Consider the following 47,914-nt stretch of genomic DNA (forward strand, 5'->3'; position numbering starts at 1 on the left):
GCCCGCCTCACCGGTCAAGATAAATCTCCACCAGCGGCCGGGAGACACCGGAACGCAAATACTGGCGCAAATTATTCATGGTCAGCAAATACTGGTCCAGAAGCCGCTGGAAGTGCGCCTGTTCGGCCGCATAATCCCCGGCCCGATAACCGTACTCATAGGTGACTTCCACCTGCATTAACCCGTATTCCCCCATCAGCGGGAAACGGGCCCATTCGTCCAGCGCCTCATGAATCTTCCGCTCGCGCAGCAACTCCAGCACGGTCGACAGCTTCGCCGGCCAGCCGGGCAGGCTGTGGCGGATGAAAAACATCATCAGCTCCAGCAGCGCGGCCTCGGCGTTGGCGATGCGGTCAGCGGCGGACATGAAAGCGCCCTGCCCTCATTCCCATTCGATGGTCGCGGGCGGCTTCGACGACACGTCGTACACTACCCGCGACACATCCGCGATCTCATTGATGATGCGATTCGACACCTTCTCGATCAACTCGTAGGGCAGATGCGCCCAGCGGGCGGTCATGAAGTCGATGGTTTCCACGGCGCGCAGCGCAATGACCCAGGCGTAACGCCGACCATCGCCAACCACGCCCACCGACTTCACCGGCAGGAACACGGCAAAGGACTGGCTGGTGCGGTGGTACCACCCGGCCTTGTGCAACTCTTCCAGGAAAATGGCGTCAGCTTCACGCAGCACGTCAGCGTATTCCTTCTTCACTTCGCCAAGGATACGCACACCCAGGCCGGGGCCGGGGAACGGGTGACGGTAGACCATGTCGTAGGGCAGGCCCAGTTCCAGACCGATCTTGCGCACTTCGTCCTTGAACAGCTCACGCAACGGCTCCACCAGCTGGAACTTGATGTCTTCCGGCAAGCCGCCGACATTGTGGTGCGACTTGATGTTGTGCGCCTTGCCGGTCTTGCTGCCGGCGGACTCGATCACATCCGGATAAATGGTGCCCTGCGCCAGCCACTTTACGTCGTTCAGCTTGCGCGCTTCTTCGGCAAACACGTCAATGAAGACCCGGCCAATGATCTTGCGCTTGGCTTCGGGATCGCTGACACCGGCCAGCTGGCCCAGGAACTGGTCAACGGCGTCTGCACGAATTACCTTCACACCCATGTTCTTGGCGAACATGTCCATGACCATGTCGCCTTCGTTCTTGCGCAGCAGGCCGTTGTCAACGAAGACACAGGTCAGCTTGTCGCCGATGGCGCGGTGCAGCAGCGCGGCAACCACGGACGAGTCCACGCCGCCGGACAAGCCGAGCAGCACTTGATCATCCCCTACCTGATCGCGCACCCGCTGGATGCTGTCCTCAATAATTCGGGCGGGCGTCCACAGGTCTTCGCAGGCGCAGATGTCGCGGACAAAGCGGCGCAGCAGCGCCTCGCCTTGCAGGGTATGTGTCACTTCCGGGTGGAACTGGATGCCGTAGAAACGCTGGGCGTCGCAACTCATGGCGGCGATCGGGCAGCTCGGGGTGCTGGCGGTGATGGAAAAACCTTCCGGCAGGGTCACCACCTTGTCGCCATGGCTCATCCACACGTCCAGATACCCGGCGCGATCATGGATATTGGCGAAGAAAGCGTCTTCCCGCTCGACCTTCACTTCCGCATAGCCGAATTCGCGCAGGTCGGATGTGCCGACCTTGCCACCCAACTGCTCGGCCATGGTCTGCATGCCGTAGCAGATGCCCAGCACCGGCAGACCCAGCTTGAAAACGACTTCGGGTGCGCGTGGCGAACCGGCCTCCGTCACTGACTCCGGACCGCCGGACAGGATGATGCCCTTAGGATTGAACTTGCGGATTTCCTCTTCCGTGGTGTCATAGGCGCGTAATTCGCAGAAAACGCCCAGTTCGCGCACACGGCGGGCAATCAACTGGGTGTACTGCGAACCGAAATCGAGGATCAGGATGCGGTGGGAGTGGATGTCGAGTTGCATGGATCAGGCCTGAAAGAATATAGGATGCCGGACCTGTAGGTCGGGTGTAGGTCGGGCTTCAGCCCGACACTTCCGGCACCAAGATGTAAAGGGGGTTGTCGGGCTGAAGCCCGACCTACACGGTTTGGGGACGATCGACCTCAACCCACCCGGTAATTCGGCGCTTCCTTGGTAATCGTCACGTCATGCACATGCGATTCCTTCATGCCGGCGGACGTGATCTTCACAAACTTCGGCTTGGTGCGCATCTCCTGGATGGTGGCGGAACCGGTGTAACCCATCGAGGAACGCAGACCGCCCATCAGTTGATGGATGATGCCGCTCATCGGCCCCTTGTAGGGCACACGGCCTTCAATGCCCTCCGGCACCAGTTTCTCGACCCCGGCAGAGGCATCCTGGAAGTAGCGATCGCTGGAGCCGGTGAGGCCGGACATGGCGCCCAGCGAACCCATGCCGCGATAGGCCTTGTAATAGCGGCCCTGGAACAGCTCGACTTCACCCGGCGCTTCTTCGGTACCGGCCAGCAGTGAGCCGACCATGATGACACTGGCCCCGGCAGCGACGGCCTTGGCGATGTCGCCGGAGTAACGGATGCCACCGTCGGCAATCAGCGGAATCTGGTCGTTGAGCGCACGGGCAACGGCATCCACCGCGCCGATCTGCGGCACGCCGATACCGGCCACAATACGGGTGGTGCAGATGGAGCCTGGGCCGATACCAACCTTGACTGCGTCTGCACCGGCTTCCAGCAGCGCCAGCGCGGCTTCGCCGGTGGCGATGTTGCCACCGATAACTTGCATGTTCGGGTAGTTCTTCTTGATCCAGGCCACGCGGTCAATCACGCCCTTGGAATGACCGTGGGCGGTATCGACGACAATCACGTCCACACCGGCTTCGATCAAGGCTTCAACACGTTGCTGGGTGTCCGAACCGGTGCCGACAGCAGCGCCGACGCGCAGGCGGCCCTGCTCGTCCTTGCAGGCGTTGGGATACATTTCGGCCTTGCGGAAGTCATTGACGGTAATCAGGCCTTTCAGCTTGAAATCGTCGTCGATGACCAGCACTTTCTCGATGCGGTGCTGGTGCAGCAGCGCCTTGATCTTCTCAGAAGACTCGCCTTCCTTGACCGTGACCAGCTTGTCCTTGGGCGTCATGATGGCTGACACCGGCTGATCCAGGCGGGTTTCAAAACGCAGATCGCGGCTGGTGACGATGCCGACCAGATTGTCGCCGTCCACCACCGGCACACCGGATATCTTGTGGGCCTGGGTCAGCGCCAGCAAGGCGTGAATCGTGGTTTCCGGACCGACGGTGATCGGATCCTTGACCATGCCCGCTTCATATTTCTTGACGCGGCGCACCTGGGAAGCCTGGGCGGCAATGTCCATGTTCTTGTGCAGGATGCCGATACCGCCTTCTTGGGCAATGGCGATGGCCATACCGGCTTCGGTGACGGTGTCCATGGCGGCGGACACCAGCGGAATGTTGAGTTGAATGCCGCGAGTCAGGCGTGTTTTCAGGCAGACGTCCTTGGGCAGGACTTCGGAGTAGGCGGGCAGGAGAAGCACATCATCAAAGGTGAGGGCTTCCTGAACGATGGTCAGCATGGCGCATCACTCACGGGCAGGAAAAGTCGTCAATTATAGGCGCGTGAGGCGGCGGGGTAAAACAGGAATGGATGAAAAAGGCCCCTGCCCTCCGGATTTTGCATCTGGAGGGCGGGGGCCGGGGGCGTTACGGAGCTGTGCAGCTGCTTCCAGCGCCGATCGGCAGGCACATGCCGTTGGATTTCAGGAAGCTGACCATCTGCTTTTGCATTTCAACGGTGACGTTATAAGCCTCCAATTTCTCGACGCCCGTCGCTGTGGCACTAACTGGACTTGGATCAAGCAACGAACCATGACGACCACTGTTGAACTGCACCCACAAACCCAGATTGGCGCCCAATACCGGAGCACGGGCTGTGGTGCTGCCGTTAACCGGCGGACTGACCAAGTCCAAGCCCATCAGTTTGGCCATGGGCTCGGTGCCGCTCAGGAATCCTGTCTGGGAGACCTTGTCTTGTCCAACGACAGTAGGCCCTGCTACTGCCTTGTTGGGAACCGTGTCATCATTAAGCAACTCTGTCAGCAGGACAGGATGGTTGGCGCGCGCCAGCGCGGCATAATTGACCGGATCTGCGCTGTCCACCACAGTTTGAGCCAAGCGCAGGAATGTCTCAAAATCGTCCGTCCCCTCCACGACTCCCTTGGACTTTAGCCCGAAAGCAATCTGAGGACCATACCAGGAGGATGCATCCAGTAACTTGCCGATACCGCCGCCAGTGACAGACATCGCAGCAGCATCCGTCACCTTGAGCGCACCTCGGTCGACCCCCAGGAAAACACCGCCCACAATGCCACCCAATGAGATTGAGGCAAAACGAACCTGGCTCATGTTGATATCGGGCGTGCCGTCCTGATTCAGGTCCAGGTTAGCCAGACTCTTGCGCAGGGTCAGCAGGTCAGAAACGCCCTGCCGCAGGTTGTCACGGCTGGTAATGGGACTGCCGATCTTGATGAAGTGAGCACCGGAGGTGTCGGTCTTGCTATCACCAACAACTGCACCTTCATTATTGGTCAACACCGTTTCATAATCTGCCGGAACAGCCATCACAGGATCGGGATCAGGAACCGCGTTGCGCCCGGTATCCAGGTCAAATGTCCGTTCATCGGCCATCAGGCCAGCCGCAGGCGACCCGGTAAAAAAGGCGTTCTTATAAAGCCCCTCAGTCGGTAATTGCCCGTGCAACGGCAAGTCAATGGCCACGGCCACAAAACCCGCTTTGGCCAGAGCCGGAGCCAAGGCCAACAGGTCGGCGCGGCTCCGGGTAATCCCGTGCTGGAAAATGACCACCGGCCAACCGCCCGCCGGTCGGGTGTAGCCAGATGCGGCATTAGGCACAGTCACCAGCATCGGAATCTTCTGGTCGGTCCGCTTCACCGGCATCGGGAAGCAGTTGGTGGTGCTGGCGCTGGGAGAGGCTGCAAAATTGCTGCACTTGGTGGCGCCCAGATGCATGGCATCGCCGTCAATCCCGGCCGCATCGGCCGCCCAATAGGATGTCAGCGGTTCAGCGCTATGGATATTTCCTCCGGAAGTCTTCTGGTAGGACGGTACAACGGTGAAACCGGCGTAGACATCAGCGAAGCTGCCATCTTCACCGATTGCGGGCAACAGGTCCTTGACCGTCTTGCCGAGAGGCGCTGCGGCAATGGGCTGCGCCTCCGCCGAGGCTGCCAGCCGGTCAAGCGTCTTATTGATGCTCTGCGTAGTGAAACTGTAAGCCAGCGCCAGATCGGCGGCCTTGACCTTGCCAAATGTTGTGAGATACGCCACAGCAGGACTGATCAACTTGGCGCGCAAGGCTTCAAGTGTTGCCTTTTGGGTGGCGGAGTACCTGGCCAGAACCGGATCTTTCTGGCTGGCAATGGGGGTACTGCTGGACAGGATCGGGTACATCTGGCTGGGCATCACATTGCCGCCGGTCAAGGTCTTCACTCCCCGCTTCAACCCCACCAGATACGTGGTGGACGGCGCCAACGGCTTCAGCGGCTCTATCAGGATGCGGGTGCGCTGGCGGTTGAGGGCAATGCCGGTCTTATCCGGGACCGTGGCCGCCTGCACCTTGAAATCGACTCCGGGAACCAGGATTTCCCCGGTAGCACGGTTGACGATCACCAGGTTGGGCTCCACCGTCGCCAAATCCACGAAACCAAAGATGTCGATAAAAGAAGAGGCCGTGGTGGAAAAGCCATCCAGCAGATTGGCTTGCGTCACCAGGGGATTGCCTGAAGGATTGGGAATATTCAATGTCGGCATGGTGTTACCGGCAAACAACCCGTCAAAGGGAAAAGGTATCACGGTATTGTTGCCGGGCAAGGGAACCGGATCAAAGCCCACCACCACATCCACTTTCCCGGTTTCGCTCTCGGAATCCTCGAAACAGCCCGTCAATATCAGGGAAACCGACAGCATGGCCGCTGTCAGGCGTGTTGTTTTCATCATTTGCCCCACTCCGTTCTTATTATTAACTTGTCGGTTATAGCCGTTTGTCAGACCCTTAGCAACGGAACATCTGTGACCGGAATGTCAACGGCGGGGATCCGGCACTTTGCCATCCAGGACCATCTGCATCTGTTTCTCCCGAAACTCCAGTTGTTTGGCCTGCATCTCCTTACCAAACTCTTGCAATGACAGGTCGCCGCTTTTTTCGGGAGGTGCCTTTGCCTGCGTCTTGACCGGCGTCAGCGGTGTTATACGGGAGGTATCCACCACGACCACACCGGCTCCGGGGCTGCCTGCCCGATCACTGAAGCTGGTGTTGCCCTCACTGTTTTTCCATTGAAACAGTCTTGTTTTTGTAACCTCCGCGCCTTCCCAGCGCTGCCGGATGTCACCCCGATACCACCAGGCCACGATTAGGCCACATATCAGTATTCCCATAAATATCTTGAACGGACCTGCCATTATTTTCTCCAAAACACCCGCATATCAGTAAAATGAAGCATAGCATCCAACCTCTATCATGGCCCTGCCTGCGCTTATGAAAATACTGCTGACCGGCCTGCTCGCCGCCTGCTCCGCCTCAATCGCCGCCCCCTTGCCGCCGGATAACCGTGTTCCAGGCGGCATTGCGGTCATCCCCTTACCGGAATACCTGTCTGAAAATGTCAGCGTCCGCTTCAATGACATGGACGTCCCGGTCATGACCACGGGCCGGGAACGGGTCGCGGTTGTCGGCATACCTCTTTCCAGCAAGGCCGGGGAACAGTTGCTGGAACTCAGGGAGGCATCAGCTTCCGACTCACTGCCCTTTCGGGTGGAAAGCAAAAGCTACCCCGAACAGCACATCACTCTGAAAACACAGGAGCACGTCAATCCCTCACCGGAGCAACTGGCCCGATACGAGCGGGAAGCCGCCGAACAAAATGCCGTCTACCGCCGCTTTACACCCGGAGCGAAGGAGTGGCCTGTTTTCAGCCTACCCGGCCGGGGGCCATTCAGCAGCCCCTTCGGCTTGAAACGCTTCTTTAACGGTGAGCCGCGCAACCCGCATGCGGGTCTGGACATCGCCCTGCCGGAAGGCGCTCCGGCGCTGGCTCCGGCGGATGCAGTGGTCGCCGGGACCGGCGACTACTTTTTTAATGGCCGGACGGTGATGCTGGACCATGGCAACGGCATCATTTCCATGCTGTGCCACCTGAGCAGAATCAGCGTCGTTCCGGGACAAACCCTCAAGCGTGGGGAACGTATTGGCCTTGTCGGCCAGACCGGGCGCGCCACCGGGCCGCACCTGCACTGGACCGTCAGTATCAACAACGCCCGTATTGACCCGCTGTTACTGGCGCCGACGCCTTGACCACCGGGTTGGCAGCCGGGGTTGCGATCATAGACTGGGATGCGGCGGAGCTGGATCGCCGCACCGATGCCCTGCCTGCATTCCTGCAACAACAAGCCGCCGAGCGCCGCTCAGCAGAGCGCCGGACGGGATTTGTCGCCAGTCGCTGGTTGCTGGCTGAAACCTTTGCTTACCTGCCGGGCGTCAACGGCCGGTCGCCCTGGCCGTTTCTGGGCAATTGCGGCAGTCAAGGGCTGAACTGGAGTGTCAGCCATACCGGCGGCCTGGTTGCCTGCCTGTGGTCGCGCCAAGGTGCGTGCGGCATTGATATTGAAAAGACGGACCGACCCCTGCAGGCGCTGTCCGTCGCCAGACGCTATTTCCCGGCGTCTGAACTGGCCTGGCTGGAAGCACTGCCCGCCCTTGAAAGGGACGCGGTATTCCTGGACCTGTGGACCCGAAAAGAAGCCTGCCTGAAGGCCATGGAACTGGGCATTGCCGGTCATCTGTCCGATATCGAATTCCGGCCGGACAGCCTGCGCCCTATCAGCCTGCCCCCCGTCTATAGCGGCCCGCCCCTGCAACTGCACACCTGGAAGAGCCCGCGATGGCGGCTGGCCGCTGCCTGGCATGGCGAAACCGGTGAAGTCCGGCTGATCCAGTCACGGCTCTAACCAGGCGCCCAGCAGCATTTCAAGTTGCTGGCGGCGGAAAGGCTTGCCCAGCACCGAATCCATGCCCGCCTCCAGACAGGCCGATTCATTATCCGGGCTGGCATTGGCGGTCAAGGCAATGATGGGTATCCGCCGATCGCGCTCCTGATTGCGCCACAAACGCGTCGCCTCATAACCGTCCATCACCGGCATCTGGCAATCCATCAGCACCAGATCGATACCGCCGGACTGCATGCATTCCAGCGCCTCCTTACCGTTATTGGCGGTCATCACGGCGCAACCGGCTGCCTTGAGCATGGCTTCGGCAACCTTGCGGTTAGCCGGATTGTCATCCACCACCAGCACCCGGGCGTCGAACGCCGACTTGCGTGCCGCCTTGTCGGACTCCCCCGGATCACTCTGGTGTTCAAGACAAACCGGCAACGCCACTTCAAAACAGAAACAGGAGCCCACCAGCGGTTCGCTTTCAACCCGCAAGTCTCCCTGCATCAACCGGGTCAAACGGCTGGCAATACTCAGCCCCAGCCCCGCTCCGCCAAATCGGCGGCTGTGGGAACGGTCCACCTGCATGAAGGGCTCAAAAATATGCGGCAAGGTCTGGGGGCTGATGCCGATGCCGGTATCAAAAACCTCGCATAACAAATGTGCCTGTGAGTCATTGAAAGGATTGATGCGCATCCGCACCCCGACCCGGCCCTTTTCCGTGAATTTGATGGCGTTATCCAGCAACTTGCGAAGAATCTGGCTGATACGCATCTCATCTCCTTTCAACCACAACTGCGACTGCCCTTCCAGGATGACATCCAGATCCAGCCCCTTGGTCAGCGCATCCGGCAGACAAGCCGATCGCAGCGACTCCAGCAACGCCCGCGGACTGAAAGCCCGGTGCTGCAAGGTCAATCGCCCTTCCTCCAGCCGCGAATAATCCAGCACGTCGTCCAGCAACCGGCGCAAATCGGACGAAGCCTGGGCAGCCAGTTCGGCATACTCACGATCTTCGTCTTTCAGCGCTCCGGAATTGAGCAGTTGCAGGCTGCCCATGATGGCGTTCAGCGGTGTCCTCAGTTCGTGGCTCATCATGGCGAGGAATTCGCTCTTGGCCTGATTGGCATTGGCCGCCTGAGTCCGGGAACCGATCAGCTCCTCAGTGTATTTCATCTGCACCGAGCGGTGCTCTTCCAACATGGCGGCCAACAGATTCAGGTGATATGCCAGCACCCCCAGCTCTCCTTCCTGGCGGATAGCCACCCTTGTTTCGTAGTGGCGGTTCTTGAGCGCGCCGACCATGCCGATGATGGAGCGCAGCGGACGCTCCAAGTCACCGGCCATGAAGAAACCCAGAACTGCAATCGGTATCAATGCCGCCAGTCCCAACAGGAAACTGTTGATGAATATCCCCCTGTCTTTTTCCAGTTGGTAGCGGCTGCTGACACCAATTTCGACGTAACCCAGCACTTGGCTGGCGGCGCTTTCCTGTCCGGATACCAGCCAGTCCTGGCTGTCCAGCGCCAAGCTTTGCTGCTTGATGACGGCTTGGTATAAATGCCGGTCCGTCACGGGTTCTGCCTTGGCTGGTTGCCGATCCAGCAAGACCCGGTTCTCACCATCAAGAATGCGAACAGAGACGACCCCGGGCTGAGTCAGCAGGCTGCCGACCTGACCTTCGAGACTATCCAGGTTTCCGGAAATGACGGCATAGTCGGCCGATGCCGCCAACTGCGACGCCATGAGCACCCCGGACTGCTCGTGTTCATGCCGCGCATCCTGCAAACGTACATGCACATGGAACGCCAGCACCATGCACAACATCAGGAAGGCGGGTAACAACGCCAGCACCAGCGTACGCCGCCTCAGGCTCCAGCGTGACATCAGGGCCATGTCGGCAACTCCTCGAAACGCAACAGCCGTTCCAGTTCATTGACGGCCGGAACCGTTAGCCCCAGCGACCTGGCCACCTGGGCATTCAGGCTGACACTGAACTGCTTGAGCCGGTAGGGAGCGGGCAATCGTTCATTCCTTGAGAAGTAACGGAGGCTTTGCGCTACAGCCTCGGCAATCCTGGCCGGTGGCGCATACAGTGAGGCCAGCGACCCGGCGCGGACAAAAGCCGGACCCGGACCGATCAATACCCGGTTTTGCCGGTAGGCAGCCAGCAGGATCAGCCGGATAGTGTCGCGGTTATAAATCGTGACGTCCGGTTGCGCCAGCAGGACATCGCAGTGGGTTGCCAGTTCGGCAATCTGCCGCGCCAGACGCGCCGGGTCGGCCTCGACAATGCGGACATCAATGGATTGGGCGGCGGCATACTGCTTGAATACCCGGAGCCATGACTGATCTTCCGAACGATTGCCGACCAGCATGCCGATGCGGTTGGTAGCGGGCAACAAGTAGCGGGTCAGGGAAAGCTGGGCGGCTAGACTGGGCGACCAATAAACTGCGCCATCGGACTTTTGCAGCGGCACGGAGGATGGCGTCGGGTCCAGCAGCAGCACCGGCGGACGTTTCTCTGGGAGCGAACGCAGTACATCCGCACCGATAATAATCGCCAGATCGGCTTTTTCGAGCGAGTCTACGGCTGTCAGCGCCAATTCCTCGCCGACGTCCTTCACCAGTAAAGACTGTAATTCCGAAATTTCCCGGGGATCCGTCCCCTTCAGGAACAGTTTGAGCTCAGCCTGTGCACTGCAAGCCAGCAGCAAACACAGTGCCGCCATGAGCCCTCTTATCCAGCGTCCTTTTCCGAGCACCATCCTGTGTGCCTCCGGCAGCCTCACAACTGTGGCTTATAGGAAATGATAGTTCAATCCGATCCATGCCCGATGCGGTTCGGGGCCGTTTTCAAGCCTCAACTCAGGGTCGCGTGAAAACCTTTTTTGCAGGGTCCCGGTCAAGTTCAGATACTGTCCACCAGGCAGGTTTAACCGATGCGTCAGCTGCAAGTCAAGCCGATCCCAGAAAAACGTTTTTGCCCGCAGATCATTATAGAAGTAATAGGTTGAACCAAACTTCCAACCTTGTCCTTTATCCTGCCACCACGCCACGCTGCCGGAATGTTGGGGCACAAAATTGGTATTATCCAATTCGATGGGGGCATCAATATTCAGATACGCATAGTTGGCCTGGAAACGATGGCCGGGAAACGGTCGCCAATCGAACGCCGCCTCTGTACCTTCCATCATGTATTTTTTGTTGGGCGCGATATTGAAGTTATCAATTTCAAGATCATGCTCGGCCAACAGCATATGATCACGGAACAAGCGAAGATCAACAGTCAGATGCAGATCATCAAACCGGGCATAATAGCCCAGCTCTCTGGACACGATCTCCTCTGCCGGAGCGTTGCCCGTAGCAATGCCACGCTGATAAAAAATTCCGTTATACCCCGACTCGGCCGGATCCACGGCTTCTCCGCGATATTGCCAGTAAGCCCGGTTTTCCAGAATGTCCGGTGAGCGAATGGCTTCGGAATAAATCATCCTCACGGTCTGGTTATCGGCAACACGCCAGTTAAGGGCGTAGCGGGGAGTGAAGTATCGATCAGCCACCCCATCATCCTCCAGGCTGCCACCCACGTTCAACAACCATTGGGTGGAGAAACGCCATTCCACATGTGCAAAGCCGCCGAATACCGTATTGGTCACCGTCCCGTCCAGGAACGACCTGGAGGCAACATCCGCATAGTCAAATGTCAGGCCGGCTACGCCACGCAGCGTCGGTGACATAACCATGGTGTCGCTGACCTCAAGCTCGGTGCGGGTTTCATCAATATCATGGACCGCATTAATGGCAATCGGATCTGTTAACGCCGGATTCGCCGCCAACTCCGCCTGCAAGACACCAATAAACGGCATGTCAGCCGCGCCGCAACCGGTGGTCTTTCCGCGGAGAACGGCATTGGCGCAAGTCCGGTTCTGATCATAAAGCGCCATCAGACTGGGCCTGAAGACCACCGGCGGAAAGCTCATTAGCCATGGCTCGTGCCGGGAGAATCGTGATTGGCTGGCCTGCACCTTCAAACGGTGTGCGGCATTCAGCTCACTTTCCCAGGCCAGGGTCAGGTAACTGTTTTCCCGTTCGGCCACCGGCGGCTCAATATAGAGGGAGGAGCGATACTGTAACTGGGAGTCCATGCGTGCAATCCCGAACGAGACATCCAGTGAACTGTCGCCGTCCGGCGTCCAGACCGCGCGGCCATACACCGAATCGGTGGACTTGCTGTCGGTATAGTCCGCATTTTTATTGCGCCGGTTATATCGGTACCCATCATCAGCCCGGCCAGCCGCCGTCAACCGCCAGTCCAGGGCGCCAGTTCGTCGCCCCAAGCGAACCCGGTAATCCTCAATGCCGTTTTCACCGCGCATGTAGGAAGCATCCCCGCCTTGTGAGTCGGCGGGATGGCGGGTAATGATATTGATGACGCCAAAGAAACTGTTGACGCCATAAGCCGCCGAGTTGGGGCCGCGCGTCACCTCAATACGCTCAATATCATCCAGCTCCAGCGGCAGGCCAACCCAGTCCACCGAGGCCAGTAGCGGCTGGTAGAAGGAACGGCCGTCGATCAACACTTGCATCCGCCGCGCCAAATCCGCCGAGGTGCCATGCTGGCTGACAAACGCTTCGGAGGAACTCTCATAACCGACCACCATGCCGGGAACCAGGCGCAGCAATTCAGGAAGTTCACGGACACCGGTCAACTCAATCATCTGCCGGTCGATAATGGTCACGGAGGCCGGTGTATCCGCCAGCGATTGGCGCAGGCGGGTGGCGGACAATACGACAGGAATGTCGCTGTCGCCGTCAGCGCCGAACATATCTCCGGCGCTGGCATCCACAGGGTGGGTAACGGTCAATACCATCAGTGCCAGGACACTGGGATTACGCATAGATGAGGCCTCAGGCTTCTGATTATTTTTTCCCTTTGCTTTCCCGGCGCTTCTTGTCCTCGCTGAAACGCCGCCGCTGCACGATTTTACTGTCCTTGATTTCGCTGGGACGATCCTTGAAAGGATTATCACTGGTCCGGAATTCCAGCCGGATGGGCGTCCCCTCCATTTTTAACACTTTCCGGAAGACGTTTTCCAGATAACGCTTATAATCTTTAGATATCGAATCAGTCTGATTGCCATGAATCACGAACAGCGGCGGTGTCTGCCCCCCCATGTGGGCGTAGCGCAGCTTGATGCGCCGTCCATGAACCAGCGGCGGCTGGTGTGACTCCACCGCATCCTGCAGAATTTGCGTCAGACGGTGCGTATTCACCTTCAGCGTTGATGAATCGAAGGCCCGGCGGATGGAGGGATAGAGGTCGCCAACTCCGGTGCCGTGCAGGGCGGAAATCAGGTGGATCTTGACGTAGGGGATAAAGTCAAAGCGCAAGTGCATGTCCGTCTTCAGTTGGGTGCGGTCATAGTCCGTCATGCCATCCCACTTGTTGATGGCCAGCACTACCGAGCGACCGCTTTCCAGTGCAAAACCCAGCATGTGAAGATCCTGATCCACAATTCCTTCGCGGGCATCGAACACCACCACTACCACATGCGCATCCCGGATCGCCTGCAAGGTCTTGATGACCGAAAATTTCTCCACGGTCTCGTTGACCTTCCCGCGCCGCCGCACCCCGGCGGTATCAATCAGCGTATATTTCTGCCCCATGCGCTCGTAGGGAATATAGATACTGTCGCGGGTGGTACCGGGCATGTCGTATACCACCACCCGCTCTTCACCCAGCATGCGGTTGACCAGCGTTGACTTCCCGACATTAGGACGTCCGACGATGGCGATCTTGATGCCGGTTTCCTCGATCGGTGCATCCTCGGCGTCTTCCGGAAAGGACTCCAGCACATCACTCAGCAACTGGTTGAGGCCGCGGCCGTGGCTGGCCGCCACGGAAAACATGCGCTCCGCCAGGCCCAACCGGTAAAACTCAGCCACAGCGGCTTCTTCATGCAAGCCGTCAATCTTGTTGACCACCAGATAGAACGGCTTGTTCAGTTGCCGCAACTCACCGGCAATCATTTCATCGGAACCGAGCAGTCCGGCGCGTGCATCCACTACAAACAGCACGATATCCGCTTCCTGAATCGCGGTGCGCGCCTGCTCAGCCATGTACGAGTCAATGCCCTCGTCGCTTTCGCCCAAACCGCCGGTATCTATGACGATGAACGATTTGTTTTCGTGCACGGCATCGCCGTACTGACGGTCACGGGTCAGCCCGGGCATATCGGCCACCAGCGCATTCCGGGTACGGGTAAACTGGTTGAACAGCGTGGATTTGCCCACATTGGGGCGGCCGATGAGGGCGATAACGGGCTTCATGAAGATATCTCGACACCAAAAACGACATATCCGGCCTGAGCCGGACATAGTCTGAACAACACTATAATAAGGGAATGATAGCAGAGCGGGAGGCTACCGTGCCCTGTAGCCCCGGATTTCCGTCCGACTAGGGGGCTACCGCCGGCAAAACCCAGGACGAGGTGACGCCGCGATCGGTTGAAACCAGCAACCGCTCACCCATCACCTGCAGGGATACGACAGCGCCACGAGTGCGGGCGCGACCCAGTACCTTGCCGTCCGCCTGTGAAAACAGATGGATATAGCCTTCGGCATCACCCACGGCCAGCACACCGGCGACGACTGCCGGGGCGCTCAGCCCCCTGCCTTTCAGCGCGTCCTGACGCCAGACCGCCTTGCCGCTGGCGGCATCCACCGCGACCAGCACACCATCCGCCTCGGCCACATAGACATTGCCCAAGCCTTCAGCCAGTGACTGCAACGTGGATACCGGGTATTCCCAAACGGTTTCCGGGCGGTCACGCAGATCAAAAGCGGCCAGCTGTCCCTGATAACCGCCCACATACAGCTTCTCATCGAAGGTCAGCAGCATGTCACCGTCAATATCGGTGAGGCGTTCGATCTCGGTGCGGCCCTGGGGAGTGGCCAACTGGCTTTCCCAACGGCCCGCCCCGGTTTTCAGGTCCAGGGCAACAATCTTTCCGGCTGCCGAGGCGGCAATCACCAGATCACCGGCAATCAGCGGCATGGCATAACCCCGCACGGACAGCGCCGGCATGGGCAGGTCATAAGACCAGAGCAGATTGCCGGTCGCGGCTTCCAGCACATGCAACCGGCCATCCTGGGTCTGGACAACCACATGGCCGGCATCCAGCGCGGCCGGCGCCAGAATGGCGGCAGAGAGGCGCTTTTTCCAGACCGGCAGACCATCGTCCACCCCGAAGGCAGCCAGATCACCTTCAGCGGTGCCGGCGAACACCCGTCCGTAACCGGCGGTCAGCCCTCCGGAAACCGGCAAGCCGGTACGCTGCTCCCAGACTGTCTTCCCGGCATCATCCAGCGCGTGCAGTACACCCTTGGCTCCCGCAACCAGTACACGGTTGCCGGCAATCGCCGGACGCAACCGGCTCAGGTCCGCCATCACCGGCGCACCCGAACTGACCGACCAGACCCGGTCGGCCGACAGCGACTGACCCGGCAAATCAGGCAAGGGCGAGGGCTTTACCTTGACCGGGGCGGAACCGCAGCCCGAAAACAACAGCGCCGTTAACGCCGCACACGCCAGCAAATGGACTCTCACGCATCAAGCTCCCTTTTCCTCAAGCACCGGTGACGGCCGCTTGATTTCCGGAGCCTCGACACCGACATCGGCCAGCTTGGCGTCCAGCAACGGACGCGGCTCCTGACGCTTGACCAGCTCATCCACTGCGGCCTGATAAGCCTTGCGCGCACCGGCGATGTCGCCGGAAGCATGCAGGATGTCGCCACGCAACTCTTCACGACTGGGCGTGAATGCCGGGGTCTTTTCCTGATCCAGCAACGCCAGCGCGCCTTTGGAGTCGCCTTTATCCGCCAGCACCCGCGCCAATCGCAGCGTGGTCAGCGCCAGCATGCCGGCATCGGTTTTTTTCTGATCCAGCACCCAGCGCAAATGCTTTTCGGCCTCCTTGAGGTCGCCGACGTCCATGCCGCGCTTGGCCAGCAACAACGCGGTTGTCGCTGCGTAGCCGGTTCCGGGGTGATCCTGGATCACCTTCAGGGCCTGACGCTGCAAGTCGGCATTGGCCGTTTTATCCGCCGGATCCGTCGCCAACTTGCCCGCTGCTTCCAGCGCTGCCTGATAGCCGCCGGAGGCGGCGGCAGACGCCTCGAATTGTGACTGCTGCCAGAAGCGCCAGCCGGCGAACACGGCCAGGGCCAGGCTGATTCCGACCAGAATGGGAGTCCCGTAGTCTTGCCAGAAACGTTTTAGTTGTTCTACCTGTTCTTCTTCACTGTAACTCACGAATTTGCTCCCAGACCCTGTTTGAGATGATCGGCCAGTTCTTCACGGCCGACAGTAAGCTGTTCCCCGCGCTGCAGCCACTTGACGGTGACAGTTCCGGCAGCCACTTCGTCCTCGCCCAACACCAGCGCCACGCGGGCGCCGGTCTTATCGGCTTTCTTGAATTGCGCCTTGAAGCCGCCGCTGCCGCAGTGCGTGACAATACGCATTTCCGGAAGGGAGTTCCTTAGCGTTTCTGCTAACAGCAATCCGGCCTGACGGGCATCGTCACCGGTAACTACATATATATCGGCTTCCGCCGTATCGGTGCGCGGAATCATGGCTTCGAGCAGCAGCACAAGCCGTTCAAGACCAATGGCAAAACCCACGGCCGGAGTCGCCTGTCCGCCCAATTGCGCCACCAGACCGTCGTAACGTCCGCCGGCGCAAACCGTGCCCTGTGCGCCAAGGGCTGTCGTGGTCCATTCAAAGACGGTCTTGTTGTAGTAATCCAGACCGCGCACCAAACGCGGGTTGCGGACATAAGGTATTCCGGCGGCATCCAGCGCGGCGGTCAAGGCCGCGAGGTGGTCGCGGGAGCCTTCATCAAGATAGTCCGGCAGTTGGGGGGCATTGGCCAAGACGGCTTGCGTACCGGCATGCTTGCTGTCGAGAACCCGCAACGGGTTAGTGTCAAGACGGCGCTTTGAGTCTTCATCCAGACAGTCAAGGTGCGCGCGCAGGTATTCGACCAGCGCGGCGCGGTAGGCATGTCGCGCCTCAGGCTCACCCAGCGAATTCAGCTCCAGTTGCACCGCGTTTTCCAGACCCAGCAGCTTCCACAACCGGGCGGTCATCAGGATCAGCTCGGCGTCAATATCGGGGCCGGTCATGCCGAAGGTTTCCACGCCGAACTGGTGGAACTGGCGGTAGCGGCCCTTTTGCGGCTTCTCGTAGCGGAACATGGGGCCGGTGTACCACAGACGCTGAGTCTGGTTATAGGTGAGGCCGTGCTCCAGGCAGGCGCGTACGCAACCGGCGGTGCCTTCCGGACGCAGGGTCAGCGATTCGGCCGGCGTGCCGCGATCCATGAAGGAGTACATTTCCTTCTCAACGATATCGGTGACGGCGCCAATGGCGCGGGCAAACAGCGGCGTGCTTTCCACCACCGGCAGGCGGATTTCGCCATAACCGTACTGCTGCATCAGGCCACGCAACACCTGTTCAACCTGTTGCCAGCGGCCGGTGGTGATCGGGTTATCCTTGACCGGCACCGGCAGGATATCGTTCATGCCGCGAATGGCGGTAATTCGGGAAGACATTAATCAGTTCAGCCTTTAACAATAATGCGGGATTGGCGTGCGGTTTCTTCAGCAACCCGCTCGCGCACCATTTTCTCAATTTCATCGACCAGTGAATCAGTCGGGATCAGATGGCTCTTTTCCCCATGCCGGTAAACCAGACTCTTCGGGGAGGCGCCGACGACGCCGATATCAGCTTCCTTGGCCTCGCCGGGACCGTTGACCTTGCAACCGATGACCGAGACATCCATGGGAATGCGGACATCTTCCAGCCGGGCCTCCAGCGCCTGCATCACGCGGATGACATCGAATTCCTGACGCGAACAACTGGGGCAGGCAATGAAGTTGATGCCGTTGGAGCGGATGCCCAGCGACTTCAGGATATCAAAGCCCACCTTCACCTCTTCTTCCGGCTCCGCCGCCAGCGAAATGCGCAAGGTGTCGCCGATGCCGTCCAGCAGCAGGCCGCCCAAGGCGATGGCCGACTTGACGGTGCCGGAACGTAACACCCCGGCTTCGGTAACGCCCAGATGCAGCGGGTTGTCGATCTGTTTCGACAGCAGGCGGTAAGCGTCAAGCGTCAGGAACACGTTCGAGGCTTTGACGCTGACCTTGAATTCATGAAAGTTCAGCCGGTCCAGGATGTCGATATGGCGCATGGCGGACTCCAGCAGCGCCTCGCCGGTCGGCTCACGGTATTTCTTCTGGATATCCTTTTCCAAAGAACCGGCATTGACGCCGATGCGGATGGAAATGCCATGATGGCGGGCGCAGTCCACCACTTCCCGCACCTTGTCGTCCGAGCCGATATTGCCTGGATTGATGCGCAGGCAATCCACGCCCTTCTCTGCCACGGCCAGCGCAATGCGGTGATCAAAATGGATGTCCGCAACCAGCGGCACCCCGGGCACCTGCTGTCGGATCAGGCCAAACGCCTCGGCCGCCTCCATGGAAGGCACCGAAACCCGGACAATGTCCGCCCCGGCATTTACGCAACGTTGAATCTGCGCGACCGTCGCCGCCACATCGCAGGTGTCGGTATTGGTCATGGTCTGGACAGTAATCGGGGCATCACCGCCGACATAAACCGACCCGACCCGGATCTTACGGGTAACACGGCGCTGGATAGGGGATGGATGACTCATGACTCACCTGGAAAGCCGGAAATTAACAATATCATTTACCGTGTAGGGCCCGAGATCGATGGGCTGATCGTTGAAACGCAGGCGCACGGCGCTGGCGGGCTGCAGTTCGATACTGAAGGGGGACATCCCCTCCACACGCAATTCTTCACCTGCCTTGCGCTGCCCTGACACCAGATCCCGGCCTTCGGCGTCGCGCACCAAAATCCGGCAGTCCGCCTGCAAGGTCAAGACCAGCCGGTCACTGGCGGAAGGCGTAGTGACCGCACCCGGCAGCACCTGCTCACGCATGGCGTCCGCCGGGGATGCGGCCGGAGCCAGCGGGATACCCGTCATCAAGCCGGATATCCGGTCGCCATACGCAACCAGCGCCAGCGCCAACAGTCCTGCCAGCAGCAGGCCCGTCACCGTCAGCAGCCCGCGCCTCCAGGGGAAAGGGCGTCTGCGACGGGACTCACCGTCAATTTCGGCCAACAGCCGCACCGGGTTCGGTCGCACCCCGGCCTGCGGCGAACGGCCGGTGTCCGCCTGATAAAAGCCGTCAAAGCGCTCGGCAACGTCATCCGGCGACAGCCCGACACGGTCGGCGTAGCGCCGCATATAACCCCGGACGAATACCGGCTCCGGCAGGTTGGCATAATCGTCGGCTTCAAGATACGCCATGACTTTCGGCGAAAAATTCAGTTCCGCCGCCAACGCATCAGCACTGATCCCGGCCCGCTCACGGGCTTCGCGCAGCATCCGGCCGGGCCGCAGGGAGCGGTCGGCGGGGGAATCAGAACCCGGCGCGGTTGACGTCATGGCCCTGCCCTACCGGTCCTGAGCCTGTGAATTCTGCCAGGAACGGTATTCCGGGCTGTCAGGATACAGGCGCTTCAAGGACATTTCATAACCGGCCTGGGCATCATGGTCGGAACGCATTCGGGCCAACTCTATGCCCAGCCACAGGCTGCGCGCCGACGCCGGCTGCCCCGCCTGGGCCTTGAGGTGCCGCTGGAAATAAAGATTGGCCACCGCCGGATCATTGCGCTCAAAGGCCATATAGGCCAACTCCAGTGTCGCGACCGGCAGCCGTGAATCCAGGCGGATGGCTTTTTCAAAGGCCTGCTGCGCCTGGACCTTGTCACCCGCCGCCAGCCAGGCCTTGCCCAGATTCTCATAGGCGGCTTCCCGACGGTCATAGGCCAGATTCCCCGCCGCCAGTCCCAGCTGCTTGACGGACTCGTCATAGCGCTGCAAGCGGAACAGCATCACGCCGTAATTGTTGCGGGCCTGCGGGTAATCTTCCCGCAGGTCGAGGGCCTTGCGGTAGTGCTCTTCGGCGCTGCGGTCATCGCCCTCCCGCTCCATCAGCACGCCCATGATGTTATGCGCCTCCGCCGAGCGCGGGTTTTGCTCCAGCGCACGCTGCAGATGGCGCAAGGCCTTGTCCTGTTCGCCCTTCTGCAAATATTCCGCCGCAATGGCCACCCGGCTGCGGGCGCTTTCCATGGCGTTCACCGGCCGGGCGTTATCAAACTCCTGAACCGAACAGGCTGACAGCCAGAGCACACACAGAAGCCGGATGAAACGCATCGGATTTCGCCTTTAGGTTATTGGGGACTGCGCAGGATTTCGCCGGACCGCGCGACAGACTCACGCCACTTTTCAGAACGGCGGGTGCGGTCCTGAACCTGCCCCACCAACTGACCGCACGCAGCATCAATATCGTCACCGCGTGTGGCGCGGATGGTGCAAATATACCCGGCTTCGACCAGCATTTTCTGGAACGCAAGGATCTGTGAACGTGGCGACCGGTCGTAAGGCGCATGCGGGAAGGGATTGAACGGTATCAGGTTGATCTTGCTGGGCACATCCTTGAGCAGGCGGATCAATTGCCTTGCATGCTCCGGCTGGTCATTGACGCCATCCAGCATCACATACTCCATGGTGATCTTGCGCCGGCCGAAATCCCCCTGATAATAATGCAGGTAACGACGGCAGGCCGCCATCAGCTCTTCCAGCGGGTACTTGCGGTTGATGGGCACCAACTCGTCCCGCAATGTATTGTTCGGGGCATGCAGGGAGACGGCCAGCGCCACATCAATGGTCTGGGTCAGGCGGTCCATCATCGGCACCACGCCGGACGTGGACAAGGTAACCCGTCGCTTCGACAGTCCGTAGGCAAAGTCATCGAGCATGATGTCCATGGCGGGCACGACATTGTCGAAGTTGAGCAACGGCTCGCCCATGCCCATCATCACCACGTTGGTGAGCGCGCGCTCGCGGCTGTCGTAGTCAGGCACATCTTCAAAATAGGAGCGGTTGGCCACCCATACCTGGCCGATAATCTCGGCGGCGCTGAGATCGCGCTGGAAGCCTTGCTTGCCGGTGGAACAAAAGGAACAGTCCAGCGCGCAACCGACCTGCGAGGACACACACAGTGTCTTGCGCTCGCCGTCGGGAATCAGCACGGTTTCGACCATGCTGTTGTCACCAACCTTGAACACCCACTTGCGGGTGCCGTCGGCGGAAAACTCACGGTAAACCACTTCCGGGCCACGCACCTCGGCCACCTGTTTCAGCTTGTCGCGCAGGGCCTTGGAAATATTGCTCATTTCATCGAAATTGTCGACGCCGAGCTGATGCACCCACTTCATGACCTGGGCTGCGCGGAATTTTTTCTCGCCGATACTGACGAACCAGTCTTCAAGCTTGGCGCGACTGAGGCCGAGCAGGTTGACGCGAGCAGGTGCGGAGGGGGAATTTTCAATAGTCATGATGGGCGACCGGTTGCTACACCAGTTATGTCGTCGGAATGGATGGGGATTCTAGCATGAATGTCCGCTGGGGGTGCGCACATCCGGAAAGCGGAGCCGGACCCCGGACGGGATCCGGCTGACAGCATTAACGAGTGCGGGGAGCCAGCTCGATAGCGCTGAAGAAGTAGCCGATTTCACGAGCAGCGGAGATCGTGGAGTCAGAACCGTGAACCGCATTTTCGTCGATGGAAGCGGCGAAATCAGCACGGATGGTGCCGGCTTCAGCCTTCTTCGGGTCGGTGGCGCCCATCAGGTCACGGTGGGTGGCCACGGCGTTTTCGCCTTCCAGCACCTGGATGATGACCGGGCCGGAAATCATGAAGGCCACGAGGTCGCCGAAGAAGCCGCGGGCGCTGTGCTCGGCATAGAAGCCTTCGGCTTCGGCCTTGGAGAGGTGCTTCATCTTGGCGGCAACGATGTTCAGACCGGCCTTTTCAAAGCGGCTGTAGATTTCGCCAATTACGTTCTTGGCAACCGCATCGGGCTTGATGATGGACAGGGTGCGTTCAATAGCCATGGTAAAACTCCTCTCAAAGGGATAGCCGGAAAAATGAGGACGAATTATACGCTTCTTTTGGCTATACCCACAGCCCCTTTTGACGGAAGGTCGATACCATCGACAGAGAAGAATCGTAACAATTGAGCCTGCCTCTATCCGGAAGTTGTCATGATTTATACTTCGCAAATAATGTGAACTTGTTCTAAAATCGTTTCACTTGATGAAAAACCATTCGTTTTAACTCGAATGCACGGATTGTGTGCACGCAAGGATTCTGTGGAGAATACCAACATGATCAGCATGGGCTTGGCTTGCCTTATTACGTTACTTACCCTCTTCCTCCTGAAACCGTTTGCTGAAAAGGCCGGATTGGTCGACATCCCCGGCGGTCGCAAGATACACACCCACCACACCCCCCTTATTGGCGGAATAGGCGTCTTCATCGGCATGTTGTCGCTGGCTTTTGTCTCCTGGGAAAGCTTTCAGACCTTCATGCCGCTGTACGGCATTGCCGGCATGCTGCTGGTTGTCGGCATCCTGGATGACCGTCACGATCTCCCGGCCAACATCCGACTGGCTGTACACCTGCTGGCCGGCACCCTGATGATCTATTGGGGCGGCAACAAACTGACCTCTGTTGGTGACCTGCTCTTTATCGGCGACATCAGCCTCGGTTATCTGGCCGTCCCGTTCACGCTTTTTTGCGTGGCCTGCTCTATCAATGCCGTCAACATGACCGATGGCGTCGACGGCCTGCTGGGCGGCCTGACGCTGGTGACACTGTTATTGATGGGCTGGCTGGCTCATAGCGCTGGTCTACAGCACACCTTCATGTTTATCGGCGTACTGACCTGCTGCATCCTTGGCTTCCTGGCACTGAACTTCCGCTTCCCATGGCGTCAACGTGCCGAGATTTTCATGGGCGACGCGGGCAGCACCGTTGTCGGCTTCATACTGGCCTGGCTGCTGATCGATCTGGCCCGCAACGGAGCCTGCCCCCCGGCCGTGACGCTGTGGCTGATTGCCCTGCCCCTGCTCGATTGCGCCTGTGTCATGATCAAACGTCGCCGTGAAGGCCGAGGACTGTTTACCGCCGGTCGTGACCACCTGCACCATTTCCTGCTGGATATCGGCTTCAGTGTCCGTCAAACCGTGCTGATCATTTACGGACTGGCGTTCTCACTGGGATTGTTCGGGGTGCTGGCCAACGAACTGCGCTTGGCCGATGGCGCTGTTTTCGTCAGTTTCCTCGGCTTGCTGGCTGCCTATGTCGTGGCCATTCCCAAGCTCTCCCGCGCCCTTCAGGAAGGCCGACTGAGAAAAATCAGTTCCCGGTGAATTCTGGTACAAGTACAAAAGCAAAAAGCCGGTTAATCCGGCTTTTTGCTTTTGTAACTCAAGAGACGGAATTGAATTCAGTCCGCCTCTTCCAGCCACATCATCTGGATCGCTTCCAGAATTTTTTCACCGGAATGTTTGGGATCATCACTGAACTCCGGCAGCGCCAGCACCCACTGATACAAATCCGTAAAGCGGATGGTTTGCGGGTCCACCTCCGGATGGGCTTCAAGCAAGGCTATCGCCAGCTCGCGGGAATCGGTCCACTTCAGGCTCATGACGAACTCCTTAATGCTTTTCAGATGCGTGGTTGATGGTATAACGGGGGATTTCCACCACCAGGTCCTCGTCAGCCACAATGGACTGACAGGATAACCGCGAGTCTGGCTCCAGGCCCCAGGCCTTGTCCAGCAGGTCCGCCTCTAGATCATCCATCTCGTTCAGACTGTCCAACCCTTCGCGCACAATGACATGACAGGTGGTGCAGGCGCAGACCATGTCACAGGCATGCTCGAGGGGAATATCGCAACGCAGGGCGGCCTCGCAAATGCTTTCACCCTTGCGGGCCTCCACCACCGCCCCTTCCGGACAGATTTCGTGATGAGGCAGGAATATGATTTGCGGCATGGTATTGGTTACTCCCAGTCACTGAGCTTGTGGCCGCTCAGTGCTTCTTGAATATGCTGATTCATGCGCCGGGCGGCAAAGGCATCCGCCAACGGCGTCAGAGCCTCCCTGGCCTTGCGTACGATGTTGATCTGGCTGGAGCCCAGCGCAATATCGAGATGCTTGATGGCTTCTTCCAGCGTCTGCAGCTCTCCTTCGCAAAGCAGGCCGTTATCGACCTTCAGCGCCTGGCGAACCGCTTCAAGCATGGCCCGACTCTCAACCTTCTCTTCGAGCAACGCACGCGCCGCCTTGTCGGCTTCGGCTTGTTGCCAGGACTCGTTGAGCATGCGCTCGACATCGCCGTCACTGAGGCCGTAAGACGGCTTGACGACTATTTCGCTGCGTATACCGGCCTGCATCTCGGTCGCAGAAACTTCCAGCAAACCGTCTGCATCCACCTGGAACACAACACGGATACGCGCCGCACCGGCGACCATAGGCGGAATGCCGCGCAGGGTGAAACGGGCCAGTGAGCGACAATCCGCCACCAGTTCGCGTTCGCCTTGCAGCACATGAATGGCCATTGCCGTCTGGCCGTCCTGATAGGTCGTGAATTCCTGTACCCGTGTCACCGGAATGGGGGTATTGCGCGGCACGATTTTCTCGACCAGCCCGCCCATGGTTTCCAGCCCCAGCGACAGCGGGATCACATCCAGCAGCAGCATCGTGCTGTCAGGCTTGTTGCCGGCCAGAACATCAGCCTGGATGGCGGCGCCCACCGCAACCACTTTGTCCGGATCAATGTCGGTCAGCACCGGACGACCGAAGAATTCACCGATTTTCTGCCGCACCAGCGGAACCCGCGTGGAACCGCCCACCATCACCACCTCACGGATGTCTTCCGTCTTGAGGTTGGCGTCGCGCAGGGCGCGGCGGCAGGCCTTGAGAGTCTTCTCCACCAGCGGCGTGATCAGCGCCTCAAACTCAGCGCGGGTCAGGACTTCCTGAAAGCCTCCGACGGCCAGCGTCACGGACTCCCCAGCCGTCAGCGCTTCCTTGGCGGCGCAGGCCTGCTGCAGGATATCGCGCTGCAATCCGGCGTCCGGGCTGTTGATGCCATGACGCTTCATGAACCACAGAGCCATGGCGCGATCAAAATCGTCTCCACCCAAGGCGGCGTCACCGCCGGTGGACAGCACTTCAAACACGCCTTGATGCAGACGCAGCAACGAAATATCAAACGTGCCGCCGCCCAGATCATAAATGGCATGCACGCCTTCGGCTTCATGATCGAGGCCGTAAGCCACCGCCGCAGCCGTCGGCTCGTTGAGCAGGCGCAATACCTTCAATCCGGCCACGGTAGCGGCGTCGCGGGTGGCCTGACGCTGGGCTTCATCGAAATAGGCAGGCACGGTAATCACCGCCCCTGACAACTCACCGCCCAATGAGTCCTCGGCGCGCTCACGCAGGGTGCGCAGGATATCGGCGGAAACTTCCACCGGCGTCTTGTCGCCCTGCACGGTTTCAAAGGCAGGCATGCCCTGGGTGGAGGGGCGGAAACGGTACGGCATCTCGGTGCCAAGCCTGCGGATGTCTTCCAGCCCGCGTCCCATCAGGCGTTTTACAGAGATAATGGTGTTGAGCGGGTCGAGAGCGGCGGCAGCTCGCGCCTCCTCCCCCACCACCTTGCCCATTTCAGGCAGGTAGCGCACCACCGATGGCAAAAGGTGACGTCCGCTTGCGTCGGGCAGGGTCGCAGCCTTGCCGGAACGCACGGCGGCCACCAGCGAATTGGTGGTACCCAAATCAATTCCCACAGCCAGGCGATGTTGATGCGGGGCCTGGAACTGGCCCGGTTCAGCAATTTGCAGAAGCGCCATATTGTTTCAATCCACACCCCTTATCGGGGCGAATTCGACAGAAGCCACTATCAACCGTTTCCCGGCAGGGCGCGACCTCAAGCCGGCACAAGGGGAATAAACGTCGGGAGTCAGTCTTCGTCGTAGAAGTCTTCGTCATCCAGCCGGTCTTCGGCGGCGCGGATGTCGAGGAGAAAATTCGCCATGAAGTGCAGCTTGCGCACGGTGTCACGGGCCTCGATCCAGTCCTGCTCCTCGTAGTCGAGCACGAATTCGCGGGACAGGCTGTGAATCCACTCTTCAACTTCCATGCGCAGGCTGGCCAGCTCGTGAACCGAGCCTGCCTCATCCATCTGTTCGCGCAGCTCCAGCTGGCTCATCAGGAAGTCATGGTCGGCAATGCTTGTGGTCAGGCTGACAGGCTGACCGGCCAGCTCCAGCAGGTAGGCGGCGCGCAACACCGGACCGGCCAGGGTCTGGTAGGCCTGATTCAGGTGCGCCGTCCATTCCACCGCCTGCTTTTGCTGGTCGGGATCGTGGGCGAAACGGTCCGGATGATACTGGCGCTGCAATTCGCGGTAGCGGCTGGACAGGGCTTCTGTGTTGACGGAGAAGCCCCGTTCCAGATCGAACAGGGTGAAATAGTCGTCGTTCAGGTCCACATCAGCCTCGGTGCAAGGCAATCAGACGGTGAAGGACTCTCCACAGCCGCATTCGCCCTTCTGGTTGGGATTGGTGAATTTGAAGCCTTCGTTCAATCCTTCTTTCACGAAGTCCATTTCCATGCCGTCCAGATAGACCAGACTCTTGGGATCGACAAAGACTTTTACACCGTGCGCTTCAAACACTTCATCGCCGGTATCGGCATTATCAACAAATTCGAGCACATAGGCCAGACCGGAACACCCGGAGGTCTTCACGGCCAGACGGATGCCCTCGCCCTTGCCGCGATTGGCAATGAAGTCAGCAACGTGCCTGGCGGCTGCCGGAGTCAAGGATATCGACATGGTTCAGGCCTCGCTGGCGCCCTGCTTCTGGCGGTAGTCGGCAATGGCCGCCTTGATGGCGTCTTCGGCCAGAACCGAGCAGTGGATCTTCACCGGCGGCAACGCCAGTTCTTCGGCAATGGCGCTGTTCTTGATGGTCTGGGCCTGGTCGAGGGTCTTGCCCTTCAGCCATTCCGTGACCAGCGAGCTGGAGGCGATGGCGGAACCGCAGCCGTAGGTCTTGAAACGGGCATCTTCAATGACGCCGTCTTCACCGACACGGATTTGCAGGCGCATGACGTCGCCGCAGGCCGGGGCGCCGACCATGCCGGTGCCGACGTGCGTGTCGTCCTTGTCGAGAACGCCCACGTTGCGGGGGTTTTCATAGTGGTCAATGACCTTGTCGCTGTATGCCATGATGCAAACCTCTCGAAATTAATGGGCGGCCCATTCCACGGAATTCAGGTCGATGCCTTCCTGGAACATGTCCCACAACGGGGACAGTTCACGCAGGCGGTTGACCGCGTCCTGCGCATGGCCGATGACATGATCGATGTCGGCCTCGGTGGTATAGCGACCGATGGTGAAACGGATGGAGCTGTGCGCCATTTCATCGGAAAGGCCGAGGGCGCGCAGCACATAGGAGGGTTCAAGGCTGGCGGAGGTACAGGCCGACCCGGAGGAAACAGCAATGTCCTTGAGCGCCATGATCAGCGATTCGCCTTCCACAAAATTGAAGCTGACGTTCAGGTTGCCGGCAATGCGGTGCTCGATGGAACCGTTGACGAAAACCTGATCCAGTTGGGAAAGACCGGCCCACAGGCGGTCGCGCAGCACCAGCAGGCGCGCCTGTTCGGCCGCACCTTCTTCACGGGCAATGCGGAATGCCTCACCCATGCCGACGATCTGGTGCGTGGCCAGCGTGCCGGAGCGGAAACCGCGCTCGTGACCGCCGCCGTGGATCTGGGCTTCCAACCGTACGCGCGGGTTGCGACGCACGAACAGCGCGCCAATACCCTTGGGACCGTAGGTCTTGTGGGCGCAGAAGCTCATCAGGTCAACCTGGGTATTGACCAAGTCGATGGGCAACTTGCCGGTAGACTGGGCGGCGTCAACATGCAGCAATATCTTGCGGCTGCGCGTCAGTTCGCCAATTGCGGCGATATCGGTAATGGTGCCTATCTCGTTGTTCACATGCATCAGCGACACCAGGATGGTGTCCGGACGCAACGCCGCCTCCACCATCGACGGGGTGATCATGCCGGTGCCGGGCTCGGGATCAAGATAAGTCACCTCAAAGCCTTCGCGCTCCAGTTGGCGGCAGGTATCCAGCACCGCCTTGTGCTCAATCTTCGAGGTGACGATGTGCTTGCCCTTGCTGTGGTAGAAGTGCGCCGCACCCTTGATGGCAAGGTTGTTGGACTCGGTGGCTCCCGAGGTCCAGACGATTTCACGCGGATCGGCATTGACCAGTTCGGCCACTTGCTGACGGGCGGTTTCAACAGCCTCTTCCGCCATCCAGCCAAAGCTGTGCGAACGGGAAGCGGGGTTGCCGAAATTGCCGTCAAAGGTCAGGCACTCCGTCATCCGGGCGGCAACGCGCTCATCGACGGGAGTGGTGGCCGAGTAGTCGAGATAAATCTGGCGTTTCATAGACACCTGGCTTGCGCTGAAAAAGAATTCGTTACCGGATCAGGAGAAGGCGAGATCGCCCAGCAATCCTGAGTCACGGGCGTGCGGTGCATGCGACTGGCGCAGGGCCACGGCTTGCACCTCGCGACGGGTCACCAGTTCTTCCAGGCTGATGCCGGAAAGGAAGCTGTGAATCTGCTTGCTGAGATCGGTCCACAGCTCATGGGTGAGGCACATGGCGCCTTGCTGGCAATCACCCTGCCCGGCGCAGCGGGTGGCGTCGACCAGTTCGTCCACGGCATCAATGATCTGGGCGATGAAAATGTCGCCACTGCTGCGGGCCAGCTGGTAACCACCGCCAGGACCGCGCACGCTGGAGACCAGGCCCTTCTTGCGCAACTTGGCGAAGAGCTGCTCCAGATAGGAAATGGAAATGGATTGCCGGTCGGAGATGTCGGCCAGGCTCACCGGATCGCGGCGGGCATGGATAGCCAGATCCAGCATGGCAGTGACCGCATAACGGCCCTTGGTTGTCAGTCTCATGATTCATGCCTCCACCGGTTGATGTCATTCTGATTGTAGTCAATCCCGACTGATTTAGTCAACAATAGAACCCGACTAAAATGTATGGTAATACCCACCGGCCTTGTGGAGAACGACCTGCTGAACAGGTCCCCTGTTCTTCCTTTATATGCGAAACAAGTATCCACCACGATCACGTTCGACATACCCCCCTAAGTAATGGACAAAAATTGTCACCCAGTGACAAATGAGAATCACGTCACATAAATAACCGACTGAATTTCGTCACCCCGCCAAAAACGAGAACTACGTCTCATATTTATAAACCATTGATTAAAAACATGAAAAATTATTTAACTGAACTTGGCACGCTTGCTGCATTACTAGAAGCGTGACGCAGTTCACAATAAAACCCAAAAGTGCCACACATCGTGAGCACAAACACATACCGGAGTAACACCATGAAAACTTTCGTCCGCATCATCCCCGCCCTGACCCTGGCCCTTTCCACCCTCGCCAGCGCACAGGTCCTTGACCAAAAGAGCGCTACTGTCAGCATGGATGTTGGCCGCTACGCAGCCATCACAGGTCTGGACGACTTTGTTCTGCGCACCAATGATGTCAGCGGCTCTGCAGGCGCCGTTTACAGCGGTTCTGACGAGTTCCATCTTGAAGCCAACAGCCAGGTGCACGTCACCCTGACCGGCGGCGACCTCAGCAACGGCACCAACAGCGTCTCCACCAACTACAACCTGGACGGCAGCAGCATGCAGTTTGACACCGCCGCCGACAGTGTTCACGCGGGTACCCACTCGGTTGCCGCCGCCGCCAAGCTGGGCGCCATTTCCGCCCAGAAGGCCGGCAGCTACTCCTCCACCATCACCATCACCGTCTCCGCGATCTGATGCGGACTGTCCGGGTAGCGGCCGCCCCTCCGCTACCCTTTTTCTCCTGAAGAGGATTCATCATGCAGAACCGTCAATCCTTCCTGCTCCCCGCCCTGACCGGCGCCTGCCGCCAGTGGATGGGCAAGATGGCTGTCACCCTTGCACTCGCCTTGTCATCACTGGGCGCACATGCAGCGGAATTCGGGGTTTCCCCGATGTTGATCGAGCTGACGGGCGCGCCTGATGTTTCCCAGGACTTCCATATTCAGGTGCTCGGCAAGACCAGCGGCAACGCCAAGGTCTCCGTGTACCGGCTGAACCAGTTGCCGACCGGCCACATGGAGTTCCTGCCGCCTGAGGCCGGGACTGAAGACATGTCCGGCTGGATTACGCTGGAAAAGAACAAGCTGTCGATCCGCAAGGGTGAGACGGTGGTATTGAACGGCAGCGTCAAAGTGCCGCGCAAGGCTGCCGGCACCAATGTCGCCGCCATCATGGTGGAAGAAGATCAACCGCTGAAAGCCAAAGGCATTACCCTGAATGTGCGCTATGCCGTGGTGTTGTCCGTCAATGTCGGCGGAACCATGACCACGCGCACCATCACCAATTTCCATGACCTTTCTTTGGAGCCGCAGGAAGAGCGCGTCTTCATCAAGGGTTTGTTCAAGAACGGAGGCAAGACCGACGGCCAGCTGAATGCTGAACTGCAGTTGCGCGATGCCAGTAACCGCCTGGTGCTGAAGACCCCGCTGAAAACCCAGTCCGCCTGGCAACGCAGCGATGCCGCCTCGCGGGTATTCCCGGGCAGCGAAGTGGTCGTTTTTGGCGAATTGCCGCGCACCCTGCCCGCCGGAACCTATCAGGCCTTTGTCCGCAACCGTTTTTCTGACCGCGCCCAGCCGCTGGTGAAAACCACGGTGGAATTGCCGGCCAACCTGTTCGCCGCCCCCGCTGCCCCCGCCGCCGCGCCGGTCAGCACCCCGACTCCCACCGAGCCCGCAAGGACTGCCGCTCCCGCCGTGGCGATGCAATCGTCCGGCGAAATCTGATCCGGAGCAGTCCCATGCGCCCGTACCTGTTTCTGCCGTTTTGCCTTGTGCTCGCCGGTCTCGGCGGATGCGCAACGGTCAGCAAGGTCACTTTGACCCCGGCTCCGGAACCGGTCACGACCACGCTGGGCAAGGCCATGGCCAAACCCGGCGGCATTGAAGACATGGCAGCCTCTGCTGCCCGGACGCAAGGCGCGGACTACGCCCCCCACCGCATGACGCTCACCCCGGCTGACACCCCGAGAAAAGAGCGCAAGCCCAACCGATTCACCTGCGTTTCTGACGGTCCGTCCCTCGATATCAGCACCATCGGGAATATCGAACTGTCCTTCACCGACGCCAATATCCGCGATGTCCTGGCGGAGCTGAACATGCTGACCGGCGTTTCCCTGGTGCTGGATGAAAGCGTGGAAGGCTTGGTCAGTGTCAGCCTCAGCAACACCAGTCTCGCGGATGCCCTTGATGTTGTGCTGGCGGCGGGTGGTTACTCCTACAAGGTGGCGGCCCGCCATATCCTGATCGGCCCGGCCGACCCGCGCAGCCGCAGCTTTGCCCAGTTGGCCACCACCTGTGTCTTCAAGCCGGAAAATTCCAGCCCGGACCAGCTGATGCAGGCCTTGGCCCCCATGTTCCAGACCTTTGTCCGGGTGCAGACTGAAAGCCGCCACATGACCATCACCGCACCGATGGATATGCAGCGCCGCATCCAGTCCGCCCTGATGGCGCTGGACCAGGCCCCCTCGCAAGTGCTGCTGGAAATGAGCATTGTCGAAGTGAGCGTGAAGGCGATGGACATTCTGGGAGTCAGCTGGAGCAAGGTGGTCCGCGACCCCCAGGTGCCCGGCGGCACCCGGCAACTGGGCCTGGGGGAATGGAGCGGCTTATCCGCCAGCCAGACCAGCAACCTGACCGGGCCTTTGATCCAGACCAGCACCTCACCGTCCCGCAGCCTGGCTGAATCCGTGCAAATGCTGCGTACCTCGGGTCAGGCGGAAGTCAAGGCGATGCCGTCGATCGTGACCCGCGACGGCAAGCAGGCCAATTTTTCCTCACAATCGACGGTCTGGCTGCCCTTTGAAAATGTCAGCGGCAGCACCGACCGCCGCAAGGAACTGACTTATGGTATCAACATGACGGTGATTCCAAAGATTTCCAACAGCGGCGACGTCACTCTGGAAATCAAGGAAGCCTCGGTTTCCGACCTGGTGATGGATGAGAAGGGATCACCGCAGATCGTTTCGCACCAGATTTCCAGCACCGTGGACATCCGTGACGGCGACACCCTGGTGCTGGGCGGACTGTTCCAGCACAAGCAGCGCAAGCAAACCAGCGGTCTGCCGGGACTGAGCCGGTTGCGCGGTGTCGGCAACCTGTTCGGGCAAACCCAAAGCCGGGATGAAGAAACCGAAGTCCTGATCATGATCCGCCCGAAAGTGCTCGGGGAAGGCTGAGCGGAGTACGCCATGAAAATACTGATTCCGGGCTTGCTGGTGCTGGCCGCCACTGACCTCCAGGCCCAGACACTCGGCTCCATCCATAACGGCGGACAAGTCGACGACAATGCCACGGTCTGCATGAGCGTGGGACTGGCCGCCTCGCTGACCGGACTGGACAACCTGACGCTGTCGCCGGTGGCGGGCAGCGTCTCCGGCAGTGCTTCCGCGCGCTATGCCGGCAGTGACTCCTTCCATTTGAGCAGCAACGGTTCCGTCACTGTGCTGGTCAGCGGCAGTGGACTGCAAAACGGCAACTACACCCTGAAGCCCCAGTACAGCGTGGACGGCAACCCGGACCGGCTAGTGGCCTCCGGTGATGGCCATGACGCCGATCATACCTTGCAGGTCAGCACCATGCTGGGCGGCATTTCCAGCCAGAAGGCCGGGGCCTATACCGGCACCGTGACGCTAACCGTAACCCCGGAAATCGGCGGGCTGGCCGGTTGCGGCGACTTCACCAACTATTACCCGCGCAAGGAAGCCTGGAGCATCATGGCCTGGGAAGACCTTTATCCTTCTGCCGGTGACAAGGACTACAACGACATGGTGGTGGCGATGCGCATCGCCGAGGATTACAACAGCCAGAACCAGCTGAAGCACATCAGCATGGACTTCATCCCCTTGGCGCGGGGCGCTGGCTATAACCACAGCCTGCTGCTGTCACTGGATGGGTCTGTCGATGGCAGCAAGAACATCACCACTAAGACTTCGCCGGTGTTCTTCGGCGATGCCCAAATTTCCATGACCCAGGAAAACACCGTCACCGGTGTTTCCACCACGCAGATGTTCACCGCCAGCCAGAACATCCCGGTTTTTGGCAATACACTGGCCGCCGCCGGGGCGGGCTATGTCAACGTGACCGCCTTGAAACCCTGGGTGGATGTCCCGATGATCACCCACCTCAACATCGACATTGCCGATCCGACCTTGAATCCCGCCACACGGGGCCTGCTGGCGGGCGAATTCCTGTACCGGCCAGTGCTGCATGTCATCAACACCAATCAGGATATTGACCTGTTCCAGCTCAATCAAGCTGACAAGATGAAAACGACGGACGGCTACCCCTTCGGCCTGCTGGTGCCAATGGAATGGGCCTGGCCTGCAGAGAGAGCCTCCATTGATACGGCATATCCGTATTTCAAGGAGTACCGGCAGTGGCTGACGGGGAAAACGACGAGCATCAGCGAACAGGGCATGAACTGGTTCAATTTCCCGGCCGCCAACAGCACCAACCTGGTGGTGCATCCGGATATTGTGACGGCTGTTACTCCCTAGCAAGAGTATTGAGTCTTTCCACAGCGGTTTTAAACCTGTACCAAACCACTGTTGCCTGCCACCTGTCCGAATTTGCTCATTCGCTGTCCCTTTATACATCCTGCCATTCGTCGGCTATTTCGCTACGCTTGTCGTCGCCAAAACAACAAACGTTCGCCGCCGGCACCTGTCCGCCGCCGCGATAACGAAATCAACGCGAGGTACTGATCATGAAGAGTCTCCTGCCCCCCCTGCTGCTTTCCACCGGCCTGACACTAACCGCATTTGCCGAAGCCGCCAACATCACCGTTTGCAACACCACCGGTTGTGCAGCCAAGGGCAGCGCCCTGACCCTGACCGGCTATGCCAAGACCAAATATCCGATTGTGCTGGCGCACGGCATGGCCGGATTCTCGAAAATCGGCCCGCTGGATTACTGGTATGGTATTCCGCAAGACCTGACCACCAACGGCGGGAAGGTCTTCATTACCCAGGTAGCTTCCTTCCAATCATCGGAAGTGCGCGGCGAGCAATTGCTGAACCAGGTGAAGCAGATTCGCGCCATTACCGGCGCCGCCAAGGTCAACCTGATCGGCCACAGCCATGGCGCGCAATCCATCCGTTATGTCGCGGGCGTGCTGCCGGACGCGGTGGCTTCCGCCACCTCGGTGGGCGGACCCAATACCGGCTCGCCGGTCGCGGACGTGATTTCCGGCCTGACCACCATTCCCGGCATCGGGCCGATTGCCGCTGACTCGCTGTCTGGCATCGTCAACGGATTCTTCAAGCTGGTCGGCACCCTTTCCGGAGAGACATTCACCCAGGACTCGCTGGCTGGACTGGCCTCACTGACCTCCGCCGGCGCCGCTGACTTCAATCGTCGTTTCCCCGCTGGCATGCCCACCGCCGCCAATCCTTGCGGGCAAGGCGCCGCCACCGCCAACGGCATCCGCTTCTATTCCTGGGGCGGCACCAGCGTCTTCACCAATGCACTGGACCCGGTCGATTATGCGCTGGTGGCATTGCAACCTGCGTTTGGCGGCCAAGCCAACGACGGACTGGTCCCCCGCTGCTCCAACCATTTGGGCGCGGTCATCCGCGACAACTACGCCATGAACCATCTGGATGAAGTCAATCAGGTGCTGGGCGTCGTTAACCTGTTTGAAACCAGCCCGGTGGCCGTCTTCCGCCAACAGGCCAACCGCCTGAAGACAGCCGGACTGTAAAATTGTCCCCGAATGACCTGAATGGCGGCCTTGGCCGCCATTTGCCGTTTCGGCGCGTTAATCTAGAATGAGGACGTGAATTCCGTGCCGCGATTGCGGCGTTCCTGACATCCGGGCAGCCTACAGAACAATAACCCATCATGGCCGAATCCCTGATTTCCGATGCCGGGGTTGCACCCGGCGACACGGTACTGGCAAGCCTGCTTCAGCACATCCTCAGCAGTGCAGCCGTCAGCGGCCTGCCTACAAACACCATTCTGACTGCTGCTGGAATTCCGCCGGTTCCGCACGCCGACAGCACCGGACGGGTTCCCGTCAGCCATTTGGAACGGCTGGTTTGCACCGGTGTCGCCGTCAGCGGTGATCCCTTGTTGGGGCTGCATATGTCGAAACTGGCGGATCCGACCGGTTTCGGGGTGCTGGGCTATCTCCGGCAGGCTTGTACAACACTGCAGGACTTCATCGAGATGGCTCGGCGCTATGAAGTGCTGGTCAGCGATATCGGCTACACCTCGCTACGCCATCAGCCCGGCGTGACACTGTGGTGCTGGGACTGCAAAACCGACAACCCGCTGTTCCGCCGCCAGGCCACGGAATACCTGCTGGGCAGCCTTCGCACCATCCAGATCAGAATGGCGAAGCAGCACCCGCCGCCCATCCTTCGCGTTCTGCTTCGTCATGAACCTCCCTCCAACCCGGCGCACATCGCCGAGTACGAACACCATTTCGGCTGCCCGATCCTGTTCAACCAGCCGGTTTCTGCCATGGTGCTGGCCAACGAAGTACTGAAACAACCACTGGAAAATCCGGACCCGGGCTTGCAACAGGTGCTGGAACAGCACGCGCTGCAACTGATCGGCCAGCGTGAAAAGGCGCAGTCCTTCATGGACAAAGCCAGGACGCAGTTGCAAACCTTGTTGCAACAGGGAGACGGCTCACGCGAGGCGCTGGCCGGGGCGATGGGCATGAGCGGACGCAACCTGCACCGGCAGTTCGAGCGTGAAGGCGGCAGTTACCGGCAGTTATATGATGAAGTGCGACTGGAGATGGCGCGGCGGTATCTGCTGAACAGCCCGGAAGCGGTCGAGTCCGTGGCGATGCGCCTGCAGTTCGGGGGAAGCCAGTCGTTCATCCGGTGGTTCCGGCAGCTGTCAGGGGAGACGCCGGGGCAATACCGCAAACAGGCTCGAGGGGAATAAGGGCCTGCGCACAAGCCCTTGGCGTCAACCGGGCGGGCGATCAATAATGCTCGGTCTTCTGCATCAACTCTTCCGTGTCCAGCTTCTCCGGCTTCTGGTCGCAGAAGTCGACATTCACCCGTTTCAGCGCCGAACACATCAGGTCCAGCCGCTTGTCGGTGGCCTGCATGTGGTCGAGAAGCACACGCAACGCCTCGACCACCGGATCCGGCAGGTCGGGAGTGGCGGCATAGGCCTGGAACCCGATCTTCGCCGCAAAATGGCGGCGCGCCTCTTCCTCCTCACCCAACACCAGTTGCTGCTTGATGATGATGCGCGCCGGGTTGCCGACAGCCGTGGCTTCGGCGGGAATGGGTTTGGTGACGACGGCATTGGAGCCAATCTTGGCACCCTTGCCAACGATGAACGGACCCAGCACCTTTGCTCCCGCCCCCACCACCACGCCGTCTTCCAGCGTCGGATGGCGCTTGCCCTTGCTCCAGCTGGTGCCACCCAGCGTCACGCCGTGATAGAGCGTCACGTCATCACCAATCTCTGCAGTCTCACCGATCACCACGCCCATGCCGTGGTCGATGAAGAAGCGACGGCCGATCTTCGCGCCGGGATGGATTTCAATCCCGGTCAGGAAACGGCTGACGGTGGACACCAGCCGCGCCCCGCCCTTGTATTCCTGCTTCCACAGGCCGTGCGCCACGCGGTGCAACAGCAGGGCGTGGATACCGGGATAATTCAATAACACTTCCAGCGTATTGCGCGCCGCCGGATCGCGGTCAAAGACCGAATCCACGTCCTCGCGCAACTGATCCAGAAATTCGGTGATGATCATTTCTTGCTCGCTCGGGCGATTTCCGCCGCCATGGCCTGCATTTGCCTGAAGATACCACGCCACAAGTTATATTCCAGCCGGTCCAGCCGCATGCGGTTGAACATGCGCCGCACCCGCACCGGCATCTGCCGGGGATTGTCCGGGTCCAGGAAGCCGGACTCGACCATGGCCGCCTCGAAGTGCTGGTAGAAGCCTTCCATGTCCCCGGAATTGACCAGTTCCTCGTCCCACGGGGCATGCGGCAGCGGCATCGACGCCGGTTGCACGATGTCGGTGGTCGGGCGGTTTTCGGCAATCAGGTGCGCCATGCGCACTTCGTAACAGATCACCTGGATGGCCGCCGCCACGTTCAGCACCCCGTACTCACTGTCGCTGGGGATATAGACATGATAGTGGCACTGTTGCAATTCTTCATTGGTGAGACCCCGGTCTTCCCGACCAAACACCAGCGCCACCGGATGACGTTCCGACTCGGTACGCACCAGCTCCCCCGCCTGCCGCGAATCGAGCATGGACCAGGGAATGGTGCGGCTGCGTGCGCTGGCGCCAATCACCAGCTTGCAGTCGGCAATGGCGTCCTGCAAGGTCGGGACTACCCGGGCATGATGCAGGATATCCGACGCGCCGGACGCCAGTGCCGTGGCGTCGGCGCTGGGAAACACCTGCGGATCGACCAGCACCAGGTTGCCCAGACCCATGGTTTTCAGGGCGCGCGCCGCCGCGCCGATGTTGGCGGGCAGGCTGGTATTGACCATGACGACACGAATATTGCTGAACATGTGCGGTGACATCCGTCGGCTTGACGCCGTTTAGCGGGGAACGACCGTCAATGGTAGCAAATTCACGCCCAAACCTCTGCTATAATGCGCCGCCCCTTTTTGTTCTTTCAGAGTTCCCTGCCCATGTCCTCCATGCAACCCATGCTGACCATGGCCGTTCGCGCCGCCAAACAGGCCGGCCAGATGATCGCCAAGGCCGCCCAGCAACTCCAGTACATCGATGTCGAAGTGGAGGCCAAGGGCGTCAATGACTTCGTGACCCGCGTCGACCGCGACGCCGAGCGCATGATCATCGAAGCGCTGCGCAAGGCCTACCCCACCCATGGCTTCCAGGGTGAGGAAACCGGTTTCATCGAAGGCAAGGCGGAAGGCAAGGACTATCTCTGGATCATCGATCCGCTCGACGGCACAACCAACTTCATCCACGGCTTCCCGCAGTTCGCGGTCAGCATTGCTGTGCAGTATCGCGGCCAGACCGAACACGCCGTGGTCTATGACCCGGTCAACGACGAATGCTTCTCCGCCAGCCGCGGCCATGGCGCCACACTGAACGAACGCCGCATCCGCGTCAGCAACCGTCGCGGTCTGGAAGGCGCGTTGATCGGCACCGGCTTCCCGTTCCGCCCGGACCAGCACAGCTACATGGACTCCTACCTTGCCGCCTTCAAGGATGTCGCCATGAACACGGCAGGCATCCGCCGCGCCGGGGCCGCCTCGCTGGATCTGGCTTATGTGGCTGCCGGCCGCATGGACGGTTTCTTCGAACTGGGCCTGAAGTCCTGGGATATCGCCGCCGGCGACCTGATCATCCGTGAAGCAGGCGGCATGGTCTGCGACATGGGCGGCGGCCACAATTTCCTGAAGTCGGGCAATGTTGTCGCGGGCAACATCAAGGTGATGAAGGCGCTGGTGACCACGATTTCGCCGCACTTGCCGGAAGAGCTGCGCCGCTGAGACGGATAGCCCCTTTAAAGGCGAAACAATGGGGGGCGGTACCCCCCCGCTTGCCAATGATTCGCATCTTCTGTTGTCGCATTAAGCCTGCCAATTACTTGGCCCGGTCACGCCTCGCTTCCCGCATGGCATGTTGATTATACAGCTGACCGTCAGCCTCTTTCTCTTAGAACACTCCGTGAACAACAGCCTTGATACCTTCAGCACCGGCCAGCCTCAGCCGGGGCGGCCGTATCAAACTGGTTCACACGGAGAACATGCTATGAAGGTTTATGGCGCCGAACTGATCGGAACATTTTGGCTGGTGTTGGGAGGCTGCGGCAGCGCGGTCATTTCCGCTGCATTTCCCGAGGTGGGCATCGGCCTTCTGGGCGTTTCACTCGCTTTCGGACTGACCGTTCTGACCATGGCTTACGCTATCGGTCACATTTCCGGCTGTCACCTCAACCCTGCCGTTTCAGTGGGTCTGTGGGCTGCCGGACGCTTTCCGACAGCACAGTTGCTCCCCTATATCGTTGCCCAGGTGTTGGGCGGATTGCTGGCAGGACTGGTGCTTTACTCCATCGCCAGCGGAGCGCCGGGGTTTGATGTTGCCAAGGGCTTTGCTTCAAATGGATTCGGCACACATTCTCCGGGCGGCTATACATTCCAAGCCGCCCTGATCACTGAAGTCGTCATGACCATGTTCTTCCTACTGGTCATTCTGGGCGCTACCGACAGGCGCGCTCCCGCTGGATTTGCTCCGGCAGCCATCGGCCTAGCTCTGACATTGATTCACTTGATCAGCATTCCGGTAACCAATACCTCGGTCAACCCGGCTCGCAGTACGGGCGTCGCCTTGGTTGTCGGAGGATGGGCCATTGAACAGTTATGGTTGTTCTGGGCCGCCCCGATTGCGGGTGCTGTGTTGGGAGCAATGACCTATCGGGTCATTGGCAGTAACAAAACCGCCTCATGAAGTACACCGGAGGCTATTCGCCATTGGCAGGTGAAAGCCTCTGTTGAGTCTGAACAGGAACAGACCGTTTTCAAATCGTCCGGACGTCGGACCCGATGGCAAAAGCTTCGCTCTCGCCGGCCCTGACGCCGTTTTTGCTTTTTCAGGCCACCCGCTTCACCTGCCCTTCCCCCACCAGCTCGTAATCCCCCAGATTCAAGGAATGCGTGCGCTGCTTGTAGACCAGCGTGAAGCCGGGCCAGTTGTTGGTGTTCTTGCCCGCCGCGTTCTTGTACCAGCTGGTGCAGCCATCTTCCCACACCGTACGCTTGATCTGGTCCTGCACCCAGCGGTTGTACTTACCCTGCACCGTCCCCTTCACCTCCATCGTCGCCAGATTCCGCACCGACATCGCCTTCAGGCACTGCCCGATGTAGTCGAACTGGCTTTCCAGCATGAACAGGATCGAATTATGGCCGAGGTTGGTGTTGGGCCCATAGAGGATGAACAGGTTGGGAAAGCCGTTGACGCTGATACCGAGATAGGCCTCGGCACCGTCCTTCCACGCCGCATTGAGGTCCTGCCCGCCGCGACCGCTGATTTTCATCGGCGCGAGAAAGTCCGTGGCCTGAAAGCCGGTGCCGAAGATAATCGCGTCAACCGGATGTTCGCGGCCGTCCTTGGTGCGGATGCCGGTTTCGGTCACGGCGTCGATGCCGTCGTTGACCACCTCGACATTCGGCTTCGCGAGCGCCTCGTAGTACTCATTGGAAATAAGGATGCGCTTGCAGCCCAAGGGATAGTCCGGCGTTAGCTTCTGCCGCAGCGTGGTGTCCTTCACCGAAGCATTGAGATGGCGGTGGAAATCGTATTCAAACACTTTCATCAGTTGCTTCAGCGGGCCAAAGGCCAGCGCCCGGCTTTCATGCTGCCAGTACATGCCGGTGCGGCTGAGCTCCTGCAAGCGCGGCAACCGGGCATACAGCGCCTGCTCCACGCGGGTATAACCGCGATCCGGCTTGGGAATGACATATGGCGCGGAACGCTGGAACAGGGTCAGCGCACTGACCTCCTTCACCAGTTCCGGCACAAACTGGATGGCGCTGGCGCCAGTGCCGACCACGGCGACACGCTTGCCCTTCAGGTTGACCTGATGGTTCCAGCGTGCGGAATGGAAGGTCTCGCCCCTGAACGACTCCAGTCCCTTCAGACGCGGATACGCGGGTCGGTTCAACTGGCCGCAGGCGCTGATCAAGGTGCGGGCCTCAATCGTTTCGCCGCCGGCGGTCGAAATGATCCACAAGGCGCGGGCCTCGTCGAAACGTGCGCCGGTCACTTCCGTGTTAAAGCGGATTTTCGGCAGCAAACCGTATTTCTCCGCACAATGACGGATATAGCCGTGAATCTCGCGTTGCGGAGCGAATTTGCGGGACCAGTCGAATTTAGGCTCGAAGGAAAATGAATAAAGGTGCGAAGGCACATCACAGGCCGCGCCAGGATAGGTATTGTCACGCCAGCAACCGCCGACATCACTTTCCTTCTCCAGCAGAACCAAGTCATTGAAGCCTGCCTGTTGCAGGCGGATGGCCATGCCAATGCCGCCAAAGCCGCTGCCGATAATAGCAATTCCGGTTTGAATCATGAAACGCACCTGATGAACAAGGGATACCCAGTGTAAACACAGTACCTCCACCTGACGCCATTGTTTATGCTACATTCGGCCATCTCCCTGTGACTTCCGGACAAGCCCTGCATGTCTCTCTGGCCCGAACGGCGCAGCATCAGCAGCGCCCGCATCCTGACCGGTCTGGCGGCCGACTACGGCATTACGCCGGAACAATGCCTGCGCGGCACCGGTATTTCCCTGGCCCAGCTTCAGGACAACAGCCATGAAATTGACGCCCGTCAGGAACTGCGGCTGGTGGACAACCTGCTGGACGCCTGCGGGGGTTTCCGGCCGGGCATGGGGCTGGAGGCAGGACGGCGGTATCACCTGACCACCTATGGCATCTGGGGCTATGCCCTGATCAGCAGCCCGACCTTGCGCGCCGCCATCCAGATCGGGCTGCGCTACCTGGACCTGACTTTCGCCTTTGTCCGGGTGCGGTTTGAGGAAGCGCCGGATCAGGCGCGGCTGGTGCTGGACAATAGCGCCATTCCCGCCGCTTGCCGCGCCTTCCTGCTGGAGCGGGACATGGCCTGCATTGTCACCATGGTCGAGGATTTGTTCGGCGTCCGCATGCCGTTGCAGGCTGCGTGGTTCACCGCCGCCGCCCCACGGGACATATCTCCTTTTACCCGGACTTTCGGCGTGGCTCCGTTGTTCGATCAGGCGGATAATGCGGTTGTGTTTGGCCGATCCTTCCTGGACTTGCCCATTCCCCAGGCCCACACGCTCACCGCCGGTATTTGTGAAACCCAATGCCGGGAGCTGCTGGAGCGGCGCAAGGTGCGCGCCGGCTATTCCGGGCGGGTTCGGGAGGAATTGCTGCGCCAACCCCGCCTGATGCCGAACATGGAGACCGTGGCCGAGCGGCTTTGCATGAGCTCCCGCACCTTGCGACGGCATCTGGACGAGGAAGGTGTGTCGTTCCGGCAGTTGGTGGATGAAATAAGGATGGCGCTGGCCGAGGAAATGCTGGGCATTCCCGGCATGACCATGGAAGAGATTTCAGCGCGGCTGGGGTATTCGGAAGTCTCGAATTTCCTGCACGCCTTCAAACGCTGCAAGGGCGTGACACCCAGCGACTTCCGCAAAACCCTGTAGGTCGGGTTTCAGCCCGACAACCCCCTTCGATCGGAGACTGGTGTCGGGCTGAAGCCCGACCTACACGCCAGGCACGACAGGGAGTCGGTGGAGTCAGCCGCCCCAGCTGCGAACCCGGCCGGTATCGACGTGAACAAAATCCGAACCCGGATAATAGCCCACCCCGCCCGCCTGCATCGCCAGCGCGGCGGAGCGCACCTGCGCCAACGCAACGCCGGGCACCCGGATATCCATGGCCTTGCCGTCCAGATGCATGCTGTGCCTGGCGACGCCGTTGGAGTTGGCGCGCAGCATGGCGTTGGTTTCCGGAGACCGGTAGGCGGAGATGATATGGAAATCGCAGCTACGGCCCAGCTTCGCCTGCAAGACCGCCAGTTGATCCAGCAGTTGGGTGTCCATGGCCAGAACCGAGCCGTTACGGAAATCCCGCATCAGGAAATTGAACTCATTGAGCACTGAAGGCAGGTATTCGCCTTCCGCCCAATAGACACGACGCAAGCGCTCACCGGTATGGGTATGCACAAAGGACAGACTGCGTTCAGCCTGATCCGCCAGCAGGCTGGCCCCGGCCCAGCGTGGCAGCAGCAAGCCGCCCAGCGCCAGGGCGGACAGTCCGCGCAAACAGTCACGGCGGGTCATCACAGCTGAATTCGTCGTTGTCATACAGAACCTCTTAAAATACAGAAATTACGGAGTCGCCGGTTTCAGGGTAATGTCCACCGGTTGGCCCGCTGCCGCTTTCAGGGCGGCTCCCGCCACCGTCCAGTCAATGCGGCCGGTGACCTGTTGCGCAGCCGCCAGCTGTTGCAACTCAGCCAGACCGTTCAGCTTGCGCTTGTAAATATTCGGATGTACTTCTACATATATAAGGCCATCTGGTCGAATTTCAAGCAAAATCGGCCAGTAAGTGTTAACACCTGTTAAACCTTTTTCGACACGGGCAAAAATTTCGGCGATGTCGTCATTGTGCATGCGCATGCAGCCGTGCGAACGAAAACGGTAAATACTGGACGGCGCAAGCGTGCCGTGAATGCCATAACCGGGCAGGCTCAGCCCCAGCCAGTGCTTGCCCAGCGGGTTGTCCGGACCGGGCGGCACATGGGTTTTTACCGGTTTTCCTTCCCGCGCCATTTCCGCCTGAATGGATTTGGGCACATTCCAAGTCTTGTTTTCCTGCTTGTTGGCCAGCGTCCACGGCCCCACCGGCGAAGGCCAGGACGCCTTGCCCAGCCCCAGGGCATACACCCTTAACTCGCCTTGCTGACGCAGGAAAAGCAAACGCTGCGGCACATTGATGGTGATGCCATCCGTCAGCCCGTCGGGGATCAGGTGCGAATAGCGGACATTAACGACCTGCCCCGGCATCAGCCGCGACTTGGCCGTCAATCCGTTGAGTTTCATCACGGCTTCAGGCGTCACACCGCGACGGCCGGCAATGGCGCTGAGGTTATCCCCCTTGACCACGGTCACCGGCTCCTCACCTTCCCAGCGCAGGGAGGCAAGACGGGCATAAGGCTCGGCGGCACAAGCCAGCGAGGACACACACAACAGCAGAAAAAGAACAAAGCGCATGGGGGCAGACAACATGACCAGAATATTTTCAGTATGACAGTTCGGGACAGGGAACACAAAAAGAGCGGCCGGACATCCGCCATGGCCATAACCGCCGGGATTGTCTATGCTCTAACCGATGAAATTAATTTAAAAACCCTGAGGCCGTGCGGACAACATGCAAAAAGAAACCGTGATTATTGTGGTGGCCGTGGCCGCCATTTCCGGCTGGATGTTTCGTGACTCCATCATGAACAAGGTGAATCCCCCGGTTCAGGAGGTCAACACCGCGGATCTGGCCCCGCCGGGCAGCCGTTACAGCACGGACAACAGCCAGCGGCCGGTGGAGAAAGGCGGTATTTACAGCTGGAAGGACAAGGACGGCAAGGTGCACTTCGGCAATCGGGATGTAGCTAAGGATGCGGAAAGCGTGCAACTCTCCAAAGGCAACACCATCCACCTGTCAGGCAAGCCTGCGGGCAAGGATACCGCACGTGTCGCCGAACCGGCATCCACCAATTCCGGCGGTGTGAAACCCATCAATCAGCCGGAACGGGTGCGGCAGAAGCTGAACAGCGCGGCGGAACAACAGCAGCGACAGGTCGAACTGATGACCGAAACCATGCAATGACCTCATGACCAGCCCGGACTGCCCCGGGCCGGCGTCTATGGCTTAAAGCCCGGCCGCCAGCTCAGCCCCCTCGCGGATGGCGCGCTTGGCGTCCAGCTCGCTGGCCAAGGCTGCGCCACCAATCAGGTGGAACTTTGCCCGGGTCTTCTCCCCTTCCGGCGGCATGATGTCCTTCAGGCTTTCCTGCCCGGCGCAAATCACCACGTTGTCCACCGGCAGCAACTGTTCCTTGCCGTCGATGGCGATCAGCAGCCCGTCATCGCGGATGGCCTTGTATTCCACGCCCGACATCATCTGCACGCCGTTCTTCTGCATCACGGCGCGGTGCACCCAGCCCGAAGTCTTGCCCAGACCGGCGCCGACCTTGGTGGTCTTGCGCTGCAGCAGCCATATCTGACGTAGAGGCTGGGCCTGATGCGGCTCCACCAGCCCGCCGACGGTCTTGTTCGAAGTATCGACGCCCCATTCTTCATGCCACTGCTTGACGGTGATCGGCAGCTGCACCGCCGGGTCGTGCAGCAGGAATTCGCTGAGGTCAAAACCGATGCCGCCCGCGCCGATCACCGCCACGCGCTTGCCCACCGGCTTCTTGTCACGCAGTACGTCAAGGTAGGACAACACCATGGGATGATTGACGCCTTCAATCTTCGGCAGGCGCGGCGCAATGCCGGTGGCGACGATGATGTCGTCAAAACCCTGCGCTTCCAGTTCGGCGCGGGTGACACGGGTATTCAGCTTCAGGGTGACACCAGTCAGCTCGACGCGACGGCCGAAGTAGCGAATGGTTTCGTGGAATTCTTCCTTGCCCGGCACCTGCTTGGCGATGTTGAATTGGCCGCCGATCTGGTTCGAGGCTTCGAACAACGTCACCTGATGGCCGCGCTCGGCAGCGACCGTGGCGGCGGACAACCCGGCCGGACCGGCGCCGACGACGGCGACCTTGCGCGGCTTGGAGGTCTTCAGGTAGACCAGTTCGGTTTCGTGGCAGGCGCGCGGATTGACCAGGCAACTGGCGCGCTTGTTCTGGAAGGTGTGGTCGAGACAGGCCTGGTTGCAGGCGATGCAGGTGTTGATCTCATCGGCGCGGCCACCGGCGGCCTTGTTCACCCATTCGGAGTCGGCCAGGAACGGGCGCGCCATCTGGATCAGGTCGGCCTTGCCCTCGGCGAGGATGGCCTCGGCGGTGTCCGGCATGTTGATGCGGTTGGAGGCCATCACCGGGATCGACACTTCCTTGCGGATGTCGGCGGTGACGTCGGCAAAAGCGCCGCGCGGCACCGAGGTGACGATGGTCGGGACCCGCGCTTCATGCCAGCCGATGCCGGTATTAAGGATGTTGATCCCGGCAGCTTCCAGCGCCTTGGCGACAGTGATCACTTCCTCGCGGGTGTTGCCGCCTTCCACCAGATCCAGCAGCGACAGCCGGAAAGCCAGGATGAAGTCCGTCCCCACCACCTTGCGCACACGCTTGACGATTTCCACCGCCAGCTTCATGCGGCCGTGGATGTCGCCGCCCCATTCGTCGTCGCGCTGGTTGACGCGGGCGCAGAGGAACTGGTTCAGCAGGTAGCCTTCGCTGCCCATGATTTCAATGCCGTCATAACCCGCCAGCTTGGCCAGACGGGCGCAACGGCCAAAGGCGGCGATGGTCTTCCAGATTTTCGAGGACGACATCTCGCGCGGCTTGAACATGGAAATCGGGGACTTCTTGGCAGTGGCCGACACCACAAAGGGGTGGTAACCGTAGCGACCGGCGTGCAGCACCTGCATCAGGATCTTGCCGCCTTCCTTGTGCACGGCGTGAGTGACCAGACGGTGGTTGATGACATCGCCCAGCCGGTTAAGCGTGCCGCCCAGCGGCAGCAGCCAGCCTTCGCGGTTGGGGGAAATGCCGCCGGTGATGATGAGGCCGACACCACCCTTGGAGCGTTCACCAAAATAAGCCGCCAGCTTGGGGTAGTTGTAAAAGCGGTCTTCGAGGCCGGTATGCATGGAGCCCATGACGACGCGGTTGCGCAGTTGGGTGAAGCCGAGGTCCAGGGGCTGGAGCAGGTGCGGGTAGTGGGCGTTCATGGGGGCGTTCCTCTCGGGCTATGACCGGTGTTGGCGGGGGATTCTGCCAGTGGCGGGGGTAATTTAACAGTGTCTAGATTTGGGGACATTTGTCTTTTTTGGAGACTGTCGGGTCATTTGGGTCAATGGCTCCTAGGTTAGAGCCTATGTCTGCTATTTGCAGAGGGTGTCCGCCTGCCGCGGGCCTTCCTTTTGTCTTGGCAAAAGGAAGCAAAACCGTTGTCCTGCGCCAAACTCGCGGGCTGTCGGCTCTCTGTCGCCCTTCCCCGCTTCCGTCTCTTCGCTGTCTGATTTGTGGCTCAAACAGTGGCTTCGGACAGATCTGTGGGTGGAGCATCTTATTGTGGTAATGGTTTCCGGGGCGTAACTCTTCGGCCATAATTTGGGCTTTCCTGTAACTGTTGGCTGTTATGTCGTCTTCCGAATTCCAGATTAGCCATGAGGGTGTGTTGATTCGTTACCGTTTGACGGTGGGGCGGAGTGCGCGCGGGGTGGTGTCGTTGAAAATACGGCCGGATGGTTTGGTGCTGGCGTCGGTGCCGCCGCGTGTTCATGCTTCAGCGGTGCATCGGCTGGTGCGGGAGAAGGCGGGCTGGATTGCGGGGCATTTGGGCAAGCTGGCGGAAAGGCCGGCGGCGGGGGCGGTTCACCCTGCCCTGCGTTATGAGGATGGGGAGCAGCATCTGTTTTTGGGGCAGACTTATCCGTTACGGGTGCTGCCTCACGACAAGGTGCGGGACAAGCTGCAGATGGCCGATGGGGAGTTGCGGTTTTTCAGTTCACAGCCTGATGCCGCGAAAACCCCGCAGGTGCTGTATCGCTGGTATGCCCGGGAACTGGAGGCATTGATTACGCGGGAAATTGAGGCGCTGGCGGCGGGCATGCCGTGGGTGACGGAGATGCCAACGTTCCGGTTGAAGCTGGTGCGCAGTCGTTGGGGGAGTTGTTCCGGGCGGGGCAACCTGAATTTCAACCTGCATCTGGCGAAGGCGTCTCCGGAGGCAATTCGCTATGTGGTGCTGCACGAACTGTGTCATCTGGCGGAAATGAATCACAGCGAGCGCTTCTGGCGGCTGGTGGAGGAACGCATGCCGGACTGGAAGCGGCACCGGGCGTATTTCAAGGCGCACGGGGCGTTGCTGATGCAGGCCTAACAGGGTGGTGAAAAATCCCTGAATGAGGGTGTAATTAGCTTTGTGTAAACGGTCATTTGGCATCACACTGCCGCTCCCCTGGAGTCATTATGACCGCTGCAAAAAGTACCAAACGGGCCAAGCCCGATCCTGAACTCCTCCAATTTGCCGACCGTCTGTTGGCCA

45 protein-coding genes are annotated in these 47,914 nt (G+C 59.8%); 14 read left to right on the forward strand and 31 right to left on the reverse strand.

What is annotated here, in order from left to right; genetic code table 11:
* Positions 1-7: 7 nt before the first annotated feature.
* The 5 genes from Q7T36_RS13735 to Q7T36_RS13755 form a co-directional block, all read right to left on the reverse strand.
* A complete protein-coding gene (locus Q7T36_RS13735) occupies positions 8-367 on the reverse strand; it encodes a hypothetical protein (protein WP_304849599.1) in 360 nt (119 codons plus the stop codon).
* 15 nt (positions 368-382) lie between these two features.
* Positions 383-1,945 (reverse strand): glutamine-hydrolyzing GMP synthase, encoded by a 1,563-nt coding sequence (gene guaA / locus Q7T36_RS13740; protein WP_304849602.1) that lies wholly within the window; start codon positions 1,943-1,945, stop codon positions 383-385.
* Between the two features lie 140 nt (positions 1,946-2,085).
* Complete coding sequence (gene guaB / locus Q7T36_RS13745; protein WP_304849605.1) at positions 2,086-3,552, reverse strand: IMP dehydrogenase; 1,467 nt, start codon at positions 3,550-3,552, stop codon at positions 2,086-2,088.
* A 127-nt stretch (positions 3,553-3,679) separates the two neighbouring features.
* Entirely contained in the window at positions 3,680-5,992 is a 2,313-nt protein-coding gene (locus Q7T36_RS13750) for a hypothetical protein (protein ID WP_304849608.1), read from the reverse strand.
* 84 nt (positions 5,993-6,076) lie between these two features.
* Positions 6,077-6,454 carry a hypothetical protein gene (locus tag Q7T36_RS13755; RefSeq protein WP_304849611.1) on the reverse strand — a complete coding sequence of 126 codons (378 nt, stop codon included), beginning with the start codon at positions 6,452-6,454 and terminating at the stop codon, positions 6,077-6,079.
* Between the two features lie 76 nt (positions 6,455-6,530).
* Here Q7T36_RS13755 and Q7T36_RS13760 point away from each other — a divergent pair, with 76 nt between their 5' ends.
* Both Q7T36_RS13760 and Q7T36_RS13765 read left to right on the forward strand, forming a co-directional pair.
* The gene (locus Q7T36_RS13760; RefSeq protein WP_304849614.1) at positions 6,531-7,346 is read left to right on the forward strand and encodes a peptidoglycan DD-metalloendopeptidase family protein; all 816 of its coding nucleotides are present in this window, start codon (positions 6,531-6,533) and stop codon (positions 7,344-7,346) included.
* Positions 7,343-7,999: a 4'-phosphopantetheinyl transferase superfamily protein gene (locus tag Q7T36_RS13765; RefSeq protein ID WP_304849617.1), complete on the forward strand. Its 657-nt coding sequence runs from the start codon at positions 7,343-7,345 to the stop codon at positions 7,997-7,999. Before Q7T36_RS13760 ends, Q7T36_RS13765 begins: the two co-directional genes overlap by 4 nt.
* On the opposite strand, the gene Q7T36_RS13770 is transcribed toward Q7T36_RS13765, so the two are convergent.
* From Q7T36_RS13770 to ndk, 12 genes are all read right to left on the reverse strand, one after another.
* Entirely contained in the window at positions 7,988-9,877 is a 1,890-nt protein-coding gene (locus Q7T36_RS13770) for a response regulator (RefSeq protein WP_304849620.1), read from the reverse strand. The two genes, Q7T36_RS13765 and Q7T36_RS13770, sit on opposite strands and share 12 nt — an antisense overlap.
* Positions 9,868-10,713, reverse strand: a complete 846-nt coding sequence (locus Q7T36_RS13775) for a hypothetical protein (protein WP_304849623.1) — start codon at positions 10,711-10,713, stop codon at positions 9,868-9,870. Before Q7T36_RS13775 ends, Q7T36_RS13770 begins: the two co-directional genes overlap by 10 nt.
* A gap of 69 nt (positions 10,714-10,782) precedes the next feature.
* Positions 10,783-12,882: a TonB-dependent siderophore receptor gene (locus Q7T36_RS13780; RefSeq protein ID WP_304849626.1), complete on the reverse strand. Its 2,100-nt coding sequence runs from the start codon at positions 12,880-12,882 to the stop codon at positions 10,783-10,785.
* A 22-nt stretch (positions 12,883-12,904) separates the two neighbouring features.
* Positions 12,905-14,314 carry a ribosome biogenesis GTPase Der gene (der, locus tag Q7T36_RS13785; RefSeq protein ID WP_304849629.1) on the reverse strand — a complete coding sequence of 470 codons (1,410 nt, stop codon included), beginning with the start codon at positions 14,312-14,314 and terminating at the stop codon, positions 12,905-12,907.
* Between the two features lie 127 nt (positions 14,315-14,441).
* On the reverse strand, positions 14,442-15,593 hold the full coding sequence (bamB, locus tag Q7T36_RS13790; protein WP_304849632.1) for an outer membrane protein assembly factor BamB: 1,152 nt from the start codon (positions 15,591-15,593) through the stop codon (positions 14,442-14,444).
* Between the two features lie 3 nt (positions 15,594-15,596).
* A complete protein-coding gene (locus Q7T36_RS13795) occupies positions 15,597-16,298 on the reverse strand; it encodes a tetratricopeptide repeat protein (RefSeq protein WP_304849636.1) in 702 nt (233 codons plus the stop codon).
* On the reverse strand, positions 16,295-17,599 hold the full coding sequence (gene hisS / locus Q7T36_RS13800; RefSeq protein WP_304849639.1) for a histidine--tRNA ligase: 1,305 nt from the start codon (positions 17,597-17,599) through the stop codon (positions 16,295-16,297). The genes Q7T36_RS13795 and hisS overlap by 4 nt, the downstream gene beginning before the upstream one ends.
* A gap of 8 nt (positions 17,600-17,607) precedes the next feature.
* Complete coding sequence (gene ispG, locus Q7T36_RS13805; RefSeq protein ID WP_304849642.1) at positions 17,608-18,723, reverse strand: flavodoxin-dependent (E)-4-hydroxy-3-methylbut-2-enyl-diphosphate synthase; 1,116 nt, start codon at positions 18,721-18,723, stop codon at positions 17,608-17,610.
* Between the two features lie 3 nt (positions 18,724-18,726).
* Positions 18,727-19,521 carry a helix-turn-helix domain-containing protein gene (locus tag Q7T36_RS13810; RefSeq protein WP_304849645.1) on the reverse strand — a complete coding sequence of 265 codons (795 nt, stop codon included), beginning with the start codon at positions 19,519-19,521 and terminating at the stop codon, positions 18,727-18,729.
* A 9-nt stretch (positions 19,522-19,530) separates the two neighbouring features.
* Positions 19,531-20,295 carry a type IV pilus biogenesis/stability protein PilW gene (gene pilW, locus Q7T36_RS13815; RefSeq protein ID WP_304849648.1) on the reverse strand — a complete coding sequence of 255 codons (765 nt, stop codon included), beginning with the start codon at positions 20,293-20,295 and terminating at the stop codon, positions 19,531-19,533.
* A gap of 17 nt (positions 20,296-20,312) precedes the next feature.
* Positions 20,313-21,479 (reverse strand): 23S rRNA (adenine(2503)-C(2))-methyltransferase RlmN, encoded by a 1,167-nt coding sequence (gene rlmN / locus Q7T36_RS13820; protein WP_304849651.1) that lies wholly within the window; start codon positions 21,477-21,479, stop codon positions 20,313-20,315.
* 127 nt (positions 21,480-21,606) lie between these two features.
* Positions 21,607-22,038 (reverse strand): nucleoside-diphosphate kinase, encoded by a 432-nt coding sequence (gene ndk / locus Q7T36_RS13825; RefSeq protein WP_304849654.1) that lies wholly within the window; start codon positions 22,036-22,038, stop codon positions 21,607-21,609.
* 273 nt (positions 22,039-22,311) lie between these two features.
* Here ndk and Q7T36_RS13830 point away from each other — a divergent pair, with 273 nt between their 5' ends.
* The gene (locus Q7T36_RS13830; protein ID WP_304849657.1) at positions 22,312-23,358 is read left to right on the forward strand and encodes a hypothetical protein; all 1,047 of its coding nucleotides are present in this window, start codon (positions 22,312-22,314) and stop codon (positions 23,356-23,358) included.
* Positions 23,359-23,435: 77 nt separating this feature from the next.
* On the opposite strand, the gene iscX is transcribed toward Q7T36_RS13830, so the two are convergent.
* The 8 genes from iscX to iscR form a co-directional block, all read right to left on the reverse strand.
* Positions 23,436-23,636 carry a Fe-S cluster assembly protein IscX gene (gene iscX / locus Q7T36_RS13835; protein ID WP_304849660.1) on the reverse strand — a complete coding sequence of 67 codons (201 nt, stop codon included), beginning with the start codon at positions 23,634-23,636 and terminating at the stop codon, positions 23,436-23,438.
* 10 nt (positions 23,637-23,646) lie between these two features.
* Positions 23,647-23,985 carry an ISC system 2Fe-2S type ferredoxin gene (fdx, locus tag Q7T36_RS13840; RefSeq protein WP_304849664.1) on the reverse strand — a complete coding sequence of 113 codons (339 nt, stop codon included), beginning with the start codon at positions 23,983-23,985 and terminating at the stop codon, positions 23,647-23,649.
* An 8-nt stretch (positions 23,986-23,993) separates the two neighbouring features.
* Positions 23,994-25,847, reverse strand: a complete 1,854-nt coding sequence (gene hscA, locus Q7T36_RS13845) for a Fe-S protein assembly chaperone HscA (RefSeq protein ID WP_304849667.1) — start codon at positions 25,845-25,847, stop codon at positions 23,994-23,996.
* 110 nt (positions 25,848-25,957) lie between these two features.
* Positions 25,958-26,488, reverse strand: a complete 531-nt coding sequence (hscB, locus tag Q7T36_RS13850) for a Fe-S protein assembly co-chaperone HscB (protein WP_304849670.1) — start codon at positions 26,486-26,488, stop codon at positions 25,958-25,960.
* A gap of 21 nt (positions 26,489-26,509) precedes the next feature.
* Positions 26,510-26,833 carry an iron-sulfur cluster assembly protein IscA gene (gene iscA / locus Q7T36_RS13855; protein ID WP_304849673.1) on the reverse strand — a complete coding sequence of 108 codons (324 nt, stop codon included), beginning with the start codon at positions 26,831-26,833 and terminating at the stop codon, positions 26,510-26,512.
* A gap of 3 nt (positions 26,834-26,836) precedes the next feature.
* Complete coding sequence (gene iscU, locus Q7T36_RS13860) at positions 26,837-27,229, reverse strand: Fe-S cluster assembly scaffold IscU (RefSeq protein ID WP_304849676.1); 393 nt, start codon at positions 27,227-27,229, stop codon at positions 26,837-26,839.
* 18 nt (positions 27,230-27,247) lie between these two features.
* Positions 27,248-28,465 carry an IscS subfamily cysteine desulfurase gene (locus Q7T36_RS13865; protein ID WP_304849679.1) on the reverse strand — a complete coding sequence of 406 codons (1,218 nt, stop codon included), beginning with the start codon at positions 28,463-28,465 and terminating at the stop codon, positions 27,248-27,250.
* 39 nt (positions 28,466-28,504) lie between these two features.
* Positions 28,505-28,987, reverse strand: coding sequence for a Fe-S cluster assembly transcriptional regulator IscR (iscR, locus tag Q7T36_RS13870; protein WP_304849682.1), 483 nt, complete (start codon positions 28,985-28,987; stop codon positions 28,505-28,507).
* A gap of 440 nt (positions 28,988-29,427) precedes the next feature.
* Here iscR and Q7T36_RS13875 point away from each other — a divergent pair, with 440 nt between their 5' ends.
* The 6 genes from Q7T36_RS13875 (at position 29,428) to Q7T36_RS13900 (ending at position 36,077) form a co-directional block, all read left to right on the forward strand.
* A complete protein-coding gene (locus tag Q7T36_RS13875) occupies positions 29,428-29,871 on the forward strand; it encodes a hypothetical protein (RefSeq protein ID WP_304849685.1) in 444 nt (147 codons plus the stop codon).
* Positions 29,872-29,933: 62 nt separating this feature from the next.
* A complete protein-coding gene (locus Q7T36_RS13880; protein ID WP_304849688.1) occupies positions 29,934-30,902 on the forward strand; it encodes a hypothetical protein in 969 nt (322 codons plus the stop codon).
* Positions 30,903-30,916: 14 nt separating this feature from the next.
* Positions 30,917-32,353 (forward strand): secretin and TonB N-terminal domain-containing protein, encoded by a 1,437-nt coding sequence (locus Q7T36_RS13885; protein WP_304849691.1) that lies wholly within the window; start codon positions 30,917-30,919, stop codon positions 32,351-32,353.
* Positions 32,354-32,365: 12 nt separating this feature from the next.
* Entirely contained in the window at positions 32,366-33,673 is a 1,308-nt protein-coding gene (locus Q7T36_RS13890) for an LruC domain-containing protein (protein WP_304849694.1), read from the forward strand.
* A 209-nt stretch (positions 33,674-33,882) separates the two neighbouring features.
* Positions 33,883-34,878, forward strand: coding sequence for a triacylglycerol lipase (locus tag Q7T36_RS13895; RefSeq protein WP_304849697.1), 996 nt, complete (start codon positions 33,883-33,885; stop codon positions 34,876-34,878).
* A 140-nt stretch (positions 34,879-35,018) separates the two neighbouring features.
* Positions 35,019-36,077, forward strand: coding sequence for an AraC family transcriptional regulator (locus Q7T36_RS13900; protein ID WP_304849700.1), 1,059 nt, complete (start codon positions 35,019-35,021; stop codon positions 36,075-36,077).
* A 40-nt stretch (positions 36,078-36,117) separates the two neighbouring features.
* Here the strand turns inward: Q7T36_RS13900 and cysE are convergent, their stop codons facing one another.
* Both cysE and Q7T36_RS13910 read right to left on the reverse strand, forming a co-directional pair.
* Positions 36,118-36,903, reverse strand: coding sequence for a serine O-acetyltransferase (gene cysE / locus Q7T36_RS13905; protein ID WP_370690128.1), 786 nt, complete (start codon positions 36,901-36,903; stop codon positions 36,118-36,120).
* Positions 36,900-37,682 carry an RNA methyltransferase gene (locus Q7T36_RS13910; protein WP_304849703.1) on the reverse strand — a complete coding sequence of 261 codons (783 nt, stop codon included), beginning with the start codon at positions 37,680-37,682 and terminating at the stop codon, positions 36,900-36,902. The genes cysE and Q7T36_RS13910 overlap by 4 nt, the downstream gene beginning before the upstream one ends.
* A 132-nt stretch (positions 37,683-37,814) precedes the next feature.
* On the opposite strand from Q7T36_RS13910, the gene suhB reads away from it, so the two are divergent.
* Both suhB and aqpZ read left to right on the forward strand, forming a co-directional pair.
* A complete protein-coding gene (gene suhB, locus Q7T36_RS13915; protein WP_304849759.1) occupies positions 37,815-38,636 on the forward strand; it encodes an inositol-1-monophosphatase in 822 nt (273 codons plus the stop codon).
* Between the two features lie 262 nt (positions 38,637-38,898).
* Complete coding sequence (aqpZ, locus tag Q7T36_RS13920; RefSeq protein WP_304849706.1) at positions 38,899-39,594, forward strand: aquaporin Z; 696 nt, start codon at positions 38,899-38,901, stop codon at positions 39,592-39,594.
* Between the two features lie 142 nt (positions 39,595-39,736).
* Here the strand turns inward: aqpZ and Q7T36_RS13925 are convergent, their stop codons facing one another.
* The gene (locus tag Q7T36_RS13925; protein WP_304849709.1) at positions 39,737-41,215 is read right to left on the reverse strand and encodes an NAD(P)/FAD-dependent oxidoreductase; all 1,479 of its coding nucleotides are present in this window, start codon (positions 41,213-41,215) and stop codon (positions 39,737-39,739) included.
* A 111-nt stretch (positions 41,216-41,326) separates the two neighbouring features.
* Between Q7T36_RS13925 and Q7T36_RS13930 the strand changes: the two genes are divergently transcribed.
* Entirely contained in the window at positions 41,327-42,340 is a 1,014-nt protein-coding gene (locus tag Q7T36_RS13930) for an AraC family transcriptional regulator (protein WP_304849712.1), read from the forward strand.
* A 93-nt stretch (positions 42,341-42,433) separates the two neighbouring features.
* Here Q7T36_RS13930 and Q7T36_RS13935 read toward each other — a convergent pair whose 3' ends face one another.
* Complete coding sequence (locus Q7T36_RS13935) at positions 42,434-43,003, reverse strand: DUF882 domain-containing protein (protein ID WP_304849715.1); 570 nt, start codon at positions 43,001-43,003, stop codon at positions 42,434-42,436.
* Positions 43,004-43,027: 24 nt separating this feature from the next.
* Positions 43,028-43,927, reverse strand: coding sequence for a L,D-transpeptidase family protein (locus tag Q7T36_RS13940; protein ID WP_304849718.1), 900 nt, complete (start codon positions 43,925-43,927; stop codon positions 43,028-43,030).
* A 142-nt stretch (positions 43,928-44,069) separates the two neighbouring features.
* On the opposite strand from Q7T36_RS13940, the gene Q7T36_RS13945 reads away from it, so the two are divergent.
* On the forward strand, positions 44,070-44,522 hold the full coding sequence (locus tag Q7T36_RS13945; RefSeq protein ID WP_304849721.1) for a DUF4124 domain-containing protein: 453 nt from the start codon (positions 44,070-44,072) through the stop codon (positions 44,520-44,522).
* Positions 44,523-44,564: 42 nt separating this feature from the next.
* Here the strand turns inward: Q7T36_RS13945 and Q7T36_RS13950 are convergent, their stop codons facing one another.
* Entirely contained in the window at positions 44,565-46,595 is a 2,031-nt protein-coding gene (locus Q7T36_RS13950) for an NADPH-dependent 2,4-dienoyl-CoA reductase (RefSeq protein WP_304849724.1), read from the reverse strand.
* A 410-nt stretch (positions 46,596-47,005) separates the two neighbouring features.
* Here Q7T36_RS13950 and Q7T36_RS13955 point away from each other — a divergent pair, with 410 nt between their 5' ends.
* Positions 47,006-47,749 carry a M48 family metallopeptidase gene (locus Q7T36_RS13955; protein ID WP_304849727.1) on the forward strand — a complete coding sequence of 248 codons (744 nt, stop codon included), beginning with the start codon at positions 47,006-47,008 and terminating at the stop codon, positions 47,747-47,749.
* Positions 47,750-47,914 lie beyond the last annotated feature (165 nt).

The sequence above is a fragment of the Fluviicoccus sp. genome, from assembly GCF_030646115.1.
In the GTDB taxonomy this organism is placed as follows: Bacteria; Pseudomonadota; Gammaproteobacteria; order Pseudomonadales; family Moraxellaceae; genus Fluviicoccus.

Coding starts and splice junctions, on each gene's coding strand:
- Q7T36_RS13735 (WP_304849599.1), bottom strand. CDS start 367: ATGTCCGCCGCTGACCGCATCGCCAACGCCGAGGCCGCGCTGCTGGAG.
- guaA (WP_304849602.1), bottom strand. CDS start 1,945: ATGCAACTCGACATCCACTCCCACCGCATCCTGATCCTCGATTTCGGT.
- guaB (WP_304849605.1), bottom strand. CDS start 3,552: ATGCTGACCATCGTTCAGGAAGCCCTCACCTTTGATGATGTGCTTCTC.
- Q7T36_RS13750 (WP_304849608.1), bottom strand. CDS start 5,992: ATGATGAAAACAACACGCCTGACAGCGGCCATGCTGTCGGTTTCCCTG.
- Q7T36_RS13755 (WP_304849611.1), bottom strand. CDS start 6,454: ATGGCAGGTCCGTTCAAGATATTTATGGGAATACTGATATGTGGCCTA.
- Q7T36_RS13760 (WP_304849614.1), top strand. CDS start 6,531: ATGAAAATACTGCTGACCGGCCTGCTCGCCGCCTGCTCCGCCTCAATC.
- Q7T36_RS13770 (WP_304849620.1), bottom strand. CDS start 9,877: ATGGCCCTGATGTCACGCTGGAGCCTGAGGCGGCGTACGCTGGTGCTG.
- Q7T36_RS13775 (WP_304849623.1), bottom strand. CDS start 10,713: ATGGCGGCACTGTGTTTGCTGCTGGCTTGCAGTGCACAGGCTGAGCTC.
- Q7T36_RS13780 (WP_304849626.1), bottom strand. CDS start 12,882: ATGCGTAATCCCAGTGTCCTGGCACTGATGGTATTGACCGTTACCCAC.
- der (WP_304849629.1), bottom strand. CDS start 14,314: ATGAAGCCCGTTATCGCCCTCATCGGCCGCCCCAATGTGGGCAAATCC.
- hisS (WP_304849639.1), bottom strand. CDS start 17,599: ATGTCTTCCCGAATTACCGCCATTCGCGGCATGAACGATATCCTGCCG.
- ispG (WP_304849642.1), bottom strand. CDS start 18,723: ATGAGTCATCCATCCCCTATCCAGCGCCGTGTTACCCGTAAGATCCGG.
- Q7T36_RS13810 (WP_304849645.1), bottom strand. CDS start 19,521: ATGACGTCAACCGCGCCGGGTTCTGATTCCCCCGCCGACCGCTCCCTG.
- pilW (WP_304849648.1), bottom strand. CDS start 20,295: ATGCGTTTCATCCGGCTTCTGTGTGTGCTCTGGCTGTCAGCCTGTTCG.
- rlmN (WP_304849651.1), bottom strand. CDS start 21,479: ATGACTATTGAAAATTCCCCCTCCGCACCTGCTCGCGTCAACCTGCTC.
- ndk (WP_304849654.1), bottom strand. CDS start 22,038: ATGGCTATTGAACGCACCCTGTCCATCATCAAGCCCGATGCGGTTGCC.
- Q7T36_RS13830 (WP_304849657.1), top strand. CDS start 22,312: ATGATCAGCATGGGCTTGGCTTGCCTTATTACGTTACTTACCCTCTTC.
- iscX (WP_304849660.1), bottom strand. CDS start 23,636: ATGAGCCTGAAGTGGACCGATTCCCGCGAGCTGGCGATAGCCTTGCTT.
- fdx (WP_304849664.1), bottom strand. CDS start 23,985: ATGCCGCAAATCATATTCCTGCCTCATCACGAAATCTGTCCGGAAGGG.
- hscA (WP_304849667.1), bottom strand. CDS start 25,847: ATGGCGCTTCTGCAAATTGCTGAACCGGGCCAGTTCCAGGCCCCGCAT.
- iscA (WP_304849673.1), bottom strand. CDS start 26,833: ATGTCGATATCCTTGACTCCGGCAGCCGCCAGGCACGTTGCTGACTTC.
- iscU (WP_304849676.1), bottom strand. CDS start 27,229: ATGGCATACAGCGACAAGGTCATTGACCACTATGAAAACCCCCGCAAC.
- Q7T36_RS13865 (WP_304849679.1), bottom strand. CDS start 28,465: ATGAAACGCCAGATTTATCTCGACTACTCGGCCACCACTCCCGTCGAT.
- iscR (WP_304849682.1), bottom strand. CDS start 28,987: ATGAGACTGACAACCAAGGGCCGTTATGCGGTCACTGCCATGCTGGAT.
- Q7T36_RS13875 (WP_304849685.1), top strand. CDS start 29,428: ATGAAAACTTTCGTCCGCATCATCCCCGCCCTGACCCTGGCCCTTTCC.
- Q7T36_RS13880 (WP_304849688.1), top strand. CDS start 29,934: ATGCAGAACCGTCAATCCTTCCTGCTCCCCGCCCTGACCGGCGCCTGC.
- Q7T36_RS13885 (WP_304849691.1), top strand. CDS start 30,917: ATGCGCCCGTACCTGTTTCTGCCGTTTTGCCTTGTGCTCGCCGGTCTC.
- Q7T36_RS13890 (WP_304849694.1), top strand. CDS start 32,366: ATGAAAATACTGATTCCGGGCTTGCTGGTGCTGGCCGCCACTGACCTC.
- Q7T36_RS13895 (WP_304849697.1), top strand. CDS start 33,883: ATGAAGAGTCTCCTGCCCCCCCTGCTGCTTTCCACCGGCCTGACACTA.
- Q7T36_RS13900 (WP_304849700.1), top strand. CDS start 35,019: ATGGCCGAATCCCTGATTTCCGATGCCGGGGTTGCACCCGGCGACACG.
- cysE (WP_370690128.1), bottom strand. CDS start 36,903: ATGATCATCACCGAATTTCTGGATCAGTTGCGCGAGGACGTGGATTCG.
- Q7T36_RS13910 (WP_304849703.1), bottom strand. CDS start 37,682: ATGTTCAGCAATATTCGTGTCGTCATGGTCAATACCAGCCTGCCCGCC.
- suhB (WP_304849759.1), top strand. CDS start 37,815: ATGCAACCCATGCTGACCATGGCCGTTCGCGCCGCCAAACAGGCCGGC.
- aqpZ (WP_304849706.1), top strand. CDS start 38,899: ATGAAGGTTTATGGCGCCGAACTGATCGGAACATTTTGGCTGGTGTTG.
- Q7T36_RS13925 (WP_304849709.1), bottom strand. CDS start 41,215: ATGATTCAAACCGGAATTGCTATTATCGGCAGCGGCTTTGGCGGCATT.
- Q7T36_RS13930 (WP_304849712.1), top strand. CDS start 41,327: ATGTCTCTCTGGCCCGAACGGCGCAGCATCAGCAGCGCCCGCATCCTG.
- Q7T36_RS13935 (WP_304849715.1), bottom strand. CDS start 43,003: ATGACAACGACGAATTCAGCTGTGATGACCCGCCGTGACTGTTTGCGC.
- Q7T36_RS13940 (WP_304849718.1), bottom strand. CDS start 43,927: ATGTTGTCTGCCCCCATGCGCTTTGTTCTTTTTCTGCTGTTGTGTGTG.
- Q7T36_RS13945 (WP_304849721.1), top strand. CDS start 44,070: ATGCAAAAAGAAACCGTGATTATTGTGGTGGCCGTGGCCGCCATTTCC.
- Q7T36_RS13950 (WP_304849724.1), bottom strand. CDS start 46,595: ATGAACGCCCACTACCCGCACCTGCTCCAGCCCCTGGACCTCGGCTTC.
- Q7T36_RS13955 (WP_304849727.1), top strand. CDS start 47,006: ATGTCGTCTTCCGAATTCCAGATTAGCCATGAGGGTGTGTTGATTCGT.